Source organism: Mesorhizobium sp. WSM3224, from assembly GCF_000427725.1.
In the GTDB taxonomy this organism is placed as follows: Bacteria; Pseudomonadota; Alphaproteobacteria; order Rhizobiales; family Rhizobiaceae; genus Mesorhizobium.
On the sequence record NZ_ATYO01000009.1, the window covers coordinates 174,421 to 230,587 of the forward strand.

Sequence of the window (56,167 nt, forward strand, 5' to 3'; positions counted from 1 at the left end):
GGGCGGCGCCCAGCGCGCGCCGGAAACGGTCATCGCCTCGACCGGCGACCTCATCGCCAGGACGATGAAGGACTTTGCCGGCGCCAATACCGATTTCCGCGAGCAGCGCCGCGAGAAATACCTGGCGATGGGTCGCACCCTGTGACCCTTCGGGTCTGCGAGTCGTTCAATTGTGGCCGCAATGAGCAATTTCGCCACAAAAATGCCGCCGCATTCGGCTCAATGAAACTTTGCCGTCAGGGGTTGGGAAACTTGCCGCGATGGGTTCGCCAAGGCTTGCGGTAAGGAATTTTCAAGGTTAACGGGCTTACGGTCCGTCTGTGTTCAGCATGGCGGCCCGGCCGAAACGGAGCCGTTGGCCCGAGAGAAAAGACATAGCCGTCAAGATGTTTGCCAAGCTTGCCCGCACCGGAATCCTGATCGCCGCCATCGGCGTCGCCGGCTGCAATGATTCGTCGATGAAGGATTTCGCGCCGGAGGCCAACAAACCGTTGCCGGACAAGATCGTCGCCGATATGCGGGCCAAGAGCATGGTGCGCACCTCCTCGGTGATGGCGCGCATCTTCAAGGAAGAAGGCAAGCTGGAGATCTGGAAGGCCAAGACCAATGGCCGCTACGATCTCGTCGCCACCTACGACATCTGCAAATGGTCGGGAAAGCTCGGTCCCAAATACACCGAGGGCGACCGTCAGGCGCCGGAAGGCTTCTACACGGTCCGGCCGTCGCAGATGAACCCGCGATCGAATTACCATCTGTCCTTCAATATCGGCTTCCCCAACGCCTATGATCGCGCCAACGGCCGCACGGGCCAGAACCTGATGGTTCATGGCGCCTGCTCGTCGTCCGGCTGCTATTCGATGACCGATGCGCAGATCGAGCAGATCTATGCCTTCGGCCGCGATGCCTTCCAGGGCGGCCAGACCGAGTTCCAGATCCAGGCTTTTCCGTTCCGCATGACCGCCGCCAACATGGCGCGCTACCGCAACGACCCGAACTACGAGTTCTGGAAGATGCTGAAGGTCGGCTACGACAATTTCGAAATCACCAAGGTGCCGCCGAAGGTCGACGTCTGCGAGAAGCGCTACGTCTTCAATCAGGTCGCGCCCGAAGGCACGACCTTCGATCCGACCGGCCCCTGTCCGGCAATGACCCAGCCCGATTCGCTGAAGACGGCCTATGTCAATTACGAGAAGAGCTACGACGCGGCCTTCAATTCGGCCGTGAATTCGAGCACGCCGCCGCCGAAGCCGACCATTGCCGGCATCAAGGAAGCCAGCATCGTTTCCGACTGGTCCAAGCGTCGCGCCCGCGGCGAGCGCGTGCCGATCGACCCACCATCGCTGAATACCGACGGCTCGGTGACGGAAACGACCCGCATGGGCCGCATCGATTCGCCGACCGGCCGCAAGATGGCCGCGCTCGACGCGCAGAAGGAAGCCAAGCGCAAGGCCGAAGAGCAGCGCCTGGCGGCGATCGAAGCCGCCAAGGCCGCCAAGGAACAGGCAAAGGCACAGGCGCTGGCCGAGAAAGAAGCAGCCAAGCAGGCGGCGCAGCAGCCTGTCGTCACCGCGGGCGTCGAAGCCGCGCCCGCGCAGCCGGAGCAGGCCGCCGACGCCGACCAAGGCACCGTGTCGAAACTGAAGAAGAAGCTGCTCGGCATGTTTGGCGGCTGAGGCCCTGCAGCTTGGCAAGACAGGCCGCAATTTACGATCTCAAGGGGCTGAACTGCCCGCTGCCGGTGCTGAAGGCCCGCAAGCGCCTGGCGGCGATGCGGCCCGGCGGCAGACTGTGGCTCGAGACCACCGATCCGCTGGCGGTGATCGACATCCCGGCCTTCTGCGCCGATGCCGGCCACCAGCTGATCGAGACGGCGGCGGTCACAGGCGGCCACCGTTTCCTGGTCGAGCGCGGCAACGCGGCCTGAGTCTTCGGCTATAGCCCGGCAATCGCCAGCGGATTGGCTTCGAGCGCGGCGCGGTCCGGCGTGTCGATCGACGGCTTGTTGGTGAAGGCGGCGAACAGCCGCCGGATATAGTCGTCCGGCATGTCGAGCGTGATCAGCACCAGCCTGGTGCCGCGCTGGCCGTCGGGCCAGGACGGCAGTCTTGCCGGCGGGTGCAGGATCTTCTGCACGCCGTGGATGACCAGCGGCCGCGAGGGGTCCTCCATCAGCTCGATGACGCCCTTCATGCGCAGCAGTTTCTCGCCATGCGTCGAGCGCACAAGATCGAGGAACATCTCGATCGCCGAGAACGGCACCGGGCCGTCATGGACAAGCGAGTGCGAGCGCACGCGCGCGTCATGGCGATGCTCATGATCGTGGTGGTGGTCATGGCCGCCGTCATGGTGATGATGGTGATGATCCTGATCATGCGCCGCCTCTTCACCGAGCCAGCGCCGCACATCGGCGGACTTGGTCTGAGGATTGTAGAGGCCGCAATTGAACAGCGCCGCGGCGCCGGCCTCGTTGACGTCGAGCACGATGGCGCCCGGATTGATCTGCCTGAGCCTCGTCCGCAACGCCCCGACCTCGCCCGGGCCGGCAAGGTCGGTCTTGGTCAGTACGATGCGGTCGGCCACCGCCGCCTGCTTGACCGCCTCGACATGGGCGTCGAGCGTCGCCTCGCCGTTGACGGCGTCGACCAGCGTGATGACGCCGTCGAGCCGGAAGGCCTGCACCAGCGCCGGATGCGCCATGATCGACTGCAGCACCGGCGCCGGATCGGCCAGACCTGTCGTCTCGACGACGACACGGGCCAGTTTCGCGATACGGCCGGTCTGCAGCCGGTCGACGAGATCGGCCAGCGTATCGACCAGGTCGCCGCGCACCGTGCAGCAGAGGCAGCCGTCGGAAAGCTGGATGATGCCGTCAGAAGCCTGTTCGACCAGCAGATGGTCGATCGCCACCTCGCCGAACTCGTTGATGATCACCGCCGTGTCGGCAAGCCCTGGATCCTTGAGCAGCCGGTTGAGCAGCGTCGTCTTGCCGGCGCCGAGAAAGCCGGTGAGCACCGAAACGGGGATGGGAAAGCCGCTGGCCATGGCATTGCTCTTGATTGGGCATGATCTTTCCCGAAAACCGGTTCCCACTTTTCGGGATCATGCTTCCTAGTTCGCCGCCTTGACCGGCTGATCGCCCTGCGCTGCGGCGGCCGCAGTTCCAGTCGCCAGCGGCTCGGCGCCGTTCGGCACCGGCCTGTCGGGCCGCCAGCTCGGCAACGGCACATCGGCATAGTTCTGGTCGGTCTGGTCGACGAAAGCCTTGGGCGCCGGCCCGGTGGCGCCGCCCAGCCCGACGGCGATCAGCGTCGGATGGTCGAGTTTCACCTGGTAGGGCGATTTCGGTTTGTCCTTGGCGGCAACCTCGGGCGCTGCTTCCGATTGCTCATCCTTCGGCTTTTTCGCGCAGATCTCGTCATGCATGTCGTTGGGCGACAGCGTGTCGCCATAGGGCTTGAGCGCCGCCAGGGTGTTCGAGGTGGCTGCCGGCATATCAAAGCCCCGGTCGAGCAGCTTTGCCGCCGCTTCGGCGCGGCTGACCGCCGATTTCTCACCGAGCACCACGGCGACCAGCGTGCGGCCGTTGCGCGTCGCCGAGCCGATCATGTTGAAGCCCGACGAGCAGACGAAGCCGGTCTTCATGCCGTCGGCGCCGGGATAGCGGCCGATCAGGAGATTGTAGTTCGCGATCGCCTTCTTGCCGACGGCAAGGCCCTCGATCGAGAACCACGGCGAATATTGCGGAAAATCGGTGCGCAGAGCCGCCACCAGCACGGCGAGGTCGCGCGCGGTCGTGTATTGATCCGGCGAATAAAGCCCGTTCGGGTTGACGAAATGCGTGCCCGTCATGCCGAGCCGGGACGCCTCGGCGTTCATGCGGTCGGCGAATGCGGCTTGCGACCCGCCGATATTCTCGCCGATGGCCATCGCGATGTCGTTGGCCGATTTGACCAGCATCATCTTCAGCGCATTGTCGAGCCGCATCACCGAGCCGGGCTTGAAGCCCATCTTGCTCGGCGGCTCGCCGGCCGAATGTTTCGTTACCTTGATCGGCGAATCGAGCGCCACCTCGCCGGCTTGAATCGCCCGGAACGTCACATAGGCCGTCATCAGCTTGCTGAGCGAGGCCGGATACCAGCGCTTGAATGCGTCCTGATGCTCCAGCACATAGCCGCTCTTGAGGTCGAAAAGGACGACCGGGTTGGCTCGGGCCGCGCCCGCAAACACCGCAGGCGCCAGCGCGCCTGCCAGCAAAAGGTTGACGAAATGCCGCCGCATGATCAAATCCGAAATCGCCTCTTGCCGTAGTCGCCGCTGGCTCCGTAAGATTTCGTTACCCATCGCCAGCATAAATGCAGCCCGACCCTCGATCCCGGACCGCATTGTTGCCGTGCTATTTACCCTATGTGACGCCAAAATGGCAAAGTGCAAGACAATCACAATTGCTGAGCGGCTGTGAACCGACTGCCGCCAATCAACAAAGAGATGGACCGATCATGCCGATTCTGAACCGCGCCGCGGAAATGCAGGAAGAAGTTGCCGGCTGGCGACGACATCTCCACCAGACACCGGAGCTGAATTTCGACGTCCACCAGACTGCCGGCTTCGTCACCGAGAAGCTGAAGGCCTTTGGCTGCGACGAAGTGGTCACGGGGCTGGGCAAGACCGGCGTGGTCGGCATCATCCGCGGCCGCAAGGGCGATGGCGCCACCATCGGCCTGCGCGCCGACATGGACGCGCTGCCGATCGAGGAGATCACCGGCAAGCCATGGGCCTCGACCGTGCAGGGCAAGATGCATGCCTGCGGCCATGACGGCCATACCGCCATGCTGCTCGGCGCCGCCAAATATCTTGCCGAGACACGCAATTTCGCCGGCAACGTCGCCGTGATCTTCCAGCCGGCCGAGGAAGGCGGCGGCGGCGGCAACGAAATGGTCAAGGACGGTATGATGGAGCGCTTCGCCATCGAAAAAGTGTTCGGCATGCACAACATGCCGGGCCTGCCGGTCGGCCAGTTCGCCATCAAGCCCGGCCCGATCATGGCCGCGACCGCCGAATTCACCATCACCGTCAAGGGCCGCGGCGGCCATGCGGCGATGCCGCACGGCACGATCGACCCGATCGTCATTACCAGCCAGTTGGTCGGCGCGCTGCAGACCATCGCCTCGCGCAGCACCGATCCAGTCGAGGCCGTGGTGGTGTCGGTGACGAAGTTCCATGCCGGCGACGCCTATAACGTCATTCCCGAAAGCGCCGAGATCGCCGGCACCGTGCGCACCCTGAAGAAGGAAGTGGCCAAGAAATCCGAAGAGCGCATCCGCGCCATCTGTGCCGGCATAGCGACCGCCTTCGGCGCCACGATCGAGGTCGATTACGACGCCAACTACCCGGTCACCTTCAACCATGCCGAAGAAACCGTGTTTGCCGGCGATATCGCGGCCAACGTCGCCGGTGACAGCCACGTCCACCGCGCCATCCAGCCGGTGATGGGCGGCGAGGACTTCTCCTATATGCTGGAAGCCCGCCCCGGCGCCTTCATCTTCATCGGCAACGGCGACACCGCGGGCCTGCACCACCCGGCTTATGACTTCAACGACGAAGTCATCCCGCACGGCATGAGCTACTGGGTCAAGCTGGCGGAGACGGCGCTGGCCGCCTGAGCGGCGACACGCCCCGGAGCGGCGCGCCCGTTCGCCGCCGCCTTCTCGCCTCTTGGCGAACCGGCCCGAAGCGTTTATGTGTCGGGCCGCGTGGTCCCGTAGCTCAGTAGGATAGAGCGGCAGATTCCTAATCTGTAGGTCACAGGTTCGATTCCTGTCGGGATCACCAACGTTTCAATCGCTTGGCGAAATTATTTCCCTACTTTGGGAGATTATTTCGAAATTAGTACGGGAAATTTCGTAGACTTACGGATCCTGGACACACATGTTGCAAGAAGGAAGCGGCGCAAATCCGTTGCGAAGCGGAGGCTACGAACGGATATCGGTTTAGGCGGCGACGCCGCCTAGATAGGCACTGATGACCGCCTCGTTGCTCGCAAGCTCATTGCCCGGGCCCTCAAGAACGACACGCCCGGCCTTGAGCACGTAGCCGTAGTCGGCGAATTTCAAGGCGACCTTGCTGTTCTGCTCCACAAGCAGGATCGTCACGCCCTCGCGGTTGAGGCGCTGGACGATGTTCATGACTTCCTTGATCAATTGCGGCGCCAGCCCCATCGATGGCTCGTCGAGCAGCAGCACCTTGGGCGCTGCCATCAGGGCGCGTCCGATTGCAAGCATCTGCTGCTCTCCTCCCGAGAGGTTCCTGGCATCGCCATTCTGTCTGCGCGCCAGGATGGGGAAGAGCTCAAAAACGTGGTCCAGCCGCCGGCGCCGCTCGACGTCGTCGGCAAGCGTAAACGAACCGAGGTCAAGGTTCTCCTTGATCGTCATGTCGCCGAAAATACGCCTTCCCTCCGGGACGTGGACGAGCCCGCGATGCGGCAGGCGGTGGGCAGGGACCCTGGTTATGTCCTCGCCCAGGAAGCGGACATTTCCAGAGGATGCGGCAACAAGGCCGGACAGCGTGCGCAAGGTGGTGCTCTTGCCCGCACCGTTCGCGCCAAGCAGCGCGACGATCTGGCCGCGCTTAACCGAAAGGCTGACGCCATGCAGGGCTTCGATGCCGTCATAGCGCGCGACGATGCGGTTCGCGGAAAGAACGATTTCGGCGTCCATCATTCCTCCGTACCCAGATAGGCTTCGATGACCCTGGGGTCCGCCCGCACGATCTCCGGCGGTCCGTCGGCGATCTTCTGCCCATAGTCGAACACCACGATCTTCTCCGACACCTGCATCACCAGGCCCATGTCGTGCTCGATCAGCAGGACGGTGATACCGGTTTCGTCACGGATGCGGCGGATCAGGTGAACAAGGTCCAGCTTTTCGCGCTCGTTCAGCCCGGCGGCAGGCTCGTCCAGCAGGATGAGCTCGGGCGCCGACGCCAGGGCTCTTGCGAGTTCGAGCCGCCGTTGATCGCCATAGGAAAGGCCGCCGGCGCGGCGATGCGCATGCTGCTCGATGCCAACGAAATCGAGCCAGTGCATGCCGGCCGCGCGGATCGCCTCCTCCTCGCGCCGTTGTGCCGGCAAGTGCAGGATCGCCGACACTATGCCGTGGCGGCTGCGGCAATGCTGGCCGGACATGGCGTTTTCCAGAACGGTCATTTCCTTGAACAGCCTGATGTTCTGAAACGTGCGGGCGAGCCCGAGCGCGGTGATGCGATGCGGCGGCAAACCGGCAATTGGCCGGCCGCCGAGATGGATCGAGCCGCCCTTCGGCTTGTAGAATCCGGTCAGGCAGTTGAAGAGCGACGTCTTGCCGGCCCCGTTCGGCCCGATAAGGCTGTTGATGACGCCCTTCTCGACGGAGAACGAAATGTCGTGAAGGACCTTCAGTCCCCCAAAACTGAGGCGCAGATCGCGGACTTCCAGCAGCGCCATGGTCAAACTCGCTTGTCCGGCCAGAGCCCATTTGGCCTGAAGAGCATGATTGCCAGCAGCGCAACCGCGGTCACCAGTGGACGATAGGTGCCCGCCCCGCGCAGCACCTCCGGAAGCAGCGCAACCAGAATGGCGCCCAGGACGACGCCGGGAATGCGGCCCATGCCACCCAGGACGACACCGAGAAGGATGAGCAGCGATTGATTGAAGGTGAAACTCTCCGGCGAGATGGCCGTCATCTTGGCCGCGTAGAGGCAGCCGGCGACGGAAGCGATCACCGCCCCCATCATATAGGCCTGCAGCTTGGCCGTGACACGGTTGATGCCGATGCCCGCGGCGGCGTCCTCGTCATAACGAACATAGAACCAGGCTCGTCCCATTCGCGACCGCTCGATGCTCAGACAGACGAAGGCGGTCAGCAGCGCGAGCACCAGGAACGCATAGTAGAAATGCTGCACCTGCATCAGCTTGAAGCCGAAGATCTCCGGCCGCTCGATGCCGACGAGACCGCTGGCGCCACCGGTGATGTCGAGGTTGCGGGCGATGATGCGCACGATCTCGCCGAAGCCCAGCGTCACGATTGCCAGATAGTCGCTGCGCAGCCTTAGCGTCGGTGCACCGATGATGATGCCGGCCACGCAGGCCGTCGCCATGGCGACCGGGATGGTGAGCCAGAAATTGAAGCCGAATTCCGCGGTCAGGATACCTGACGTGTAGGCCCCTACCGCGAAAAAGGCAGCGTAACCGAGATCGAGCAGACCCGCATAACCGACGACGATGTTGAGGCCGAGGCATAGAACGATATAGAGCAGCGCCGTGGTCGCCACCTCCGTCACATAGGCGTTGGCGAATTGCGGCAACACCAGTGCACAGGCGAGTGCCGCCAACCCAGGCAGCACGACGGACCAGCGCATCAATTGCGGTTGCACGGCGGCCGGCATGGTTCTCACTTCGTCGATCATCACACCCGCTCCACCACCGAGCGACCAAGAAGGCCGGTCGGCTTGAACACAAGGAACAGGATCAAGGCCCCGAAGACGAAAACGTCACGCCACTCCGATCCGACGAAGGGCAAGGACGAGCCGAAAGCCTCGAGCAGGCCGAGCAGCAAGCCGCCAAGCATGGCGCCCGGCACGCTGCCGATCCCGCCGATGACCGCGGCGGTAAAGGCCTTCAGCCCCATGATGAAGCCCATGAAGAAATGGACACTGCCATAGTAGGCGCCGGCCATGACCCCGCCGCCGGCGGCAAGCGCGGAACCCATGAAGAAGGTCAATGCGATTACCCGGTCGACATCGATGCCCATCAGGCGGCTCGCCCCCATATCGATGGACACGGCGCGCATCGCCTTGCCATACATGGTGCGTGAGACAAAGGCCTGCATCCCGGCCATAAGAGCAATGGAGGCGGCCACCAGCACCATCTGCGTGTAGGTGATGTGAACGGTGGAAATGTCGACGCCGGCAAAACCGAGATCCGTGTTGAATGCGTAGTGCCGCCCGCCGGTCAGGGCGAGTGCCGTGCCGTTCAACACCATCGACGCACCGAGCGCTGTGATGAGGATGGATAGGCGCGGCGCATTGCGCATCGGCCGATAGACGAAGCGTTCGATGACAACGCCGAGCAAGCCAACGGCCAGCATCGACACCAGCAGTGCACAGACCACTCCCAGCCAGCCGTTGCCGACCCAGATGCCGACGAAGGAAAACACAATGAGACCGACGAAGGCGCCACTCATATAGATGTCGCCATGGGCGAAATTCAGGAGCTTGATGACGCCGAAGACCATGCTGTAGCCCAGCGCGATCAGGGCATAGAATGAGCCAACGATAAGACCGTTCACCAGTTGCTGAATAACCAGGTCGAGCGTCATTGATGCTCCAGGTGCAGAATTGAAAAAGACTTGCATGGGCGCGGCGTCAATGCGCGCCAGACAGCCGGCGGTGACGCCGAGGCCGCCATAAGGCCGGCCTTGGCGTCAATCTGATTCGCCTTTACTCGGCTGCCACCCACCTGCCGCCCTTGGCGACCACCGGGCGGAAGTTGGACGTCTGGAGCGTGTTCTTGTCGGTGAACTTGATTTCACCGGCCAGCCCCTTGAAGTCACTCGCCTTGAGTGCCTCGATTATCGCCTTTTGATTCGCCGACTTGGCCCGCGTGATCGCATCGACGATCAGGTCGCCTACATCATGAGAAAGAGCCGCATAGGCGCCCGCGTCGCGGCCATAGGTTTCCTTGTACTTGGCCTTGAAGTCGGCGGCGCCGGACAAGAGGTCGACGGTGGGCGGGGACAACAGGTACACGCCCTCACCGGCCGAGCCGGCGATTTCCAGATACTCCGGCGAATTGTTGCCATCGCCGAGCACGATGCCGCCCTGGAACCCGGCTTGCCGAAGCTGCTTGGTGAGCAGGGCGCCACCGGCATGGTAGGCGGTCCAGAAGACAGCGTCGGCGCCGCTTGATTTGATCTTGGTGACGACCGCCGAATAATCCTGCTCGCCGGCCGTGGTGGTCTCCTTGGCGGCAATTTCGCCGCCTGCGCTCTTGAAGGCTTCGGCGGTCAGCTTGGCTAGGTCGGACGAATAGGCATCGCCTTCGTCCACGACTGCGATCTTCTTGTAGCCGTTCTTCTTGAAGAGTTCGACGGCCGTTGTTGCCTGCATGTCGCCGGTCGAATTGGCGAGGAATGCATTGCCCTGATTGGCGGCGACCAGCTTGGTCGAGTTCGCTCCAATGATGACGAACGGAATGCCGGCGTCGCCATATATCTTCAATGTCGGCAGGACAGCGCCCGAACAGTAGCCGCCGACGATGGCGGTCACGCCTTCCGAGACAAGCTTGCTGCCTGCGGTCACCGCCTGCTGCGGATCGCAGGCGTCGTCGGCGGTAGTGGTGATGATCTTGTCGCCGTTGACGCCACCTTTGGCGTTGACGGCATCGATCGCCATCTTCACGGCGTTCTCCATATCCTGCCCTTCACTGGCCAGTTGGCCAGTCATCGGGGCCACAATGCCGATCTTGATGTCGGCAGCCGCGGCCATCGTGGTCATAGCCAGCCCGGCAAGGGCGGTGGCACAAGCTAGCCTCTTGGCAAGCCTCTTGAAGGAAACAACCATTATTATCTCCATTTCCCCTGTTGGCGCATCCAGGCGGCGTGCCCGAAATGCATTGTTTCGCCCCTCGGTTGGCTGCGGAGCGGTTATGTTGAGCAAGATCGCCAGCCGGCCACGCGATGTCACCGGCAAGGACTGACCCGGCAGATCAGTGACTGCCGCTGGAGGCCCGGGCATAGGCTCCCTGATAGCGGTTCTCCCGAATGCTGAGCATGATCGCGGCTTCGCGGGCTTCCTGCGCCCGGACAGCGGCCAGCAAAGCCGCGGCACCGTCGATTGGAAATGCCACGACGCCATCCTCGTCGCCCACGACGATGTCGCCCGGGCCAACGACCATGCCGCCTATGCAGACGGGAACATTGATGGCTCCCGGACCATCCTTGTAAGGTCCGAGATGGATGGCCGACCGTGCGAAGCATGGAAACGGACTACGGCCGATGGCACCGGCATCGCGGATGGCGCCGTCGATGACAATGCCTGCGGCGCCGCGCGACGCCGCGACACTTGTCATGATCTCGCCGATCAGCGCGCGCCCCTCATAGCCGCCGCCATCGACGACGACTACGTCTCCGGGCTGCAACAGATCGAGCGCCCGATGGATGAACTGGTTGTCGCCGGGGCGGGTCCTGACCGTCAGCGCCCTCCCGGCCATGACGCCGCTCGCCTGATGAAATGGCCGCAAGCCGACAGCTCCGGGGACACGAGCGAGATTGTCGCTGATGAGTGGCGTCGCAAGAGCGCGGAACGCCTCGATCAGTTCGCTTTCCTGTGGTCCATCCGCCATCGCCTGCACTCCTGCCGTCGGCATATCTCGTGAATATAGTATCCAATCACAATTAATTCGGTGGAGTCAACCGACCTTGCGGCCGTCGGCAGAAAAAAGGCAAAGCGGCTCTGCAATGGCGCACAGCCGGCCAAACATGGCCCCGTAGTTCCACCCATCCGGGCTTGCAATGGCGTCGAAGTTCAAGATAGATTGGATAACATATCCATAAATATCGTGATTGTGAAAAAGGAATTGACTGTGAAGCACGCAGGAAAAGTCGTGATCGTCACCGGGGCGGCACAAGGCCTGGGCCTTGCCTGCGCCGAGCGCTTTCATGCCGATGGCGCAAGGGTTGTGCTAGTCGACGTGCAGGCCGATCGCGGGCGCGAGCATGCCGAACGTCTTGGCGAGCGCGCCGTCTGGCTATCCGCCGACCTTTCCGAAATCAGCAGGGACATGGCCGACGGCATCATTGCCAAGGCCATGCATAGCTTCGGCGGTGTGGACGTCCTGATCAACAATGCCGGCATCATCCATCTGGACGATTTCGTCGATTTCCCCGAGGAGGCCTTCGATTTGGTTCAGCGCGTCAATCTCAAGGCGCCCTTCCTGCTCGGGCAGGCGGCGGCGCGAGCCATGATCGCGCAGGGACGCGGCGGCTCGATCATCAACATGTCGTCGATCAACGCCATTCTGGCCATTCCCAATTCCGTCGCCTATGCCGTGTCCAAGGGTGGCATCAAGCAATTGACCGCGGTGATGGCCGTCGGACTGATCCCGCACAACATCCGCGTCAACGCCATCGGCCCCGGCACCATCCTGACCGACATGGTCAAGAGCTCGGTCATGGCCAGCGAAGTGCAGCGCCAGACCATCCTGTCGCGCACCCCGAGCGGCCGCTGCGGCGAGCCTTCGGAGATCGCCAGCGTCGCATCCTTCCTGGCCAGCGACGACGCCTCCTACATTGTCGGCCAGACCATCTATCCGGATGGCGGCCGGCTGATCCTGAATTATACGGTGCCGGTGAAGGACTGACCGCCCATGGTTGTCGGTACGCCCCACATCAGCCTTGCAGGATCGAGCGCGCTGCTGCTCGATGGCGCGCAGGGGGCCTTCGATGATGCCACCCAGGAACTGGTCTGGGCAGTAGCGAACGCCGCGCTGACCCTCGAGGGGGTGCGCGAGGCTGTTCCCGGCATGAACAACTTGCTGGTGGTCTTTGATCCGCTCGCTACGGACGCCCACGGCGTCGGCGATCAGCTGATGTCGCTCTGGACCTGCACCGATGCCCATGCGGTTGCAGGCACGCATCATACCATTCCCCTCAGCTACGGCGGCGCGCGCGGCGAAGATCTCGCCGGCTGGGCCGCGCATTGCGGCCTGTCTGTCGACGAGACCGTCAGGCGCCACGCGGCGACCACCTACTCCGTTGCCGCCATCGGCGCCATGCCGGGTTTTCCCTATCTGTCCGGTCTCGACCCGCGGCTTGCCTGGGCAAGGCGCAGCACGCCTCGCCTCAAAGTCGCTGAGGGCGCCGTCATCATTGGCGGCGCGCAGGCGGGTATCATGCCGATGACAGCACCATCCGGATGGCACATCATCGGCCATACCGACGTGAAGCTCTTCAGGGCCGAAGCGGAATTGCCCGTGCTCCTCAGGCCCGGAGACAAGATTCGCTTCGAAATCGCAGGGATCGAGGCATGATCGAGATCCTCACCACCGGCCTGCCGAACACGGTCCAGGACCTCGGCCGGCCCGGTCATCTGGCGCTGGGGGTGAGCCATGGCGGCGCCATGGACAGGCAAGCACTGGCGATCGCCAATCTCATGCTGGGCAATGATCCCTCGGCCGCCGGGATCGAGGTCGCGCTTCATCCGTTCCGGCTGCGCGCGCATATCGACACCGCCGTCGCCGTCACCGGTGCGGATTGCGCCGTCAGCGTCGGCGACCGGCCCTGCCCGCCCTGGTGGGCCATGACGATCCGCGCCGGCAAGGCCCTTGTCCTCGAGGCGCCGCGAGTCGGTGCGCGTTCCTACATCGCCTTTGCCGGCGGGCTCGATCTGCCGCCCGTCATGGGGTCGCGCGCGACGGACGTGAAAGGCAGTTTCGGCGGGCTCGCCGGACGCGGCCTGTCCCGCGGCGACCAGCTTGCGCTCAACCCTGCGCAATGCCGCCTTCCCGCGGGCGGCTTTGGCGCAGCGCTGAAGGAGCGGCGCGGCGCCGCGGGCGGCTTTGCCTCGGCAATCGAATTGCGGGTTCTGCCCGCTGCCGAGTTCGACGCCTTCACGCCGGAGGCCCAGGCAGCCTTCACCGGCAGCGAATGGAGCATCACCAACGACGCCAACCGAATGGGATATCGCCTTGCCGGAGAGACGCTTTCGCTCCTCTCACCGCTCGAATTGCTGTCCCACGGCATCGTGCCGGGAACTGTCCAGGTGCCGCCATCCGGTCAGCCGATCATCCAGCTTGCCGATGCCAACACGTGCGGCGGCTATCCGAAGATCGCCACGGTGATCGAAGCCGACCTGTGGCGGCTGGCGCAGGCGCCAGTCGGTGCGCGGTTGCGATTCGTGCCGGTCTCGATTGAAGTGTCGACGGAGGCGCTTCGCGCGAACCGGCGGTGGCATGACGAATTCGTTGCCGCGCGCAATCTGGTGGCGGCAAGGTCCCGGCCGAATTGATGGAGAAACCCGCACCGATTGGCCCGAGATCCGATGGTGATAACAAGGAACGGCACGACATCGGCACCCGCATCAAGATACCAGCGAGCAGGACAGGTCCATGGAAATCCGCCCTTTCACGATCCGGATCGACCAGGCTGAAATCGACGAATTGAAGAAGCGTCTTTCGACCTGGCGAGCGCCGGACCAATTGCAGGCGATAGGCTGGGCGCAGGGAACGGAATACGAAGAACTGCGGCGGCTTGTGCAGTACTGGGGCACCGGCTTCGACTGGCGCAAGCAGGAAGCCGCCTGGAACCTCCATCCGCACTACCAGACGGATATCGGCGGCCAAACCATCCATTTCATCCATGCGCGCGCCGCTGTTGCGACCGGCAGAACGGTCATACTCACCCATGGCTGGCCGGGCAGCGTCTTCGAATTTCATGAGCTGATCCCGTTTCTGACCGACCCGCTTTCGCATGGCGGAAGACAGGAGGACGCCTTCAATGTCGTGGTCCCGTCGATTCCCGGCTATGGCTTTTCAAGCCGGCCGACCAGGCCTGGTCTCAACCTGTTCACCGTTGCCGAGATTTGGGCCGAGTTGATGAACCGTCTCGGCTACGAGCGTTATCTCGCCCAGGGAGGGGATCTGGGCGCCAGCGTGTCGACCTGCCTGGCACACGCGCATCCCGACAGTCTCGCCGGCGTGCATCTCAATTTCATTCCCGGCTCATTCTCACCACCTCACGATGCAAGCCCAGACGGTGACTTGACGTCGGAAGAACGCGCCTTCCTGGAACGGAAAGCCGGTTGGGCGGATCTTCATGGCGCCTATGCCCACATCCAGGCGACGCGCCCGCAAACGCTTGCCTACGGGCTGACGGATTCGCCGGTCGGACTGGCGGCATGGATGGCCGAAAAGTTCCGCGACTGGAGCGATTGCGATGGCGATCTGGGCAACGCCGCTTTTTCGCATGACGACATGCTCGCTGACATCTCGCTTTACTGGTTCACCCGGACCGTCGCTTCGTCGATGCGGCTCTATTGGGAAACGCGCGCCCGCCCGCTTGCATTTGCGCCCGGCACGGCGATCCACGTCCCGCTTGCGGTGGCTTTGTTTCCCAAGGAGCTGCCGATGCCGCCAAGAAGCTGGGTCGAACGAGTCTTCAAGGACATCCGCCGGTGGACAGCGATGCCGCGCGGTGGTCATTTCGCAGCCCTTGAGCAGCCCGCTTTGCTTGCACAGGATCTAAGGGCCTTTGCCGGCGGTCTGGATTTTTGAAGGCACCTGCGTTTGCGCGCAGCCAAACCCGAAGGCAGAAATGACCAACACCGCGATCACCGTCGATGCCCTGCATGAGCGTGTCGATGCAATTTTCCGCAAGGCGGGACTGAACCCCATCCAGGCCGGCGCCATCACCCGGGTCATCGTCGCGGCGGAACGCGATGCCTGCAAGTCGCATGGTGTCTACCGCATCGAAGGCGCCCTGCGAACGATCAAGGCCGGAAAAGTGGAGCCGAACGCGCTGCCCGAATTGTTGCCGCAAGACGCGCCCGCCATCGTCAAAGTGGATGCGAAGCATGGCTTCGCCAACCCGGCCTTCGAATTGGGCCTGCCCGTTCTGGTCGAGCGGGCACGCTCGTGCGGCATTGCCGCGCTCGCGATCAACGATGCCGTGCATTTTTCCGCCCTTTGGGTGGAGGTCGAAGCCTTGACGCAGGCGGGCCTTGCCGGCCTGGCCATGTGCCCGAGCTATGCCACGGTCGCTCCGACCGGTGGCAACAGACCATTGCTTGGCACCAATCCTTTTGCCTTTGGCTGGCCGCGCGAAGAGCAGCCGCCTTATGTTTTCGACTTCGCGACGTCGGTTGCCGCGCGCGGCGAGATCGAGCTCCATCGCCGGGCCGGCAAGAAGCTGCCCGAAGGCTGGGCGATCGATATAGATGGCAGGCCGACGACAGATCCGGAAGCTGCCTTGGCGGGCGCCATGCTTTCGTTCGGCGGGCACAAGGGGTCTGCCATCGGGACGATGATCGAGCTGCTCGCCGGCATCATGATCGGCGACCTGACCAGCCCCGAGGCGCTTGATCTGCTCGGCACCACGACGCTTTATCCATCGCATGGAGAGCTGGTCATCGCCTTTTCGCCGCAAGCCTTTTCCGCCGGACGTCCCGGCAATCCGCTGGGTCGTGCCGAAGCCCTGTTCGAGGCGATCGTCGGCCAGAGTGCACGCCTGCCCTCGCAGCGACGGTTCCTCGCTCGTGCGACTTCGCAGAGAGACGGCATCAGCCTCTCCGCCCAGGAAATCGAACAGCTCGACCGTTTTCTCGAACGAGGACTCGGCGGCGTGTGACGTGAAGCTCGGATCATCAGGAGAATGGAGAAAAATGCGCTGGACATCGCCTCAGCGACGTCTGGTTCTGAAACGGTTGCGGCCGTGTTCAGGCCGTTGCCGCGAATGCCCGGACGCTGACGCCGTTCGCTTCCAGCCGTCTCCTGACATGCGCGGCGATGGCGACGGCCGCCGGCGTGTCGCTGTGGACGCAGATGGAATCGATCGGCGTCCGCAGCATCTGCCCGGAAAGCGTCTCGATGCCGCCTTGCTCGACCATCCGCACGACCCGTTCTGCGGCCTTTTCGGCGTCATGGATGACCGCGCCTGCCAGCTTGCGCGAGACAAGAAAGCCTTCCTCGGTATAGGCACGATCGGCGAAGATTTCGGACCTGACCGTCAGGCCAGCGTCGCGCGCGATCCTGTCCTGGAAGCCGAGCGCAATAACCAGGCATATCAGGCCGGGATCGACGGCCTTGACTGCGCGGGTCACGGCTTCGGCGACGCCACGGTCTGTCTGGGTAAGGTTGCCCAGCGCGCCATGCGCCTTCACATACCGGATCGGGTGGCCGGCATAAGCGGAAAGCGCTTGCGCCGCGCCGACCTGGTAGGCGACCAGCCGTTCGATCTCATCCATGGAATGCGGGATGTTGCGGCGTCCGAACCCCCACAAATCGGCGAAGCTAGGATGCGCGCCAACGGCGACGCCCTTGTCGCGCGCCATCGAGAACGTAGCGGCCATGATCTCGGGGTCCCCGGCATGAAAGCCGCAGGCCACGTTGGCGGAACTGACGATATCGAGGATCGCCGCGTCGTCGCCGAGCCTGTAGGCTCCAAAACCCTCGCCCATGTCGGAATTGATATCGACCTGCAATCCCGTGGCCGTCATGGCGCTTTCCTCGGTGGTTCGAACCATCGCCTTTGCCTTCACGCCAGTTCGTAGAGCGGAGTGCCGTAGCCGACGACCGCTCCGTCCTTGATCAGCGCCGCGCCCAGCACGCCGTCTGCCGGCGCGAGCACCGCTTTCAGGCACGGGCCGACCTGCAGGACGCCGACCGTCTCGCCCTTGCGGACCGTCTGGCCAGGTTCGGCAACCGGGTGGCCGGTGGTCGGGTGATCGAGGCGGAACACGCCAACGCCAGGCGCACGCACGCCCTTGAAGACCGTTTCGGCCTTCGGCGCTTCGGCCGCGGCCACGGGTGTCGGGGCAACAACGGCCTGTACAAGCAGGCGCAGCGAAAAGCCGGTCTCCGCCAGCTCGATCTCGCCTATGCCGGCGCTTGCGCACCAGGCAGCCAGCCTTTCGATCTCCTCAAGCGTCATCGCCGCCTCGTCGCTCAAGCAGACCGCCTTCGATGAGGTGTTCGAGATGATGAATATCGAAGCCTCCGGCAGCGAAGCCGGGATCCTCCATCAGGATGCCGTGCAGCGGCGCGTTGGTGGCGATGCCGACTGCCTCCATCTCGCCCAGCGCCCCGCGCATGCGCCGGATCGCCTCTGCCCGCGTCGCGCCATGTGCCAGCAGCTTGGCCACCAGCGAATCGTAGTGCGGCGGCACGGCGTAGCCGGAGTAGAGATGCGATTCGACGCGGATACCGGGACCACCGGGCGGCGTCCAGCGCTCGACCCGGCCCGGATGCGGCCGAAAGCTGTACGGATCTTCAGCGTTGATGCGGCATTCGACGGCGTGGCCTTGAATGCGGATGTCTTCCTGGCTGAACGACAGCGGTTCGCCGCGAGCGATGCGGATCTGCTCTCGCACGATATCGATGCCGGTGACGAGTTCGGTGACCGGATGCTCCACCTGCACGCGGGTGTTCATCTCGATGAAAGAGAAGCGCCCGTCCTCGTAGAGGAACTCGAACGTACCGGCACCGGTATAGCCGATGGTCAGGCATGCGCGGGCACACAGATCGCCGATCTCGGCGATCGCCTCGCGGGCGATGCCAGGCGCCGGCGCCTCCTCGATGATCTTCTGGTGACGACGTTGCATGGAGCAATCCCGCTCGCCGAGCCAGACCGCCCTACCGTGCTTGTCCGCCAGGATCTGGATCTCGATATGGCGCGGCTGCTCGAGGAATTTTTCCAGATAGACTTGCGGGTTGCCGAAGGCCCGGTCCGCCTCTTTCACCGCCATGGAAACGGCTTCCATCAGGGCCTGCTCATCGCGCACGATGCGCATGCCGCGCCCGCCCCCGCCACCCGCTGCCTTGACGATGACCGGATAGCCGATGGCCTCGGCAATGGCGCGCACCTCTTGCTCATCCTGCGGCAGCGCGCCCTTCGAGCCCGCAACGCAGGGAACGCCGGCAGCGATCATCGTGCGCTTGGCGGAGACCTTGTCGCCCATGGTGCGGATCGCCGTCGCGGACGGCCCGACGAGAATGAGGCCTGCGTTTTCGACGGCCTCGGCGAAGGCGGCGTTCTCCGAAAGGAAACCATAGCCCGGATGGATCGCGCCCGCGCCGGCGAGTTGCGCGGCCGCGATGATCTCGGCGATGTTGAGATAGCTCTCTGTCGCGGCAGCCGGTCCAATGCAGATCGCCTTGTCCGCCAGCGCGACATGGCGAAGGCTCGCATCGGCCTCCGAGTGCGCCGCCACCGTTTTCAATCCGAGATCGCGGCAGGCGCGCAGGATGCGCAGCGCGATTTCACCGCGGTTGGCGATAAGGACGGTATCGAACATCGCCCTCAGCCCTCATCTTCCAACACGAACAGCACGTCGCCGGACTGCACCGCTGCATGGTCGTCGAACGCGATCTGGACGATCCGCCCAGCGCGATTGGATTCCACGACATTGAGCGTCTTCATGGCTTCGAGGACACCGATTTTCTGCCCCTCCGCGACCACATCGCCAATGGCAACCAGCGGCGGTTCGCCTTCGGTGCCAGAGCGGTAGAACACCCCCGTCAGCGGCGCGCGGATCGAATGGCGTGCGATGGGCGGAGATGTCGACGTCTGATCTGGGGAACGGGCGGTTACATCGGGCCCCGGCTGCACCTGCGACGCGGATTGCGCCGACGCCGTATGCCTGGACATGCGGACGCGAACGCCGTCGCGCTCGATCTCCAGTTCGGCAATGGGCGAACGCGAGACAAATTCGATCAGCTTAAGGACGAAGTCGAGATCCATCGCCGGCCCTACCGCAGCGCTTCGACGGCCTCGGCGATGCGCCTGATCGCCTTTTCGATCAGGTCCATCGACGTGGCTATGGAAATGCGGAAATGCGGCGACAGGCCGTAGGCCGAGCCCTGCACCACTGCTACCCGCGCCTGATCGAGCAGGTAAAGCGAGAAATCGTCGTCGCCGCCGATAGGCGTGCCGTCCGGGCGGCGACAGCCGATCAGGGCCGAGCAATTGGGATAGAGATAGAAGGCGCCCTCGGGCGTCTGACAGGTGAGGCCGGGAATGACGCGCAGCAGCTCCAGGGCGCGGTCGCGCCGGGTCTGGAATTCGAGAGCGCGCGGACGAAGAAAGTCCTGAGGGCCTTCAAGCGCTGCTATAGTCGCGGCCTGCGAGATGGATGACGGGTTCGACGTGCTTTGGCTCTGCACGGTGGCCATGGCGCGGATCAGCGATTCCGGCCCGCCGGCATAGCCGATCCGCCAGCCGGTCATGGCGTAGGCCTTCGACACGCCGTTTACCGTCAGCGTGCGGTCCTTCAGCCGTGGCTCGACGCCGGCGATGGTATGGAAGACGCGCCCATCGAACAGGATATGCTCGTAGATGTCATCGGTCAGCACATGAACATGCGGGTGGTCGAGCAACACCGCGGCCAGGCCGGCAAGTTCGTCACGGCTGTAGACGGCGCCTGTCGGATTGGAGGGCGTGTTGATCAGCAGCCATTTGGTACGCCCGGTGATCGCGGCTCGCAGGGCTTGCGGCGTCAGTTTGAAGCCTTGCGCCTCGGTGCATGGTACGACAACCGGCCTGCCTTCGCCGAGCAGGACGATGTCGATGTAGGAAACCCAATAGGGCGCGGGGACGACCACCTCATCACCGGGGGCCAGCGTTGCCAGCAGGGCGTTGTAGATGATCTGCTTTGCGCCACCCGCGACACTGATTTGCGAAGGCTTGTAGTCGAGGCCGTTCTCGCGCCTGAATTTTCCGGCCACCGCCTTCTTCAGCGCGGCGGTGCCGTCGACCGCCGTATAGCGCGTCTCACCCCTGCGCATCGCCTCGTAGGCTGCCTCGACGATGTGCGGAGGCGTCGGAAAATCCGGCTCGCCGGCGCTCAGGCTGATGACGTCGATGCCGGCCGAGCGCATTTCGATTGCCCGCGCAGTGACCGCCATGCTGGGGCTTGGCTTGATGACGTCGAGACGGGGAGCGATGAGGCCCACGGGACGATCCTCGGCATGTCTGATATCTGGTGCAAATTGGATAATGTATTCTGATTTTCGCGTCAAACCCCTTTTTCTGCGCCGAAGGCCGGGTTATGTCTCATTTCTGAGGTGGACCGATAGAGGAAAGTATCCAATTCTCGTCACCACGCATGACATTAGAGATAGGGAACACGATTGGAATGGGCACAAACTATGATGTGGTGATCGTCGGCGGAGGCGTTGTCGGCAGCTCGATCGCCTACTTCCTGTCAGCCAATCCGGACTTCGATGGCAGGATCGCGGTGATCGAGCGGGACCCCTACTACACGGCCTCCTCGTCTTCCTTGTCGACCAGCGCCATACGCCAGCAGTTCGGCACCGCGCCGAACATCGCCATGTCGAAGTTCAGCATCGATTTCCTGCGCCAGGTAAAGACGAGGCTTGCCATCGGTGATGAGCTTGCGGATATCGGGCTGCATGAGCCTGGATATCTCGTGCTGGCAACGCCCGAGCGGGCCGACGCGCAGCGTGCCAAGAACCGCGTTCAGCGCGGCATGGGCGTCGATGCCGAACTGATCGAGCAAGCCGATCTGGCGCGACGCTTCCCATGGCTCAACACGGACGATCTCGCCCTTGGCTCGCTCGGCCTCGGCAGCGAAGGCTGGTTCGACGGCCCCGGCCTGATGCAGGCATTCCGCCGCAAGGCACGCACTCAGGGCGTGGACTATCTTGCCGCGACCGTGACCGGACTGACCATGGCGTCTTCCCAAAAGGTCGGCGAAGTGGTGCTGGACAATGGCGAACGGCTTGCCGCCGGCACGGTGATCAACGCGGCCGGACCATGGAGCGCAAGCATTGCCAGGATGGCCGGCGCCGAGCTGCCGGTTGTGCCGAGCAAGCGCTGCGTCTTCGTCTTCGAAACGCCGGCAAGGATCGAAAACTGCCCCTTCGTCTTCGATACGAGCGGCGTCTGGCTGCGGCCGGAAGGTCAGCTCTTCCTGTGCGGTATTCCGCCGGTGCGCGAGAACGACCCAGACGATTTTGGCCTGGATGTAGACTACGACCTGTTCGACGAGTTGATCTGGCCGGCGCTGGCCCATCGTGTGCCCGGGTTCGAGCAATTGCGCATGCTGCGCGCCTGGGCGGGTCTCTACGAGTACAACACCTTCGACCACAGCGGCATCATCGGCCGGCTTCCCGAGGTCTCGAACTTTGTCCTGGCCACCGGCTTCAGCGGCCACGGCATGATGCATGCGGCGGCGACCGGGTCGGGTGTCAGTGACCTCATTGCCTATGGCGAGTACCGCTCTGTCGACCTCTCGGCCTTTCGCTACGAGCGGATCGCCAGCAATCAGCCCATCGAGGAACATGTCTACTGAAGCGAAACGGGCGACATGGCATCGCAGTGACAACGGTGCTATGCGTCCACTTCTTCAATCAAAACGGCGCCGGTCGACAAACACGGCGGCCGCCCCAGGCTGATTCATGCTCGTACAGAAGAAAACCATCTCGACCCAGGTCGCCGATGCCATCAGGCAGAAGATCCTGATCGGCGAATACGAGGCCAACTTCCAGCTACGGCAGGAGCATCTGGCCACCGAGTTCGGCGTCAGCCGAATTCCGGTGCGAGAGGCGCTGCATCAGCTTCATTCGGAAGGCTTCGTCACGCTGGTTTCCCACAAGGGCGCCGTCGTCACCTCGATTTCCCTGGACGAGATCCTCGAGCTCTACGAATTGCGGGCCCGGATCGAAACATGGCTACTGGCCCTAGCCATTCCAAGGATGACGGAGGCCGACCTCGCTCTGGCCCGGGAACGTGCAAAGCAGCACCAGGAGCAGGGCAAGACAGGCGAGTATTCGAACCAGCTCAACTGGAACTTCCACGCCGCGCTCTACGCGCCGTCCGGCCGCAAGGCGACGATCGAACTGGTCGGGCGTATCTACCAGCAACTGGAACGCTACACGCGCATGATGGTGACGCTCACCGAGATACAGGCACAGTCCGACCGCGACCACTGGCAGCTCATTGACCTGTGCGAAGCCAAGGATACGCTGCGCGCCGTCGGCCTTTTGGAAATGCATATCATCACCAGCGGCAAGTTCCTGGTCGACCGGCTTCAGGAATTGCGGGGCAGCTGACGGACCGGTCATTCCGGGCATGGTCCGCACCGGCTTTCCTTTCTCGCGGTTGGATCATTTGCCGGGCAGATTGGTCGCCCTTGTCAGCAGGATCACGCCCGCCTTGTCGGCCGTGTCGTAATAGGTGAAGCCGGTGCGGTTTTCCCGGCGCCCGCGCATCAGCACGGCAAGTCCGTCGGTTTTCGCCTTGGTTTCGGCTGCGTCCGCATCACGAACCTCAAAGCCGATATGGAAGACGCCTTCGCCCTTGGTATCGAGATGAATCCGCTGTGGTGAAGGATCGTGGTTTGGCTGGCACAGTTGCAGCTGAGTGTTCGGCAGGTTGCAAATCCGGTATTGCATCGCCTTGAACCCATCGGGGCTTGGGACTTGGAGTTCTTCGTATTCGGCCAGCGGCGGATAGGCTTCCCACGGTCCTATGCCGATTGAATCGTAATAAGCCTGCGCCTTGTCGATATCATGCACGACGATGCAGATGTGATGCAGCTTGTCGAAATTGCCCATATTCTCACTTCCCATTCTTCTCATCCTTGATCGGAACCGTATAGTTCAGCACGCGCCGGCCCCCATCGGGATAGATCGTCTCGCCGGTGATGTAGGACGCATCGTCGCTGGCCAGGAACGCCACGACGGAAGCGATCTCGGCGGCCGTGCCGAGACGCCCGAGCGGTGTGCGCGATAGGATCGCGCGGCGCATTTCCTCGGAGTCGATGAAGGTCCCATCCATCACCATCTCCGTCGCGATGGTGCCCGGGCCGACGCCGACCACACGGATGCCATGGGGAGCGAAGGCGACGGCCGCGGTGCTGGTGACCTGGTTCATGCCGCCCTTGGAGATCGCGTAGGTGGCGACGCGCGGGTTGGCGAGGCCCGAATTGATCGACGACATGTTGATGATGACGCCGCCTCCACCCTGCGCGATCATCTGGCGGGCGGCAGCCTGGGTGCCCATGAACGCACCTTTCAGATTGACTGCGAGGACCCTGTCGTAATCCGCCTCGCTGATATCGAGAAAGTCCTGGACCGGAGCGATGCCGGCATTGTTGACCATGATGTCGATACGGCCGAACTTCGCCACCGCCGCCGCAACCAGCGCATCGACCTGATCCTTCTTGCTGACATCCGTGACGACCGCCAGAACGCTGTCGGTCGTGCCTATTTCAGCGGCACATTTCTTCAGCTCGGCGACATCGATATCGCCGAGCACGAGCTTCGCGCCTTCGGCCAGAAAACGCTCCGCGCAAGCGCGCCCGATGCCGCGTGCCGCCCCGGTGATCACCGCCACCTTGCCCGCCTGTCTCATGTCCAGTTCCTTCGTCATTGTGAGCAGACCACCGTTCCGGGGAGCGGTGCGCCGGGCTCGGCCACGGATAAGGATGATTCCCTCACCGAGGCTAGCCTAGCGGATCACGAAGGGATTGGCGGTCTTGCCGGCCGTGTCTATCCACACCGTCTTGGTCTGCAGATAGGAATTGATCGCCTCCTGTCCGCTCTCGCGGCCGATGCCGCTCCTCTTGTAGCCGCCGAAGGGCGCCATATAGGAGACGGCGCGGTATGAATTGATCCAGACCATCCCCGCTTCCATCGCTGCCGCGCCGCGCAGCGCCCGGCCCATGTCGCTGGTCCATATCCCTGCCGCCAGCCCAAAGGGGCTGTCATTGGCGATGGCAAAAGCCTCCTCCTCGTCGTCGAATGGAATGACGGACAGGATCGGCCCGAACACCTCTTCACGCGCGATCCGCATGGTGTTGTCCACGCCGGTGAAAATGGTCGGCTCGACGAACCAGCCATCGGCCAATTCGCTAGATGCCGGCTTGCCGCCACCCAGCACGCATAGCGCGCCCTCGCGGCGTGCTATGCCGAGGTAGGACAGCACCTTCTCGCGCTGGGCTTGCGTGGTGATCGGCCCCACCTGCGTCTCTTGCAGCGCCGGATTGCCCAATCGGGCGCTAGCCGCCAGCGTTATGACGCCTTCCACGAACCGGTCGTGGATTTTGCGATGCACCAGCAGGCGCGAACCCGCGATGCAGGTCTGGCCGCTGGCCGCGAAGATGCCTGAGATCGCGCCGTTGACCGCGCTCTCGATATCGGCGTCGTCGAAGACGATGTTGGCCGATTTGCCGCCGAGCTCCAGCGTGACGACTTTAAGCTGTTCGGCAGCGGCTCGATAGACGGCGATCCCACCTGGCTCACCACCGGTGAAGGCGATCTTGGCGACGTCGGGATGGGAAACAAGCGGCACGCCGACATCGAGCGGCATGCCGGTAACGGTGTTGACCACGCCGGGCGGGAAGCCCGCCTGCGCAAACAGTTTCACGAACTCCAGCGTCGAGGCCGAGGCGTGTTCCGATGGCTTGATGACGACGGTGTTGCCGGCCGCCAGCAGCGGCGCGAGCTTCCATGTCAGAAGCAAAAGCGGCGAATTCCAGGGCACGATGGCTGCAATGACACCCAGCGGCTCGTGGCGGGTGAAGGCGAACATGCCAGCCTTGTCGATCGGCAGCACCGACCCTTCGATCTTGTCGGCAAGACCGCCGAAATAGCGGAACCATTCCGGGATGTAGCGCAGCTGTGCCGTCATTTCGGTGAGCAGCTTGCCATTGTCGCGCGTCTCGATGGCGGCAATGCGCTCCGCGTTCTTCGCGATCAGGTCGGCCATTCGCACGAGCAGCTTGCCGCGCGCGGTCGGCGTAATGCCAGCCCATTCCTTCGACCGGAAAGCCGCCTTGGCGGACGCCACGGCGGCATCCACCTCAGCCTCTCCACCGCGCGGGATCAGCGCCCAGGGCCTGCCAGTGAAAGGATCGTGGCTCTCGAATGTATCGGCGGTCGACTGGGGCCGACCGCCGACCGTGTTCTGGAAACTGACCAGCGCCATGTCGACCTCAACAGCTGGCAAAGCCCAGATGGGCGCGAAAGCGGTTCTTGATCTCAACCGCGTCGCGAGGCGGCAGCGAGCGCGGCAGGTTCTCGGCGGTGATTTTCAGCACGAAAAGACGCGGGCCGTCGGCCGGGCGACGCAGCTTTTCACAGAGCGTGTCGACCTCCTCCAGCGAACGCAATTCGGCGGTTTCCGAGAAACCGCAAGCGGCAGCGACCTTGTCGAAACCAATGCCTCGACCGGTATGGCTCGACTGCATGCCCGTCTCGCCGAAATGCTGGTTGTCGAGGACGATCAGGTCGAGATTCCTCGGCCGCGCCACCGAGATCGTCGCCAACGAACCGAACGCCATCAGCTGTTCACCATCCCCAGTGACCACCATGACCCGCTTCTGCGGCTGGGCCTGGGCTAGCCCGAGGCCGATTAGCGCCGCGCCACCCATCGCGCCCCAGAGATAGTAGTTGTCGTTGCGGTCACCGGCCGCATGCACGTCGTAGCTCGGCGAGCCGAGACCGGTCACGACCAATGCGCCGTCGCGGGCGGCAAGGAGCTTCTTCACCGCAACTCTGCGGTCCATTGTCGGTAACGTCATGTCGTTCACCACTTCTTCTTGCCGAGCAGCCGTTGCCCGATCAGCACTGCGACCTGCTGGTCGGCGTCGAAAGCCATAGCGGCCGCTTGCGCAACCGTTTCCACCAGGTCGTCACCAGTCTCGGCGCGCTGCACTCTGAGCCCGATTGCCTTCAGCGAGGCCTCCGTCGCCTGCCCCATCGGCACCTGCCACGGGTTGAACTCTGCCCACTCGCCTCGCATCGTCACCAGAACGAGCAAGGGAAAGCGCGCATGCACGGGAAGCGAGAGCATGTTGATGCAGTTGCCAACGCCGGAAGATTGCATGAGCACGACGCTCCGCTTGCCTCCGAGCCAGGCGCCTGCAGCAATGGCGATGCCCTCCTCTTCGGTCGTCAAGACATTCGTGACGACCTCAGGATCCGCACCAAAGAGGCGGATCAATGTGGTATGGCCAGCATCCGGCACATAGGACATATGGCTGATGCCGGCAGCCTTGAGCACATCATAGACCTGGTCTGGCCACTGCTTTTCAGATGCAGCCGGGGCAGATGCAACCGCAGTTGTTTCCGGCTGTTTCGCTTGTACGCTCGCCGTCACCTTGGATCTCCGAGAATTGAGTTGGCATTAGATTACCTCAGCCCTCAGATCTAATCTTCGTCCCTTTCTTGTGATCAGATATAATGATATTCGATAGCTCATGGAACTATCGCAGCTACGGACCCTGATCCACGTCGCCGAACTCGGCAGCCTCAGCAAGGCTGCCGACCGGCTGCGCATCGCGCAACCGGCGCTCAGCCGGCAGGTGCGCATGCTGGAGGAGGAGTTGGGCTTCGCCCTGTTCCTGCGCCACGGCCGCGGCATGGTGCTGTCCGAGCAGGGCAAGGAGGTGCTGACACACGCCATGCGCGTGATGGCCGAGATCGACGAAATCCGCGCCACGGCCACGCCCGCCGACGCGCCGCTGACCGGCGAAGTCGCCATAGGACTGCCACCCACTGTCGCGGACATTATTTCGCTGCCGCTGGCCGCCGCCTTCGGCAAGGCTCACCCCAAGGCGAAACTCAGACTTGTCAGCGCCTACACCGGCTATTTGCTGGACTGGATGCACCGCGGCGAGGTGGACGTCGCGGTGCTCTACGACCCGCGCATGGCGCGTTCGTTGCGTTCGCGCCCGTTGCTCCTGGAAAATCTCTTCCTGATCGGACCGCCAGACTCGGGGTTTTCAACCGTGCGCGCCGTATCGTTCGCCTCGCTCGCCGCCAAACGCCTGCTGCTGCCCAGCATCAAGCATGGGCTGCGCATCATTGTCGAACGCTGCGCTGCGGAAATCGGCATCACGCTCGATGTCGGCATCGAAGCGGATTCGTATGCCGCGCTGAAGGACCTGGTGCGCAACGGCCACGGCTGGACGATACTGCCGCTCGCTCCTATCCATGCCGACGTGACTGCGGGGCTGCTCACCGCTGCGCCGCTGATCGATCCCGTGCCCGTGCGCCGCCTCATCCTTGCCTACCCGGCAGACCGGCCTGCCTCGCGGCTGGCGCAGTTTGCCGGACAAGCGATAGAAGACATCGCCAAGGACCTTGTCGGGCGAGCCGTCTGGGTTGGCCAGCTTCTTGGCCCTTCATCCTAAGCATTTGAATTTCGTTATATCTGGTCACGCCAGCCTTGCATTGCTGATAGGACGAAGAAACGTGATAGTGAGACCCGCAGCAAGACGAAGGCCGGGCAAATCTCATGGAACAGTATCAGGACATTCGGGATGCCGTGGCCAAGCTGTGCGCCCACTTCCCCGGAGAGTACTGGCGCGCCCTCGACAGGGACATGACCTACCCGGGTGAATTCGTCGAAGCGTTGACGGAGGCCGGTTGGCTCTCGATCCTGATCCCGGAGGCGTATGGCGGCTCGGGCCTGCCGCTTTCGGCCGCCGCCGCCGTGCTGGAGGAAATCCAGCGCGCCGGCTGCAACGGCGGCGCCTGCCACGCACAGATGTACACGATGGGTACGCTTCTTCGCCATGGCTCGGAAGCGCAGAAACTGCGATACCTGCCGAAGATCGCCGCGGGAGAATTGCGCCTGCAGGCCTTCGGTGTCACGGAGCCGACCAGTGGTACAGATACTGGCGCGCTCAAGACCACGGCTCGCCTCGACGGCAATCATTTCGTGGTCAAGGGCCAGAAGATTTGGACCAGCCGGGCCGAACATTCGGATCTAATGCTGCTTCTGGCGCGCACCACGCCGCTCAAGGATGGCATGAAGAAGACCGACGGCCTGTCCGTCCTCATTGTCGACATGCGCGAGGCAGTTGGCAAAGGCCTCACCATCCGGCCGATCCGCACCATGATGAACCACGCCACCACCGAGGTCTTCTTCGACGACCTGCGCGTGCCGGCCGAAAACCTGGTTGGCGAAGAGGGCAAGGGCTTCCGCTACATCCTCTCCGGCATGAACGCCGAGCGCATCCTGATCGCCGCCGAATGCGTTGGCGACGCCAAGTGGTTCATCGAAAAGGCAAGCGCCTACGCCAGGGAACGCCATGTTTTCGGCCGGGCGATCGGCCAGAACCAGGGCATCCAGTTCCCGATCGCCAGGGCCTACGCCAACATGCGGGCAGCCGAATTGATGGTTCGCGAGGCGCTGAATCTCTACGAGGCCGGCAAGAACCCAGGCGCCGAGGCGAACATGGCCAAGATGCTGGCGGCCGACGCTTCGAACGAGGCCGCCAATGTCTGCATCCAGACGCATGGCGGGTTCGGTTTCGCGGAAGAGTACGACGTCGAGCGCAAGTTCCGCGAGACGCGTCTCTATCAGGTCGCTCCGATCTCGACCAACCTCATCCTGTCTTTCCTGTCCGAGCACGTGCTCGGGCTGCCGCGTTCCTACTAGGAGTAGCCGCCATGAACGTCCTCATCGTCTACGCCCATCCGGAACCCAAATCCTTCAACGGCGCCATGAAGGATCTCGCTGTAGACACCTTGACCCGCGCAGGCCACGACGTGGCCGTCAGCGACCTCTATGCGATGGGCTTCAATCCTGTCGCCGGGCCGGACGACATAACCGGCGAGCGCAACGATCCGGACTTTTTCAGCCTGCCGCGCGAGCAGACTGCCGCTTACGATGCCGGCGTGCTCTCCGCCGACATCAGCGTCGAGATCGAAAAGCTGAAGCGGGCGGACTTCGTGCTGTTCCAGTTCCCGGTTTGGTGGTTCGGAATGCCCGCAATGCTCAAGGGCTGGGCCGACCGTGTGTTCGCGCGTGGTTTTGCCTATCTGCCAGGGCGCAAATACGACACCGGCATGTTCAAGGGAAAGCTCGCCATGGTGTCCGCCACCACGGGCACATCGGCCGACACCTATGCGCCCGACGGCATTGATGGCGACATCCTCACGTTGCTGTGGCCGATCCACAATGGCCTGCTTCGCTACTCAGGCTTCGACGTGTTGCCGCCCTTCGTCGCCCATATGCCAGGCCGCGTCGGCGACGATGGTCGCAAGTCCTATCTGGAAACCTACCGCAAACGGCTCGAAGACATCGACGGCACGCCGCGCCTGTTCTTTCATCCAGGCGAGGACTACGGCAAGAACGAGCGACTGAAGCCTGGTGTGCTTGCCCGCTCTGGGGTGCAGCGCAATGTCTGATGCCACCCGCCCTCTGGAGGGTCTGTTCGTCGTTTCGATCGAGCAGGCGGTCGCCGCTCCGCTCTGCACGGTCCGCCTCGCCGATGCCGGGGCGCGCGTCGTGAAGATCGAGCGCCCGGAAGGCGAAACCGCGCGTCATTACGATTCCGCCGTGGAAGGCATGTCGGCCTACTTCGTCTGGCTCAACCGCGGCAAGGAAAGCGCGATGCTCGACCTGAAGGCCGAGCACGACCTGGCTTTGCTGCATCGTATGGTGGCGCGCGCGGATGTTCTCGTGCAAAACCTCGCTCCAGGCGCGATCGACCGCCTCGGCCTCTCGGCGGATACCATCGCGGAAAAACTTCCCCGACTGATCGTCGTCAACATCGTCGGCTACGGGCAAGACACGCCTTACGCAGCGATGCGCGCCTACGACATGCTGGTGCAGGCGGAAAGCGGCATCTGCGCCGTCACCGGCACAGCCGACACGCCGTGCAAGATCGGGGTTTCCGCTGCAGACATCGCCACCGGCATGAATGCCCATGCGGCGATCCTCGAAGCATTGTTGGCGCGCGAGAGGACCGGGCGAGGTCGCATTGTTGAGATCGCCATGTTCGACGCCATGGCCGACTGGATGACGGTGCCGCTGCTGCACTACGAACATGCGGGTCGCGACACCCAAAGACATGGCCTGGCGCACGCTTCAATCTATCCTTATCGGCCTTATGCCTGCAGGGATGGCGCCGTGGTCGTGTCCATTCAGCAGAACAGTGAATGGAAGCGCTTCTGCACCGCGGTCTTGCAGAGACAGGATCTGTTCGCCGACGAACGCTTCGCCACCAATGCCTGGCGGGTGGCTAATCGCACGGCACTCGATGCCGAAATCGAACCGATCTTCGCGGCAATCGACTGCGACGAGGCCATCGACCGTCTCAATGGTGCGCAGATCGCCTGGGGCCGCATGAGCGAGATGCGCGACCTGCCGCTACACAAGGCACTGCGCCGGACAGAGGTGGCGCTACCGGGCGGCAAGCGCATAGCAGTGCCGGTGCCGGCAGGGCGGCCGGAGGGTTTCGCAGCAGCACCCAACGTTCCCGCGCTCGGCGCAGACACGCATCGAATCCGGTCCGAATTCGCGGTCTGAGGGGAAGGCGATGAGCCCGGACACCGCATTGCAGAATTGGGTTGGGCGTAGCCGCGAAGTCGAGGACATCGTGACGCCGCGTCTGCTGGCCGGTTTTAGCGCCACGCTTGGGGAGTACGCCGCGCAAACTGCCGAGGGCACGGCCCTGCCCGGACTTCATTGGTGCCTGGCGCCCGACGTTGCCGATATGCGCGACCTCGGACCTGACGGGCACCCGGCCAAAGGCGTCTACCTGCCGCCGGTTCCGCTTCCACGCCGCATGTGGGCTGCCAGCGACGTGCGTTTTATGGCACCGATCCGCAGCGGCGACACCATCCGCCGCCGCTCGACGTTGAGCGCTATCGAGGAAAAGCAGGGCCGCACCGGGCCGCTCATCTTAGTCATGATCCGGCACGACATCGCCAGCGACGCCGGTCCGGTGATCGAGGAGGACCAGACCATTGTCTATCGCGCCGCCGACGCTGCCGCGGCGACCCCTGCCCCGCCGGCAAGTCCGCCCCTGGCCGCGTCGCACGAGCGCAGGGTTGACGTGGATCCGGTGTTGCTCTTTCGCTATTCCGCGCTGACCTTCAATGGACATCGCATCCACTACGACACGCCTTACGCCAAGACGGTCGAGCACTATCCCGGGCTCGTCATCCATGGCCCGCTCCAGGCGACGCTGCTCATGAACTTCGCCACCGCCATCGTCGGCCGGTCGCCGCGCCGCTTCTCATTCCGGGGCGTGCATCCGGCGACCAGCCCACAGCGCTTGCTTCTGAGCGCAACGTCCCCGGGCAAGGACGGCATGGCTCTCGAGGCACGGTCTGCGGACGGCCATGTGACCGTGAAGGCCACGGCGCAATGGTGAGCTTCGTCACGCCTGTCGTGCCGCTTTTCGTACCCGGCTCGCGGCCGGAGCGGTTTGCCAAGGCCGACAGCAGCGGCGCGGACGCAGTCATTCTCGATCTCGAGGATGCCGTCGCGCCCGGCGACAAGGACCGCGCCCGGGAAGCGATTGTCGCATATGCAGCCACGCTGAAATCCGCGGTCGTGGTCCGCATCAACGCCGCGGGCACACCCTGGCATGAAGCGGACATCGACGCCGTGCGGCGCCTCGATGGCGTCTCCGTCATGCTGCCCAAGGCCGAACGTCCGGAAGACATTGCTGATATGACCAGGCACATGGCGCGCAGCGTTTCCGTCATAGCGCTGGTCGAGAGCGCCCTTGGCCTCGCCAACCTGCCGGACATACTGGCCACGTCCGGCGTCGTTGCCGCCGCCTTCGGCTCGGTCGACTTCTCGCTCGATCTCGGTTGCGCGCATGATCGGCTGACCCTGCTTGCGGTTCGCAACGAACTCGTCTGGCGTTCACGCGCGGCTGGCCGTGCCGCACCGATCGATGGCGTAACGACGGACCTGAGCAGTCCTGAAATCACCGAAGATGACGCGCGCCACGCAATGAAGATGGGCTTTGGCGGCAAGATGGCGATTCACCCTAGGCAGATCGAGCCGACCCGCAATGCCTTTTGCCCGAGTGAAAGCCAAATCACCTGGGCATGGGACATCGTCGGCGCAGCTTCGTCCGGCGAAGCTGTCCAGGTGAACGGCGAAATGGTGGACCGGCCAGTCATCGAGCGAGCAAGGCGGATCCTACGCCGGGCCGCCTTGGTCTAGAGGGCGCAAAGGAGGAGCAATGAGCCTTGACACCGCCGATTGGCCGACAGCCAGGCTTTGCGCCTTCATCGCCGAACTCGACTTCGAGCAAATTCCGCCGCGCGTCGTTCATTTCGCGAAAGGACTGATGATCGACTGGCTCGGCTCAACCCTCGCCGGCAAGGGCGCGCGCCAGGTCGAGATCATCGACGGCTTTGCTCGCGCAATGGGGCCGGCGGACGGCCCAAGCATCGTCATCCCGACGAGACGACGCACGAGCCCCTACTTCGCGGCAATGGTCAATGCCGCGGCCTCCCATGTGGTGGAACAGGACGACGTTCACAACGGCTCGGTCTTTCACCCAGCTGCGGTGATCTTTCCAGCCGTTTTGGCGGTTGCGGAGGCAGAGGAGAAGACCGGGCGTGAAATCCTGACTGCTTGCATCGCCGGCTACGAGGTTGGCATCCGGGTCGGAGAGTTCCTGGGCCGGTCACATTACCAGATCTTCCACACAACGGGCACGGCCGGCACTGTCGCCGCGGCCGCCGCTGTCGGGAAGTTGATCGGGCTGGACGCAGCCGGCATCAACCATGCACTCGGCTCCGCCGGTACCCAGGCAGCGGGGCTCTGGGAATTCCTGCGCGACGCCGCCGATTCCAAGCAGCTTCATACCGCGCGGGCGACCGCCAACGGCCTGTGTGCTGCCTTCTTGGCCCGCGATGGCTTCAAGGGGGCCGCGCAGATCCTTGAAGGGAAAAAGGGTATGGCGGCCGGCATGTCCAGCGATGCCGATCCGGCCCGCCTGACGGATGGCCTCGGCAGCCGTTGGGCAACCGAGGAGACGTCCTTCAAATGGCATGCCTCCTGCCGGCACACCCATCCGGCCGCTGACGCGCTGCAGTCTCTCATGCGCCGCGAAGGGCTGGGGCAGGACGACATCGCGGACGTCGTGGCCCATGTCCACCAGGGAGCCATAGATGTGCTAGGTGCCGTGGACATTCCGCAAACCGTCCACCAGGCGAAGTTCTCCATGGGCACGGTCTTGGGGCTCATCGCCGTCCACGGCGTTGCCGATCTCGACGCGTTCGAACGCCACGCACTTGCCGATGACCGAGTCGCGCGCTTCCACTCGAAGGTGCATATGGAAATCGACGCCGAGGTCGATAGCCTCTATCCGAAGCAATGGGTCGGCAAGGTAAGCGTCACGACCATTGGCGGCCGCAAACTCAATGCCCGCGTCGACGAACCCAAGGGCGACCCCGGCAACACGCTTGCGAAACAAGAATTGGAAGCCAAGGCTATACGCCTTGCCGAATTTCGAGGCGGGGCCACCGCTGATGAGATGCGCCGCTGCATAGCCCGTGTCTGGAAGCTCGATCAGCCCGGAAGCACATCGGACATCGTGAAATTCTAGTCTCGAATTGACATCAACCGAGGCCGAACGCCTTGGATCTGCTAAGGAAGAAATGAAATGAGGATCCTTGTGCTGCCGGAGGTACCGAGCAGCACGGCGAGATCGGGATGCAGTGCGCCATTGGAACTTCCCGGCCTCCGCGCGCGAGCACCAGCGGGACGGCGCCAAAGTTCCTCTCGACGCTTTACCACGAAGCGCTGGAGATCAACGGCCATATCCCGAACTTTGCCTCCATGCTGCGCACTACATGCGCGCTCTACCTGCGCGACAGGCGGCCAAGCGACGGCGAAGCCGCGGAATTGAAGAGCAAGGTAGCCTGATCCGCGGCCATTGCTCAAACGCGCCCGGTACTGGAAAATCCAGTGTAGCAGCCGCCTGCTACCAGCGACCCGAATTTTAGCGCTATGTGATATCAATGGCGAACTTTGCCGAGGCGGTGTAGGGTTCACTTCAAGAGAAGGACAAGCCGTGTACTAACGGCTACGCTGGGCGAATCTGGGAGGATTCATGGTCGAGATCATCTCCAAGCGGGAGGGCCCGCGGCGTGAGGATGCACAGGTCAAGAGACTGATCGAGCAAAACCGCTCAACCATCGTTCGCCTTGCCGACCAGATCAGCGGTGGCGGTTATTCGGCTTCCAGGAAGCCGCGCCAACAACCGAAGGCAGAAGGCCTGATCATCCATGTTGGCGGCGGCCCGGCGCCTGTGTCGGAAGCCACACCGTGCATCCAAGTGACCATCAACGGCCGCGTGATTTCGAAGGATCAGAACACAGGTCGCCAACTTCATCACATCGGCGACATCCGCAACCGGGGCGGGGAACAGATCTTTGTGCTGGCCACGAAGCAGAATGGCTTCTTCTCCCCGGTCGAGGAAAGCGTCGCCGAAGCGCTTGCAGAGTTGGACGGATCCCGCCTCGCCACCACCTACACCGAAGAACAGCTTGCCGCCGACATCGGCGCGAAACTCGGCATCGACTGACGTGCAGACGCCTGGGCGTGCTTCCGCACGTCCGTCCGCGGCTGCATACGACGCGACTGCAAACAGGAATGGCATGCCTAAAAAGGTCTGTGATGACTGAATGAAACGCGAGTTAGGCCCCAATCGGACGAAGATCGATACCCTACCGGCGAATGCGTCGCTGGCCGCTGGGCAAATGGTTCTGGGCAACATCGACTATGACGAGCGTGCCACCATGCGCGCCTGGGAAAGTTTTCTGGCCGACGACCCCAAATGTGCGCGCGATCCAGTCCACCCGAGCCACGTCCGCTCCCTCATCCACGATTCCTGGTATCGCAGCGCCACCGGCGGCATCAACGCGCAAGGGATTGAAGCGCCGCTGAGCAGTGATCGCGACGAGATCGAATATCTGACACGGGCCAATGCAGAACTGCTTTCGGCGGCGCGGCGATCGTTCGCCTCCCTTGGCCAGTTGCTGGATGGGACAGGCGCGATGCTGGTTCTGGCCGACAGCGACGGCGTGCTGATCGACGCCATCGGCGACAAGAAGACCCTGCACGACGGCATGGACATTCACCTCGCCATTGGCGGCAAATGGAACGAGGATGCCGTCGGAACCAACGGCATCGGAACGGCGCTATGGACGGGTGAGCCCACTTTCGTCCATGCGGCCGAGCATTTCTGCGCCGGCATCAAATCCTGGACCTGCGCCGGCGCACCGATCCGCGATCCGCTGGACGGCAAGGTCATCGGCGTCGTCGACCTGTCGGGCTATTCACCGATCTTCCGGCCGCACAACACCGCGCTCGTCGCCGCCACGGCCCGGCAGATCGAAAAGGCCTTGGCCGAACAACAGCAGGAACAACGCACGCGCCTGCTGGAAGCCTTCATTTCCTCGGCTCCCAGCTACCGCCGAAAGGACGGGCTGGTGATCGTCGACCACCGCGGCCGCGCGATCTTCTGCAATAACGTGCCCGATGGCGAGACCACCGAGATGATGGACGGCCCGATGGAACCTGGACGCGGCCGTTGGCTGATGAACCTTCCGTCATCAGGCAACGAAGCCGACCTCGCCAGGGCGCTACCGGCCCATCTGCGATCCTGCCATATCACGCCGCTCAAGCTCGACGGCGACCTCCGTGGCGCCGCCCTGGTGTTCCCACCCGTGCCGGCCGTTTCCAGCGTGACGGTGGTCCAGCGGGAGGTGAGCAAGCATCTTCACGATGCTGTTGCCATGATCGTCGGCGAAAGCGAGACACTGCGGGCCGCCATCGACGTCGCATGCCGCGTCGCCCGGTCGAGCAGCGCTACATCGCTGTTGGTCGAAGGGGAGACAGGCGTCGGCAAAGAGCTGTTTGCGCGGCTCGTGCATGCCGGCAGCAGGCGCACGGCGAACGATCCGTTCATCGCGATGAATTGCGGGGCGATCACCAGGGACCTGTTCGGCAGCGAACTGTTCGGCCATGTCGCCGGCGCCTTTACCGGCGCCTCGCGTGAGGGCAAGCCCGGCGTCTTCGAGCTTGCCAACGGAGGCGTGCTCAGTCTCGACGAGATCGGCGAGTTGCCTCTTGAGATCCAGCCATTTCTGTTGCGTGTCCTGGAAGAGCGCGTGGTCCACCGCATTGGCGACAGCAGGGGTCGCCCGGTGGATGTGCGGCTGATCGCCTCGACCAATCGCGATCTCAAGCAGGAAATCGCCGCCGGCCGCTTCCGCCGCGATCTCTACTATCGAATTGGCGCGATCTCGATCACTGTCCCACCGCTGCGCGAGCGCGGCGAGGATGTGGTGCTTCTGGTCGAGCATTTTAACCGGCAGGCCGCTGCCGCAGCAGGCGAGGATCCGCTGGAATTCTCGAACGACGCGCTCGATGCGCTGCTCGCCTACCATTGGCCGGGCAATGTGCGCGAACTGAAGAACCTCGTCGCGCGGTTGCACATCCTGGCGCGCGGCGGCACTGTCGAGCTCCAGGATCTTCCTGGGGAAATCAGTGCGGGCAGTCGCAGCAATATGACCATGCACAGCGATCATCCCGCCGCCATGCTCGAAGCCCCGGTGTTCACTTTCGAGGATGCGGAATGCCAGGCGATCAAGAACGCGCTTGCCGCAGAGGGCGGCAATCTCAGCAAGGTCGCGCTGAGGCTCGGTATTTCGCGGCCGACGCTCTATCGCAAGCTCGGACAATACGGCATCCGGCGCGGTTTCATTTAGACCCAAGGTCCGCTCATCGGCACAACAAAAACCCGCGGCATTCGCGCCGCGAGGCTGGGGAAAGTTCGTCGGCCTAAATTGCCTTCGGGCAGTGGTCAAATGTATGTCGCCCAGAAGTGTGCAGCGGTTCTGGGACCACGACATGCATCAAAACAAAGACTTAAAAGCGCGTCGCCTGAATCCGTTTCAGCGCGACGCGCTTTTAGAGACGATCAGGTCTTTACGACAGCACCTGTCACTTTTTCTGAGATATAGCCGAGGACGTTGCCGATGATCAGCGAGATCACCACAGCGGCCGCGACCTTGGTGATGCCGCCGGCGCCTTCTCCATAGGCGGCGGCACCAAGCAGAAAAAGCGCGGCAGTCGTTGCATAGCCATAGACCGCTGACGGAATGGCGCTGAGCAATGGCAGCTTGGCGGCAAGAATCAGGACGATGATTGAAATGCCGACGCAAATGCCGGCCATGATCGCCGTGACGCCAATGGATGTCAGGGCTATCAATGCGCCGGCAGCGCAGATCGCTCCCCAGAGGTTCGCGACCGCCGAGTTCTTGAACCCGGCTTCCTTGCCGCCACAGTGGTAGAAACTCCCCCAGCCTACAAACACTGCCCAGATCAGCAGATAAGGGTTACCGATCGTGATCGCTGCCCACGTTGCAATGCCACCCATAAGGCCGATGACGACGGCCAACCCTGTGATGAGATCCATATTGTCCTCCCGTTTTCCAAAGCTCGAAGCAAAGAAGTCGTTTCAGGATCGCGCTTCGCTGACGTCCCGATACGGAGCCGCTGTGGGCATCAGGCTGGCTGCGCCGCTCCTTCGGCCAGACCGATCACACCAGCACGCAACGCAAGCCCCGCAGCGGTGGCGCCGAGACATGGAGCAACGATGTAGAGCCAAAGTTGCGACAAGGCTGTACCGCCAGCGAACAGTGCCGGGCCGAGTGAGCGGGCCGGATTGACCGACGATCCGGACACGGCAATGCCAGCAAGGTGGATCATGACCAGCGTCAGCCCGATCGCCAAGCCGGCCAGAGGACCGGCTCCGCCTTGGTCGGTGGCGCGAAGGATCACGAGCAGAAACAGGAAGGTTGCAACGGCCTCGAACAGGAATGCTGAGGCCGCTGAATAGGCCGACCAGCCGTTTTGGGCAAAGCCATTCGCCGCGACGTCGTAGCCGCCACCCTTGCCTTGCACGATCACGTAGAGCACCGCCGATGCAACGATCGCGCCCACGCATTGCGCGACCACATAGCCGACGAAGTCATTGGATTTCATCCGGCCTGAGACGAAGAAGCCGAGGCTCACCGCCGGATTGAGATGCGCGCCTGAAATCGGTCCGATCGAATAGGCCATCGCCACTGCCGCCAGACCGAAGGCCAAGGCGACGCCGAGCAGGCCGACTTCGGAGCGCATGAACAGAACAGTCGCGCAGCCGAAGAAAACCAGCGCGAAGGTTCCGATGAATTCACAGACGTATTTGTTCATTTCTTCCTCTCCATGCAGATGATGACGGGACCGAAACGTTGCGCCCGTTCCGCACAAGTCCGGTCCGGAATTTTCAGGGAACGATGACGCCGCGACCGGTGAATCGCCGGTTCTTGAAATCGTCGAGTGCGGTGTTGATGCTGGCGAGGTTGTATTCGGTGTAGTGCATCTTCACCTTGCCGTCGGCGTTGAGCTCCATCAGTTCGACAAGCTCGGTGAAATTGCCAACCAGGCTGCCGCCGATGTTGATCTCCTCGATGACGAGATGCGCGGTCGGCACATTGACGGCGCCGCCATAGCCGACGACGAACAATTGCCCGCCCTTGCGCACCATCTTCCAGCAGATGTTCTCGACGCCGAGCTCGCCGACGAAATCGATGACCACGTGGGCGCCGCCGCCGGTGATCTGGCTGACCTCCTCGATGACGTTGGGTCCGCCATCGAGGACGAAGTCGGCGCCCAGATCCTTGGCCAGCACACGCGCGGCCGGCTCGCGATCGACGGCAATAATACGGCAGCCCGAGATCGCGTGCAGCGATTGCAGCGCGATATGGCCGAGCCCTCCGATGCCGAGCAGCACACAGTAACTCCCAGGCCTTAGCAGCTTGGCCGCCCGCTTGGCGGCGCGGTAGGCGGTGATGCCGGCGTCAGCCAACGGCGCCACTTCGACCGGCGTCACGTTGGCGTTGAGCTTGATCAGCGAGCGTTCGCTGGTGATGAAATATTCGGCGAAGCCGCCATTCATGCCAAGGCCGGGGAACTGGCCGTTGTCGCAGTACATGTCCTCACCGTGCCGGCAGTTGAGGCAGATGCCGCAAGAGCGGAACGGGTGACAGATTACGGCGTCGCCGCGCTTGACCGACCTGACGCCGCTGCCGACCTCCTCGACCCAGCCGGCATTTTCATGGCCCATGATGTAAGGCAACAGCGTGCCTTCGGGGTCCATCGTCGGCTTCCACACGCCTTCGATGATGTGCAGGTCGGTGCGGCAGAGACCGGCGGCACCAACCCGCACGATCACCTCGTCGGGCGCGGTGATCGTCGGTGCCTTGACCTCCTCGATCCTAAGCTGGACGTTCATCTTCGGATCGTATTCGTAGAGTCTGGCAGCTTTCATCGTCGTATCCTTTCAATGTCGAGATTGTTCGGATTGCTCAGGCGCGGCCGAGCTTTTCAGAGCCGCCGCCGCGAGCCGGTCCAGCCGTCGGGTCCTCATCCTCGGCGAGATGGCCAATCAACGTTTCGGTGGTCAGGATCAGCGTCGCCACCGAAGCTGCGTTGGCGAGCGCTGTGTAGGTGACGCGGACCGGATCGATGATCCCTGCCTCGAACATGTTCTGGTAGCTGCCGGCAGACGCGTTGTAGCCGTAGCCGCCGTTGATGCGCGTGACTTCCGCCACGACCGCTTCTGGATCGGCGCCGGCGTTGGCGGCTATGCGCCAGAGCGGCCGCGACAGCACCGACCGCACCAAGCGTACACCCTCGGCGACATCGCCATTGACCCCGGCCGCCACCTTGTCGAGCAGCGGCGCGATCTGGGCAAGCGCAGAGCCGCCGCCGGCGACCACGCCCTCTTCGCATGCGGCGCGTACCGCATTGAGCGAGTCCTCGATCAGTTGAATGGTCCGCTTCTGCTCGACCGGCGTGACACCGCCGGCATAAAGGATCGCGGTGCCGCCAGAGAGCTTGGCCAGGCGCTCGCGCAGCTTGTCCTGGTCGATGTTCGGCGGCGAGGCCTCATACTGCCGCTGAACCTGGGCGCGGCGCGATGCGATTGCCGCATGGTCGCCGCCGCCGCGGATGATCGAGGTGTAGGACGAACTGGTCTTCACCCGATCAGCCGTTCCGAGGTCGTCGGCGGTGATGTCCTCCAGCCGGCCGCCGAGGTCACGCGCGATCACCTTGCCGCCGGTGATGATCGCCAGATCCTCCATCATCGCCTTGCGCCAATGGCCATATTCCGGCGGATGGACGACGAGGTATTTTCCAGGTCCCTGCTTGCCGAGCAGCGTCACCACGACTTCCGGCGACATTTCCTCAGACACAATCAGCAACGGCCGACCATCCTCGTCGGCAATGCGGCGAGCCGCATCCAGCGCCTCGGGCTCCTTGATCTTGAGGTCGGTCATCAGGACATAGGGCCGTTCGAGAACCGCCTCCATCTTCTCCTGATCGGTCACCATGTGGTGCGAGAGATAGCCGCGTTCGAAGGACATGCCCTCGACCACATCGAGCGTGGTCTCGGTGGTGACGCTGAAGTCCGTGGTGATGACACCTTCGGCTCCCACGCGCTGATGGGCTTCCGCCACCAGCGCGCCGAGCTTGGTGTCAGTCGCGGCGATGTTGGCGACCGAAGCCAGGATGCCGTTGCCCTTGGCCGGCTTGGCTGAAGCCTTGAGCGCGGCCACCACTGCCGCCACGGCAAGGTCGATGCCCTTGCACAGATCGACGGATTTCGCGCCGCGTTCATTCGCCTCCACACCGCCCTGGATGAGAGCGTTGGCGAGCACGATGGCAGTCGTGGTGCCGTCGCCGGCGACCTCGTTGGTCTGCATCGAGACCTCGCGGACCACCTGCGCGCCCATGTTTTCGAACCGGTCGTGCAACTCGATCTCGGAGGCGATGCTGACGCCGTCGCGGGTTACCATCGGCGTGCCGATCGGCCGGTCGATCATGGCGTTCATGCCTTTGGGGCCGAGCGTCGGCTCGACGGCAGCGGCCAGGCGAAAGACGCCGCGGGCCAGAGCACGGCGGGCCTCGGAATTGTGAAGCATTATTTTGGGCATGACTCCTCCTTCCGCCTTACGGGCGGGTTGTTGGTTAGGGGCCTCGTGCGAGGGAGGCCGTTGCTTTCAGATCTGCTTCAGGCAGCCGGCGCGGCTCGAGCCGGCACGCGGTCCAGGATGAAGTCGACCAGCGTCGGTTCGCCCTCGACCACCTCAAGTTCCTTGTACCTGGTCTGCTTGAGTCCCCGGCACAGCGCGCCGTTGAACTCCATATTGACGCGCACAGCGCGCAATTCGGCGAGATGGGCACCGAGCCCGCCAGACGGTATGGGCTGCCCTTCCCAGGTCACGAAGACAGGATCGTCCGCCCGGCGGTCGGGGAAGCGTCCAAGTAGAGCGGCCCGGTATCTCGGCTTCTGTTTGGTCGCTTCGCCCGGCTCCAACCGCGCGACGTCGTATGCCGGCAGGTCCATGCCGACGATTTCGCGATCGGTCAGGCCGTATGCCTTGAGGCCGCGCAAAACCGCTTCCTGGCGCCGCTTGAAGGCCTTCATCGCGAAGGCTTCGCGCAAGCCGCCGAGATCCTGATCCTCGGCTAGCACGGCGAAGATGTCGCCGAAGCTCTTGCCGGCCTCCATGCCGCGATTGACCTCTTCCGCGAACATGTGGTCGCGCAGCTTGATGCGATAGGCAGGCGCCCAGGAGAGTTGGTCGAGCGCCTTGCGGACGCCGTCCAGCATCAGGAACGCGAAGTTGGGCGAGCACCAGTAGGTCGGCAGGCGGAAGTCTAACTCCACGCTGCCATCGCTCGTCATCGCGGCTCGCTCGACGAAGCCCATCTCGGTAATCGGTTCGTCGAGCTCCGGGTCGTTGACCTCGCCAAGGCGCCGCCAGAGTTCGTTCTCGCGGTTGCCGGAAACGCTGGCGGTTGCCATGGCCCCTACTCCGCCGCGATGCTGAAGGGCGAGCCGGCGAGCGCCTTCTTCTTGGCTTCGATGTCGATGTTGTAGAGGCGCGCGGCATTGAGGCCTAGGATCTTCTCCTTGATCTCGTCGGTCAGTTGAACACCACGTTCCGCGGCGATGTCCTCGGGGATCTGGTAGGCCCAGAATTTCTCGACAAGCCAGCGCGGCGTCCAGATCGCGTAGTCGGAACCAAACAGGATTTTCTCCGGCCCGATCCAGAACAGCAGCTCGGCGATGACCTCGCCGAAATAGCGCGGGCGGGAGTGGATGAAGGGCAGCGCCACGGCCAGCCCGCCATAGACGTTGGTTTCCTGCGTCGCGATCCAGCAGAAATCGTCGAGACGCGGCAGGCCGCAATGCTCGATGATCCAGTTGAGGCCCTGGAAATCCGTCGCCGCGTAGTCGACGTCATGCACGTCGAAGGCGTCCTTGCTAAGCGGGATGATCGTCGGACCCTTATGGACGTGGATGTTCCTGATGCCGAGCTTGTCGCAAAGTTCGAAGCACTTGTAGGCATCGGGATCGGTGAGCTTCCAGCCTTTGGAGGCGCCGTTCCATTCGGCCGTGTACATCTTCACGCCCTTGACGTCATAGGTCTCCTTGAGGAAGTGGATGTACTCGAGCGCCTTCTCACCGTCGCGCGGGTCAAAGGCGCCGTTGACGATAAAGCGCTCCGGATAACGCTTGGCCACTTCGGCATTGCGCTCAATCGTGTTGAAGCCGTTCTTGTAGAAGTCCTTGAGATAGGTCGACTGGACGATCGCCACATCATCGGGACCGTCGATGAACAGGTCGCGATAGAGGTCGTCGGCACTATATTTCTCGAACTTGCTCTTCTCCCACAGCTGGTCCTTGGGACTCAGCCCCGTATGATAGGCATAGAAGCACTCGATGAACTGCTTTCCGTGGATATTTTTCTGATTTTCGGGGCTGCCGTCCCAGAAATGAGTGTGGCCGTCGACCACAAAGATATCCTTGCCTTCCGGTGTCCTAAACATTCTTTCCTCCGCAAGATGCGTGTTGATCGGATCGGCGCGCCGCAACCAGGCAGCGCGCCCGATTTTTTTGGCGGCTATTCGATGTATTCGAACATCTCGTCCATGTTGCCGAACAGGATCACGGTGTTGTCGTCGACGCGAACCATGCGGCCGTAGTGAGTGGAGGTGTTGACCTCGAAGGTCTCGGCGGAAATCTCTCGGCCGAGATATTCACCGATCGCGTCCATCTTGAAGATCAGCTTGCCATCGCCGTCGATACGGATCAGCGCAGGCTGGTAGGTGATGGTCACCCCCGGCTTCTGGCCCATGAATTCGGCGATGGCCCTGGCCTCGACTGAGTCGTTCATGGTGACGCCGCACTGATGCGAGATCGTCTGTTCGAAGGTGATGTCCTTCATCTCCTTGAAGATATTGGAATGCGTTGCGTCGCGTGCTGCTAGTGACATGACATTTCTCCCTGTGTCAGCGCTTGAGGCCGAGTTCGCCGAGGATCTGGCCAATCCGTTCCTCGGATTTGGTGCGGACATCGGCGAACGCGACTGGCTTGGAATGCGGCATCGACCAGATCGGCTGCAGGCCGACGGCTGCCTTGTCGGCGAGCGCGCCGTGTTTCTTGACCCAACCCTGGAAGAGCTTCTTGTTCGCCGCGCCGTGCTTCTCGTCATTGGCGAGCAGGTGCATGAGGTCGATCGTGTTGGCGAGGTTGCGCTCGTAGTCGGCCTCTGCTGCCGAGATCACCGCAGGCGTGATGAAGTCATGGTTGGCGGCAGCGATCTGCATCAGGAAGCCGGAGCGGAATGCCTCCCCGACCAGCGGCTCGAAGACGATGTTGATGGCGAAATACTGTTCGAGATAGTCGGTCGCGCCCATGATGGTCTCGACCGCCTCCCGCGTCCCCTGCCAGTTCGCGTCCTCGAGCCAGGTCTTCTTGCCGAGTTCGTCGTCCCAGCCGGGAAGGTCCATGCCGATCTCGGCAAGGTAGAGCGTGATGTCCTGCGCAAGCCGCAGCTTGTAGGAGGAGTTGGTCAGCGTCGCGTTGTTGATCATCTGGGTGTAGCCGTAGCGCTGCGCCTGCATCAGCGAGGTGCCGAGCCCGAATTCGGCATGTTTCCAGGCGCCGAGCTGCGCCTGCAGGATCTTGACCCAAGCCTTGTCGAAGGTCTTCGGTGCACCGGACTTGCGGGCATTGTTGATGACGCTCTGCACCATCGTCTCGATCTTCGACTGGCGCTGGTAGTGGGTGCGCTCCCATTCCTGATCGGGGGCGCGGAAGGCATGCCAGTTGGAACTCTGTGCGGCGGTGTTCTGCTTGACATAGGCGCCCTTGCCGTCGGCGAAGGAGATGATCCAGTCCTGGATCAGGTAGCGCTCGGGATCGGGCTGGACGTCCACCGTCATGTCTTCGTAGTGGGTGGCACGTTGGCCCTTCGGGTCGAAATACCGGTACTTCCGGCTGTCGGAGTCGGCAAAGATCGCCGCGCCGGCGGCTCCGGATCCGACTGAACTCGAGGTAGCTGGCATAGTCTTCACTCCCTTGTTGCAGTTGTGGTTACAGTTGCGTGGCCGCCTCTCAATGGGCCGGCGCTGCACCTGCCGATGTGGTGAACTTGTCGAAGAAGATCCGCTCCGTCTCGAACCCGTTCATGAACAGAACCGGCTGAAGCGCATCGATCATCGGCGGCGGGCCACAGGCATGGACGTCGCCCTGCCCGTCGACCGCCAGTTGCTTGAGCTTGGCGTCGACACTCTGGTGTACGAAGCCGCGCTCGCCTTGCCATTCGGCATCATCAGTCGCGTGCGACAGCACGGGAATGAAGGTGACGTCGGGATGGTTGCCGACCAACTCGGCGATCCTGTCGAGGTAGAACAGGTCGTTGCGGGTGCGGGCACCGTAGAAGAAATAGACCGGACGTTTCTCGCCGCTCTTGAGATGGTCGTTGAGGATCGACCAGATCGGTGACATGCCCGATCCGGCCCCGACCAGGATCAGGGGTCCTTGCCGTTCGTCCCGGCGGAAACAGGTTCCGTAGGGTCCGACAACGGTGACCTCTGCCCCGACCCTGATTCCTCCGGAATCGAGCTCTCCGGAGAACTTTCCCTCAGGGTACTTTTTGATGATGAAGGAGAGTTTTTGGGTTTCGTCCGGCGTATTTGCCATGGAGAACGAGCGCGTAATCGTCTCCCCTTTTTGCGTGGTAACCGTGATGTCGACATATTGCCCCGCCCAGAACTTTATCGGCGAGCCGAGTTCGATCTCGATGCCGCGAATGTCGTGGGTCAGGTGCTCGATCCGAGCAATCCGGCCCTTGAACGTCTTCACGGCGATCGCTTTCGCCAAAATCTCCTCGTCGTAGTTGAGAAGCTCGACTTCCAGATCGGAGTAGGCGATGCAGCGGCACAAGAGGACGTGGCCGCTCTCCTTCTCCATGTCGTTCAGTGCGAAGGTCGAGTATTTGAGCATGTCGACTTCGCCTTCGAGCAACACGCTTTTGCAGGCGGAGCATTGCCCTTCCTTGCAACCGTGCGGCAGCGCGATACCCTGGCGGAACGCGGCGTTGAGCACCGTTTCGCCATTTTGGACATCGAATTCGACGCCGACCGGGCTGAGCCTGACCGTGTGGGTTTCCGACATACGGACCTCCCGTGAAAGGAAGGGGCGGGACGAACCCGCCCCCCCTTTGGCCTGATCAGTTGCAGGGATTGATGGTGAAGCCGGCCCGGTATTCAGCCAGGTGCTTCTCACGGTCCGCGGGCGACATGGCCCGCAGCGCGTTGAGCGGCGATCCGAGCTTGTTGCCGCGCACGTCGTCCAGCGTCCACATCTCCTTGTCGTCGAAGCGCATATGCGGCTGCGGGACGAGCGTCTTGCCGTCGGAGCGGACGAAGTTCAGGTCCTTGATCGCATCGGCCAGATCCCAGCCGTCATAGAGCGTCTCCCACTCGCGCTTGCCGCTGAAGCGGCCCATCGCGGGCGTCGGGCGGCCCTCATACTCGTCGGCGAACGCCACGGTAGCAGTCCACTTGTCGAGTTCGTGGGCGAAGGTGTGCAGCTGGCCGTCGATCTCGCCGACAACCATGTCCTCGCGGATCAGGCAGGGAACGAGGCAGGACCAGCAGCGGTGCGGATAGACGTAACCGACGTCGCTGTTGAACAGGAGCACCTTCTCGCCCTTGTGGCTGAGCTTGGCGTACCACTTCCAGAAGTCGCCGAATTCGGCGTACCAGCCCGGATACTTGTGCTCGAACCACTCGAAGTCCTTATCGGTCTGGGCTTCGATCCGCCAGAAGTTGACCGGCCAGCCGACCGCGAAGAACTGGCCGACCTTATGGACATAGTTCTTCTTGGTGATGCGTTCCCAGGCCGCCTGGACGTCGTCGTGATGGACCTTGATGCCGTATTTCTCGAGCGGCAGCATGTAGGTGCGGTAGTAGTCCTCATATATCCAGCGGTGCCACATTTCCGCGTAGGACTCCTTGTTCTTGTCGCGGTTGGTGGTGCCGTATTCGATGAAGGTTCCGATGGCCGCATCGACGATCGCGTGGTTCTGCCAGAAGGCGTAACGCAGGTCGCGCTCGAGCAAGAGATGGTTCTCCGGCTCCTTGAGCGCCGCCATCAGCAGCGAATGGCCGTTGCCGATGTGCCGGCTTTCATCGGACTGCACCGACAGGAAGACGGTTGGCAGCGCATAGTCGCCATTCCGGGCGGCCTCCGAAGGCATGGCGACGAACAGCGTGTTGGTGAAGGCGGTCTCGGCCACCACGGTCAGGTACATGCAGGCGGCGGTCATCGTGTCGCCGGTGATGAAGCCTTCCGCGAACTGCCGGCCGATGGTCGTGGCGTAGCATTTTCCGAAGGCTTCCTCGGTGATGTCGAAGCCCGCCGGATCGATGTAGTTCTCCATGTACCATTTCTTCAGATTCATCTGGATCGTCGAGTGACGGAACTCATCGATCATCTGCATGGTGAAGCCGGTTCTGAGTTCCTCGCCGGGTGCGATGCGAGCGACCATCGCCATCGAGCGGGCAGCGGAGATTTCCGGGAAGGGAATGATGGCCAGGAAGAGCTTCATCCACTCGACCCAGCGCGGCTCGACGTTACGGAACATGTCGCCGCGCAATGCCGCATCGAGCGCGCCATAGACGCGGTTGTCCTTCTCTTCCTGCATCGGAAAGTACGACCGCAAAACCTGCTTCATCGGGTCGCGCGGCGTCTTGTTGATCTTGTAGTCGGTCGGAAACGTCATCGCTTCCTGGACGTAGGAAGGATTCCAGCCGAGATCGGCGATCTTCTTGGTCGCCTCGCCGACGGAGATTCCGCGTTGCGAGGTAATCTTGTTGAGCGTCAGAGACGTCATGGTCATAAGCCTCCACCAGGTTTGAGCCGCAGGTCCCTTGACCCCGGCATGAAGCGGCGCACGGCGCCGCAAATGAGAGTGCGAACGGCACGACAAAGGGTTGCGCGTTCAGGCGCGACTCATGGTCCGGCCATTCAAGTGGATCGCGGCAAAGGTTTTGGAGGCGTCTGGCAGGGATTCTCGGCGCCCAACCGCATTTGCGATGGGCGTATCGAAGCGGACCTGACCTGCTTCCTCCGTTCCTTCGTTCTTTTGGCACCGCGTCGAAGCGCGATGGGCTTCTTATGGCAATGTACAAAGCAAGCGCCGTGCCAATTCCGGAATGACCTCTATGGCAGGCGCTAAAGACAAATCGCCGCTCTTTCGGCAGATGGAACGGCGACCAACTGTAACGTTATTTTACAATTGTAAAATCATCATGTAATATTTAGCGTACATTCGCAACTGCAGTATATTTAGTTAGCATCTGCAGCAAAGTGAAAAATTGCGTGTCGTCTATTCAATTCCTCTCTATTATATACTATTTGACGGCGACGGCTCCGCAGAAGGGCCTCGCACTGGAGAAAGACCGTGGCGAACGACAAAGACAGCCGGGGGCGGCCCGAGCCGATGTCCAGCCAGGTCGACGGCGTCACCGGCGATCTTGTCAGGCTGATGCCTCGCGACCTGGTCTTTGTCATGCGCTTCATGGGCGAGAGCCAACATCGCCTGCAGAGCCATTTCCAGGACTTCATCCGGACCGAACTAGCCGCCGGAGGCGTCACAACGGAAACCCATCCGATGATCCATCTGTTCATCGAGAGCCATGCGATCCTGTTGCGCGACTTCGTGTTTTCCGGCGTTTCGCTATCGCGCCAGTTTCGCGTCGACGAGATCGAGCGCCTCACCGGCGATACGACATCGATGATCCGCGTCGACATCTGGGATCAGCTTAAGAGCCACATCGAAACGGCCGAAAAACAGTTCCATTCGCAGGCCGGCACATTGCCCAAACTGCTGTCTGCTTTCGAGAAACCGCTCGGGCCTTTGGGGACCGAAAAATGACCCAAGGATCCAAAGCGGCCCGGCGTGAGGTGCTGCTTGCTCGCCGGCTCGAACTTGTCGCCAACGTCTCGGCGCTCATCGCGAAAGCTTTGCGGCTCAATCAAAAACGCGCTGGTATCGAGATGGAGATGCTGCGCCTGGAGTTGGAGATCGGCAGAAGCGGCGCCAGCGAGCAACTGGTGCGGGACTTGCATGAGGCCGAAGAGAGCGACGCGGCAATCATGCAGGCATGCGCGGCTTGCGAGGAGCGCATCGTCGCGGCGGAAGGCGATGTCGATGAGGTTGATCGCCGGCTTGCCGCAACGGCGAACGAGGACTGACGGGAGAGACAGGATGAACCAGCCGACGATGCAGAGCCTGACCTTGTTCGATCTTCTCGCCCGCAGCTGGCAGCGGCCGTCGGCGATCGCCGATCTGCGCTTCAGTGGGGACGGTTCGACGGTCGCTTTCAGCTCGGTGGACGGAACCGTCGCCATCGCCACGGTCGCGGACCACGAGCCGCCGGAGTCGCGAATCAGGGTGAGCAACGATCTCGGCCAGGCGGCGATCCGGCCCAGGGAGAAACCACCAGTGCCGTTGATCGCCACGACAGCATTTGGAGATGGTGACGTGCCGATCGCCGCCTATGCGCATGCCGGCTTTCTGGTCGGCGCGACCGGCGGCGAAGTACTGCATCTGACCGCCGACGGTGAAGTCGCTGCATCCCCGGTCAGGATCGACGGACCGATCGTAGCCCTCGACCACAGCGCCAGATCGAACGCGACAGCCGTCAGCAATGGACATGATGTCTTCCTCGCACGCGCACTGGGCGATGCCATGGAACTGGGACGCCGCGCCTCAACAGACGCGCTTGCCTTCTCGCCAGGTGGGCGGCGCCTCGCCTGCGGCCTTGGTCAAGGACTGGCGATCTGGGTGGTCGAAGGTGAGCCTGCCTTGATCCGCGAAATCTCTTTTCCAGCGCGACCGCTGTCGATCCATTGGAGTAGCGACGGCACCTGGTTGACCTGTGGGCTCGAAACGGGCGGTTTTGCCCTGGTCAGCCTGGCCGATGGCCGCACTGACATCATCGCCGGATTTCCTTCACCGGTCCGCACGGTGTGCTGGAGCCAGCCGGCGAATGCATTGTTCGCCTCGGGCGCCTTCCGGATCGCCGGCTGGTCGATGGCCGCCCCACCTGTTGGCGGCGAAGCCTCGGGCGCGCTGGAGACAGGCCGTGCCGGGCTGGTCCTGGTCGAGGCGGTGGCGCCGCACCCGGAGAAGAAGCTCATCGCGGCCGGCTACGCCAACGGCCGCGTCACCATCGCCCAGATCGGCGCGAGAGACGAGCTCCTCGTCAGGCCCCTGGGCAGCGCGGTCACCGCGCTCGCCTGGTCCGGCGATGGGCGGCATCTGGCGGTAGGCGCCGTCGACGGCACCGCCGCTATCGTCACGTTTCCATCGCAGATGTTCAAATAACAACAAAGGCAGACCGCAAGCGACAGGATGACAAGATGCAAACCGAACCCACCCCCGAGGACAAGAGCAAGGATGAATTTTTCGAACGGCTCGCCAAACTGTCGGAAGAAATGGTGACCAAGCATGGCAAGGATTTCAGCATGGGCGCACTGGTGCTTGCCGCCCGCTGGATCGCCGAAAACCGCGGCGGCCGGTTGAAGATGAATTAGATTGACGAGACTGTCCCGTTCCTCGGGCGGGTAAATCCGAAGACCGGGGCGTCAGCGTCCACCCACACGCAGCGCGTGATGGGTGCGACAGGCGGCGGGCACCGCCATTTCTTGACGATATCATTGGCCTGATTTTGACACTCCTTTGGTCAATCTCGATAGGGCGCGGCGCGCGAAACGCCCAGCAAAGCGCTTGCCTATTTGGTATGCTGGTATAATGTGTACCTGACATAGCGTCATCGTCAGCAGATACGCTGTGCTGAGGGCTATCAAAGCCGATCGTTCGTTGGGAGGAAGATAACCATGAGAGTTTCAATCGTTGCGGCGCTCGCCGGCGCCGCACTGACGGGTGTCGCTGCGTTGCCGGCGATGGCGTCACCAGACGCGCCGGTCATCGCGCTGGCCAATGCCTATTACGGCAACACCTGGCGGCATCAGATGGTCGAGGCTTTCGAGGCCTCGGCCAAGGAAGCGAAGGCCGCCGGGCAGATCGCCGACTATATCGTGATGAACGGCGACGGCTCGGTCGCACAGCAGAACAGCCAGATCGCCGAGCTGATCCTGAAGAAGGTCGACGTGCTCGCAGTCGACGCCGCCTCGGAGACCGCGGTCAACGGCGTCATCGAGAAGGCTTGCAAAGCCGGCATCATCGTCATCTCCTTCGATTCTGTCGCATCGGCACCTTGCAACTATCAGCTCAATTTCGACTTCAAGGGTTACAAGGCCGCCCAGGCGGAAGCCGTCTTCAAGATGCTCGGCGGCAAGGGCAACGTCATCCAGGTGCGCGGGGTGAAGGGCTCGGCACCCGACAACGACATGTTCAACGCTCAGCAGTCGGTGCTGGCGAAATATCCCGACATCAAGGTGGTCGCGACCGTCTACGGCCAGGCGACGGCATCAGTGGCGCAGTCGGCGATCGCCAACGTGCTCCCCTCGCTGCCGCGTGTCGACGCCGTGCTCGGCCAGGGCGGCAGCGACGATGTCGGCATCGCGCAGGCCTTCGTCCAGTATGGCGGCGAGTACAAGGACAAGATGCCGATCATCGAAGGCGGCGGCGGCACCGACTTCGTCAAATGGTGGGCCGAGGAGAACGCCAAGAACGGCTACCAGACCGTGTCGATGAACACCACGCCCGGTATCGGCGGCGCCGCCTTCTGGCTCGGCCTGTCGCTGCTCAAGGGCGCCAAGGCGCCCAAACTGATGATCATGCCGGTGGCGACCGTCGATGCCGGCAATCTGAAGGACTATGCGAAGCTGCCGGGCGGCCAGATCATCAGCCCGAGCTATTCGCTGGACTGGGTCAAGCAGAACCTGCTCAGCAAGTAACGCGACCCGCCACGGATCGGGCGTCGCCTGTGGCCGCGCCCGATCTTCGCCTGCGAAGAACCGGAGGACGAATGTCCCATATCGCCGTTGTCGCACAGGACATCGCCACAGCCGCGGCGCCATCTTCTGCCGCTAGGCCCAGCGTCGTCTCGCTCAGCGGGATCACCAAGAGTTTCGGGCCGACGCTCGCCAATGCCGGGATCGATCTTTCCGTCGGCGCGGGCGACGTGATCGGGCTGGTCGGCGGCAACGGCGCCGGAAAATCGACGCTGATGCGCATCCTGTGCGGCTCGATGTGGCCGACGCTCGGCTCGATTTCCTTTGCCGGCGAAGACGTGGCCTTCTCCGGCTACGACACCGGCGAAGCGCAGCGACGCGGCATCCGCATGGTGCACCAGGAGCTGTCGCTCTGCGCGAACCTGTCCGTCGCTGAGAACTTTTTCCTGGAAACCCCGAGCGATTCCGCAAGTCGGCCGGGCTGGCGCGCGCTCTACAGCACCCGCGCCCGCGCGGCGCTGGACGCCGTCTTTCCTGGTAACGGCATCGACACCGACGCCGAGGTCGGACACCTCACGATCGCCGAGCGGCAGATGGTGGAGATCGCGCGCGCCGCGGCGACGCCCGGCGTCAAGCTCATCGTGCTCGACGAGCCGACATCCTCGCTCGACCTCGACCGCTCGAAACAGCTCAGAGCTTTCATTCGCGAGCGGGCGAAAGCCGGGCTCGCCTTCATCTTCATCAGTCACAAGCTGCAGGAAATCATCGACATCGCAACCGAGGTCGTGGTGCTGCGCAATGGCCGCACGGCCTGGCAGGGCCGTGCCGCTGAGGCTTCGATCGGCAAGCTTGTGCAGCTGATGGGCGGCGATGCCAATCCGGTCCACCAGCACGCCGTAGCGGCCGCATCCTCCGAGGACGTGCTGGTGCGGCTGTCCGGACCGCTGACGGCCGAGCTTGGCCGCGACATCGACATCATGCGCGGCGAGATCGTCGGGCTGGCGGGTCTCGAAGGCAGCGGGCAGAAGGAATTGCTGCACGCGATCTTCATCCCCGGCCGAAAGCAGCACGGTGCAGTCACCAGGCATGCGGACGCAGGCTTCATCTCCGGCGACCGGCAGAAGGAAGGCGTGTTCCCGCTGTGGAGCGTGCTTTCCAACATCAGCATCGGCGCGCTTGCCCGCCGCCCGGCGCTGGGCGTCGTTTCCGACCGCGACACCGCTTCGCGTGCCGCCAGCCGCCTGCGGCTGGACGACAGGCGCTTCCAGTCCAACATCACCGAGCTCAGCGGCGGCAACCAGCAGAAGGCGCTTGTGGCGCGGGCGCTGGTCGCCGACACGCCGGTCATCCTGCTCGACGACCCGACGCGCGGCGTCGACATCGCTACCAAGCAGGATTTCTACCGGCTCTGCAACGAGGTCGCGCGCGGCGGCCGGGCATTGGTCTGGCACACGACCGAGGATGCGGAGCTGCTCGCCTGCGACCGCGTGCTGGTCTTTTCCGGCGGCCGGATCGTCAAGGAGCTGGCAGGCGAGGCGATCACCGAGCAGGCGATCGTCGGCGCCTCTTTCGCGCAATCGACGGACAGGCAAGCGAGCACGACCCGAAACCGGACCGCCGCGGCGCGACTCGGCCGCCGGCTGGTGAATGCGGCGCCGTTCATCGGGCTTGCCGCCGTGCTTGCCATCATGATCGCGATCAACCCCGCGGTCGCCTCGACTTTCGGTCTCGACCTGCTGCTGATGCCGGCGCTGTCGCTGGTGCTGGTGACGGCGGCGCAGATGTTCATCGTCGGCGGCAGCGAGATCGATCTCGGCGTCGGCGCCTTCGCAGGCCTGGTCAGCGTGCTCAGCGCCACGCTGCTCTACGACCAGCCTTGGCTCGGCGCATTGGCCCTGGCGGCAGCGGTCGCCGCCTATGCCGGTCTCGGTGGCGTGATCCAGGCGCGCAAGATCCCGGCAATCGTCGTCACGCTCGGCGCATCCTTCATCTGGATGGGCATAGGCTATGCGCTGCAGCCGACGCCGGGCGGCGCCAGTCCGGACTGGCTGTCGGCGCCTTTCAACTGGTCGCTTGGCTTCGTGCCGACTTCGATCGTTCTGATCGCCGCCGTGGCACTGATCGTGCTCGTCATCGACCGGCTGCCGCTCGGCGTGGTGCTGCGCGGCTTCGGCAACAACCCGGCGGCGATGATCCGCTCGGGATGGTCGCCGCCGCGCTACGCGCTGGTGCGCTATCTCATCGCCGGATTGTTCGCCGCTGCCGCCGGCTTGTCGCTGACGGCCATCAACACGGCGAGCGACATCAATTCCGGCAATTCCTATACCTTGCTCAGCGTTGCCGCCGTGGTGATGGGCGGTTGCTCGCTGCTCGGCGGCATCATCTCGCCGGTGGGCGCCGTCGCCGGCGCGGTGACACTGTCGCTGATCGGCGCGCTGCTTGGCACGCTCAGTGTCAGCAGCGACTACAACGCCGCCACGCAAGGGTTGATCCTGATCGCGCTGCTCACTCTGCGCAGCCTGACCGCCGACCGCAGGAGCGAGCCATGAACGCGCTCGCCGGCTTCGGCATCTGGGCGCAGCGCAACCGTTGGATCTGGTCGGCGATCGGCGTGCTGGTCTTGTGGCTGGTGCTCTCCGTCGTCACCAGCCGCTTCAGCCTGTCCAGCCTGTCCGGCGTCATTCTGTCGGCCTCCTTCCTGACGGTCGTCGGCATCGGCCAGATGTTCGTGGTGACGACCGGGCGCGGCAACATCGACCTGTCGGTCGCCTCGGTGATCACGCTCAGCGCCTTCGTCGCTCTGCTCACCGTCAAGGGCCAGGATGCGAACCTCGCCATCGGCGTGCTCGCCGCCATCCTGCTCGGCCTTGCCGTCGGGGCGCTCAATTCGCTGCTCGTCGTCGGCCTCGGCATTCCCGCGATCATCGCGACATTGGCGACCGGCTATGTGCTGGCGACGGCAACGCTTCTGTCGAACAGGGCGATACCGGGCTTCGCCGTCAGCCCGGCGCTGAAGGACCTGGCGACGGGGCGCATTTCCGGCGTGCCGATCATGGCCATCATCGCCATCATCGGCGTGGCGGCGACTGCCTTCGTGCTGCGCTACACCGTGTTCGGGCAATTGCTTTCGGCGGTCGGCCAAAACCGCGCCGCGGCACGGCTCGCCGGCATCCGCAATGGCCCGATCATTGCATCGGCCTTCGTCATCTCCTCGGTGCTGGCATCGCTCGACGGGCTGTTGCTCGGCGCTTATATCGGCGGCGCTTTCCTCGAAATGGGCCAGCCCTATCTCTTGCAGTCGATCGCCGCCGTGGTGCTTGGCGGAACGCTGATCTTCGGCGGCTCGGCGACGGCTCTGGGAACGCTCTTCGCCAGCATCCTGCTCATCCTCATAGTCACCACCATGCAGATCATCGGCCTGCCTCCCGGTGCCCAGGACATCGTGCAGGGCATCGTCGTCATCTTCGTGCTGGCATTGGCCGGACGCCAGGCATTGGCGCGGCGTGCGTCCGTCGAGCTCGCGGACGGCGACAAGGACCCGATGGCGAATACGGAAGCGCACGCGGCGGCGGCTCGGCCGGAATGACGGACAAAAACAGACGATTCCTCTTGCCAAATCCTGGTAGAGTGATCATACCAGTATATAACATGACGATTGGCGTGGGCCGTCGTCTGAACGTCAGGAGCAGGGTTAGATGACAACGATTGCGCTGTTCGGTGCCGGCGGCAAAATGGGCTACCGCCTGTCGACCAACTTTCGCGGGTCGCCCTACACGATACATCATGTCGAGATCAGCGAAGCGGGCAAGGAGCGGCTGAAGACCGGGCTCGGCATCGACACACTTGGCGTCGACGAGGCGCTCGCGGGCGCCGACGTGGTGATCCTGGCGGTTCCCGACACGCATATCGGCAAGGTCGCGGCCGGCATCGAGAGCAAGCTGGCGCCGGGGACGATGGTGATCGTGCTCGACGCCGCGGCGCCCTTTGCCGGCCATCTGCCCAAGCGCCCCGACCTCACCTACTTCGTCACCCATCCCTGCCATCCGCCGATCTTCAACGACGAAACCGACATGGCGGCCAAGAAGGACTTCTTCGGCGGCGTCAAGGCCAAGCAGCATTTCGTCAGCGCCCTGATGCAGGGCCCGGAGGAGGACTACGCCAAGGGTGAGGAGATCGCCCGCATCATCTGGGCACCGGTGATGCGCTCGCATCGGGTGACCGTCGAGCAGATGGCGCTGCTCGAGCCCGGGCTCTCGGAGACGGTCTGCGCTTCGCTGCTTGTCGTCATGAAGGAGGCCGTCGACGAGGTCGTGGCGCGAGGCGTCGACCGCCAGACGGCGCTCGACTTCCT

Annotated in this window: 56 protein-coding genes, 1 tRNA gene and 1 pseudogene (2 of these 58 running past the window's edge); 30 read left to right on the forward strand and 28 right to left on the reverse strand. The window is 63.2% G+C overall.

Features of this window, described 5'->3' with window-relative positions; genetic code table 11:
- The 3 genes from YU3_RS0117795 to YU3_RS0117805 form a co-directional block, all read left to right on the forward strand.
- Positions 1-145 carry the 3' portion of an acetyl-CoA carboxylase carboxyltransferase subunit alpha gene (locus tag YU3_RS0117795; protein WP_027167525.1) on the forward strand. It extends 806 nt beyond the left edge of the window, so only the last 145 of its 951 coding nucleotides appear in the window; its start codon lies off the left edge, out of view; it ends in the stop codon at positions 143-145.
- A 241-nt stretch (positions 146-386) separates the two neighbouring features.
- A complete protein-coding gene (locus tag YU3_RS0117800) occupies positions 387-1,673 on the forward strand; it encodes a murein L,D-transpeptidase family protein (RefSeq protein ID WP_027167526.1) in 1,287 nt (428 codons plus the stop codon).
- Between the two features lie 11 nt (positions 1,674-1,684).
- Positions 1,685-1,924, forward strand: coding sequence for a sulfurtransferase TusA family protein (locus tag YU3_RS0117805; protein WP_027167527.1), 240 nt, complete (start codon positions 1,685-1,687; stop codon positions 1,922-1,924).
- A gap of 8 nt (positions 1,925-1,932) precedes the next feature.
- Here YU3_RS0117805 and YU3_RS0117810 read toward each other — a convergent pair whose 3' ends face one another.
- Both YU3_RS0117810 and YU3_RS0117815 read right to left on the reverse strand, forming a co-directional pair.
- Entirely contained in the window at positions 1,933-3,042 is a 1,110-nt protein-coding gene (locus YU3_RS0117810) for a GTP-binding protein (RefSeq protein WP_027167528.1), read from the reverse strand.
- Positions 3,043-3,108: 66 nt separating this feature from the next.
- Positions 3,109-4,278 carry a D-alanyl-D-alanine carboxypeptidase family protein gene (locus YU3_RS0117815; RefSeq protein ID WP_027167529.1) on the reverse strand — a complete coding sequence of 390 codons (1,170 nt, stop codon included), beginning with the start codon at positions 4,276-4,278 and terminating at the stop codon, positions 3,109-3,111.
- A gap of 218 nt (positions 4,279-4,496) precedes the next feature.
- On the opposite strand from YU3_RS0117815, the gene YU3_RS0117820 reads away from it, so the two are divergent.
- Positions 4,497-5,660 (forward strand): M20 aminoacylase family protein, encoded by a 1,164-nt coding sequence (locus tag YU3_RS0117820; protein WP_027167530.1) that lies wholly within the window; start codon positions 4,497-4,499, stop codon positions 5,658-5,660.
- Positions 5,661-5,752: 92 nt separating this feature from the next.
- Positions 5,753-5,829: transfer RNA gene (locus tag YU3_RS0117825), tRNA-Arg, on the forward strand.
- A 158-nt stretch (positions 5,830-5,987) separates the two neighbouring features.
- Here YU3_RS0117825 and YU3_RS0117830 read toward each other — a convergent pair.
- From YU3_RS0117830 to YU3_RS0117860, 6 genes are all read right to left on the reverse strand, one after another.
- Complete coding sequence (locus YU3_RS0117830; RefSeq protein ID WP_027167531.1) at positions 5,988-6,716, reverse strand: ABC transporter ATP-binding protein; 729 nt, start codon at positions 6,714-6,716, stop codon at positions 5,988-5,990.
- Positions 6,716-7,480 (reverse strand): ABC transporter ATP-binding protein, encoded by a 765-nt coding sequence (locus YU3_RS0117835; RefSeq protein ID WP_027167532.1) that lies wholly within the window; start codon positions 7,478-7,480, stop codon positions 6,716-6,718. The genes YU3_RS0117830 and YU3_RS0117835 overlap by 1 nt, the downstream gene beginning before the upstream one ends.
- Before the next feature lie 2 nt (positions 7,481-7,482).
- Positions 7,483-8,442 (reverse strand): branched-chain amino acid ABC transporter permease, encoded by a 960-nt coding sequence (locus tag YU3_RS0117840; RefSeq protein WP_245273533.1) that lies wholly within the window; start codon positions 8,440-8,442, stop codon positions 7,483-7,485.
- Positions 8,442-9,353 (reverse strand): branched-chain amino acid ABC transporter permease, encoded by a 912-nt coding sequence (locus tag YU3_RS0117845; protein WP_027167534.1) that lies wholly within the window; start codon positions 9,351-9,353, stop codon positions 8,442-8,444. The genes YU3_RS0117840 and YU3_RS0117845 overlap by 1 nt, the downstream gene beginning before the upstream one ends.
- A 121-nt stretch (positions 9,354-9,474) precedes the next feature.
- On the reverse strand, positions 9,475-10,596 hold the full coding sequence (locus YU3_RS0117855) for a branched-chain amino acid ABC transporter substrate-binding protein (protein WP_036258779.1): 1,122 nt from the start codon (positions 10,594-10,596) through the stop codon (positions 9,475-9,477).
- Between the two features lie 145 nt (positions 10,597-10,741).
- Positions 10,742-11,377 carry an RraA family protein gene (locus YU3_RS0117860; protein WP_027167536.1) on the reverse strand — a complete coding sequence of 212 codons (636 nt, stop codon included), beginning with the start codon at positions 11,375-11,377 and terminating at the stop codon, positions 10,742-10,744.
- Between the two features lie 240 nt (positions 11,378-11,617).
- Here YU3_RS0117860 and YU3_RS0117865 point away from each other — a divergent pair, with 240 nt between their 5' ends.
- The 5 genes from YU3_RS0117865 (at position 11,618) to YU3_RS0117885 (ending at position 16,376) form a co-directional block, all read left to right on the forward strand.
- Positions 11,618-12,394 (forward strand): SDR family oxidoreductase, encoded by a 777-nt coding sequence (locus YU3_RS0117865; protein ID WP_027167537.1) that lies wholly within the window; start codon positions 11,618-11,620, stop codon positions 12,392-12,394.
- Between the two features lie 6 nt (positions 12,395-12,400).
- Positions 12,401-13,063, forward strand: coding sequence for a 5-oxoprolinase subunit PxpB (pxpB, locus tag YU3_RS0117870; RefSeq protein ID WP_027167538.1), 663 nt, complete (start codon positions 12,401-12,403; stop codon positions 13,061-13,063).
- Positions 13,060-14,040 (forward strand): biotin-dependent carboxyltransferase family protein, encoded by a 981-nt coding sequence (locus YU3_RS0117875; protein WP_027167539.1) that lies wholly within the window; start codon positions 13,060-13,062, stop codon positions 14,038-14,040. Before pxpB ends, YU3_RS0117875 begins: the two co-directional genes overlap by 4 nt.
- Before the next feature lie 100 nt (positions 14,041-14,140).
- Complete coding sequence (locus YU3_RS0117880; RefSeq protein ID WP_027167540.1) at positions 14,141-15,304, forward strand: epoxide hydrolase family protein; 1,164 nt, start codon at positions 14,141-14,143, stop codon at positions 15,302-15,304.
- Between the two features lie 40 nt (positions 15,305-15,344).
- Positions 15,345-16,376: an Ldh family oxidoreductase gene (locus tag YU3_RS0117885; RefSeq protein ID WP_027167541.1), complete on the forward strand. Its 1,032-nt coding sequence runs from the start codon at positions 15,345-15,347 to the stop codon at positions 16,374-16,376.
- Between the two features lie 88 nt (positions 16,377-16,464).
- On the opposite strand, the gene YU3_RS0117890 is transcribed toward YU3_RS0117885, so the two are convergent.
- From YU3_RS0117890 to YU3_RS0117910, 5 genes are read right to left on the reverse strand one after another with little or no spacing between them, the layout of a single operon-like run.
- Positions 16,465-17,244 carry a 5-oxoprolinase subunit PxpA gene (locus tag YU3_RS0117890; protein ID WP_027167542.1) on the reverse strand — a complete coding sequence of 260 codons (780 nt, stop codon included), beginning with the start codon at positions 17,242-17,244 and terminating at the stop codon, positions 16,465-16,467.
- Between the two features lie 38 nt (positions 17,245-17,282).
- Positions 17,283-17,696, reverse strand: a complete 414-nt coding sequence (locus YU3_RS0117895) for a biotin/lipoyl-containing protein (RefSeq protein ID WP_245273534.1) — start codon at positions 17,694-17,696, stop codon at positions 17,283-17,285.
- Positions 17,668-19,041: an acetyl-CoA carboxylase biotin carboxylase subunit gene (gene accC / locus YU3_RS0117900; RefSeq protein ID WP_027167544.1), complete on the reverse strand. Its 1,374-nt coding sequence runs from the start codon at positions 19,039-19,041 to the stop codon at positions 17,668-17,670. The genes YU3_RS0117895 and accC overlap by 29 nt, the downstream gene beginning before the upstream one ends.
- Positions 19,042-19,046: 5 nt before the next feature.
- Complete coding sequence (locus YU3_RS0117905) at positions 19,047-19,487, reverse strand: acetyl-CoA carboxylase biotin carboxyl carrier protein subunit (protein ID WP_027167545.1); 441 nt, start codon at positions 19,485-19,487, stop codon at positions 19,047-19,049.
- Between the two features lie 8 nt (positions 19,488-19,495).
- On the reverse strand, positions 19,496-20,698 hold the full coding sequence (locus tag YU3_RS0117910) for a pyridoxal phosphate-dependent aminotransferase (protein WP_027167546.1): 1,203 nt from the start codon (positions 20,696-20,698) through the stop codon (positions 19,496-19,498).
- Positions 20,699-20,880: 182 nt separating this feature from the next.
- Here YU3_RS0117910 and YU3_RS0117915 point away from each other — a divergent pair, with 182 nt between their 5' ends.
- Both YU3_RS0117915 and YU3_RS0117920 read left to right on the forward strand, forming a co-directional pair.
- Positions 20,881-22,059, forward strand: coding sequence for an FAD-binding oxidoreductase (locus YU3_RS0117915; RefSeq protein WP_027167547.1), 1,179 nt, complete (start codon positions 20,881-20,883; stop codon positions 22,057-22,059).
- Between the two features lie 106 nt (positions 22,060-22,165).
- Positions 22,166-22,819, forward strand: coding sequence for a GntR family transcriptional regulator (locus tag YU3_RS0117920; protein WP_027167548.1), 654 nt, complete (start codon positions 22,166-22,168; stop codon positions 22,817-22,819).
- A 54-nt stretch (positions 22,820-22,873) separates the two neighbouring features.
- Here the strand turns inward: YU3_RS0117920 and YU3_RS0117925 are convergent, their stop codons facing one another.
- The 5 genes from YU3_RS0117925 to YU3_RS0117945 form a co-directional block, all read right to left on the reverse strand.
- The gene (locus YU3_RS0117925; protein ID WP_027167549.1) at positions 22,874-23,323 is read right to left on the reverse strand and encodes a VOC family protein; all 450 of its coding nucleotides are present in this window, start codon (positions 23,321-23,323) and stop codon (positions 22,874-22,876) included.
- 4 nt (positions 23,324-23,327) lie between these two features.
- Positions 23,328-24,122, reverse strand: a complete 795-nt coding sequence (locus tag YU3_RS0117930; protein WP_027167550.1) for an SDR family oxidoreductase — start codon at positions 24,120-24,122, stop codon at positions 23,328-23,330.
- A 96-nt stretch (positions 24,123-24,218) separates the two neighbouring features.
- Positions 24,219-25,697 carry an aldehyde dehydrogenase gene (locus YU3_RS0117935; protein ID WP_027167551.1) on the reverse strand — a complete coding sequence of 493 codons (1,479 nt, stop codon included), beginning with the start codon at positions 25,695-25,697 and terminating at the stop codon, positions 24,219-24,221.
- Positions 25,698-25,704: 7 nt separating this feature from the next.
- Entirely contained in the window at positions 25,705-26,292 is a 588-nt protein-coding gene (locus YU3_RS0117940) for a thiamine pyrophosphate-dependent enzyme (protein ID WP_027167552.1), read from the reverse strand.
- Positions 26,293-26,297: 5 nt separating this feature from the next.
- A complete protein-coding gene (locus YU3_RS0117945; RefSeq protein WP_027167553.1) occupies positions 26,298-26,870 on the reverse strand; it encodes a thiamine pyrophosphate-binding protein in 573 nt (190 codons plus the stop codon).
- Positions 26,871-26,970: 100 nt separating this feature from the next.
- Here YU3_RS0117945 and YU3_RS0117950 point away from each other — a divergent pair, with 100 nt between their 5' ends.
- The 10 genes and pseudogenes from YU3_RS0117950 to YU3_RS0117995 all read left to right on the forward strand — a co-directional run bounded on the left by YU3_RS0117950 (position 26,971) and on the right by YU3_RS0117995 (position 37,252).
- Positions 26,971-27,906, forward strand: coding sequence for a LysR substrate-binding domain-containing protein (locus tag YU3_RS0117950; RefSeq protein WP_027167554.1), 936 nt, complete (start codon positions 26,971-26,973; stop codon positions 27,904-27,906).
- 104 nt (positions 27,907-28,010) lie between these two features.
- The gene (locus tag YU3_RS0117955; RefSeq protein WP_027167555.1) at positions 28,011-29,159 is read left to right on the forward strand and encodes an acyl-CoA dehydrogenase family protein; all 1,149 of its coding nucleotides are present in this window, start codon (positions 28,011-28,013) and stop codon (positions 29,157-29,159) included.
- A gap of 11 nt (positions 29,160-29,170) precedes the next feature.
- The gene (locus tag YU3_RS0117960) at positions 29,171-29,911 is read left to right on the forward strand and encodes an NAD(P)H-dependent oxidoreductase (protein WP_027167556.1); all 741 of its coding nucleotides are present in this window, start codon (positions 29,171-29,173) and stop codon (positions 29,909-29,911) included.
- Positions 29,904-31,034, forward strand: a complete 1,131-nt coding sequence (locus YU3_RS0117965; RefSeq protein ID WP_027167557.1) for a CaiB/BaiF CoA-transferase family protein — start codon at positions 29,904-29,906, stop codon at positions 31,032-31,034. Before YU3_RS0117960 ends, YU3_RS0117965 begins: the two co-directional genes overlap by 8 nt.
- Positions 31,035-31,044: 10 nt before the next feature.
- Complete coding sequence (locus YU3_RS0117970) at positions 31,045-31,884, forward strand: MaoC family dehydratase N-terminal domain-containing protein (protein ID WP_027167558.1); 840 nt, start codon at positions 31,045-31,047, stop codon at positions 31,882-31,884.
- Positions 31,878-32,690, forward strand: coding sequence for a CoA ester lyase (locus YU3_RS0117975; RefSeq protein WP_027167559.1), 813 nt, complete (start codon positions 31,878-31,880; stop codon positions 32,688-32,690). The genes YU3_RS0117970 and YU3_RS0117975 overlap by 7 nt, the downstream gene beginning before the upstream one ends.
- 19 nt (positions 32,691-32,709) lie before the next feature.
- The gene (locus YU3_RS0117980) at positions 32,710-34,083 is read left to right on the forward strand and encodes an MmgE/PrpD family protein (RefSeq protein ID WP_027167560.1); all 1,374 of its coding nucleotides are present in this window, start codon (positions 32,710-32,712) and stop codon (positions 34,081-34,083) included.
- Between the two features lie 143 nt (positions 34,084-34,226).
- Positions 34,227-34,403: pseudogene (locus YU3_RS36730) on the forward strand (DNA-binding protein); the annotation flags it as partial.
- 187 nt (positions 34,404-34,590) lie between these two features.
- Positions 34,591-35,064, forward strand: coding sequence for a hypothetical protein (locus tag YU3_RS0117990; RefSeq protein ID WP_027167561.1), 474 nt, complete (start codon positions 34,591-34,593; stop codon positions 35,062-35,064).
- Positions 35,065-35,164: 100 nt separating this feature from the next.
- Positions 35,165-37,252, forward strand: a complete 2,088-nt coding sequence (locus tag YU3_RS0117995; RefSeq protein ID WP_084508118.1) for a sigma-54-dependent Fis family transcriptional regulator — start codon at positions 35,165-35,167, stop codon at positions 37,250-37,252.
- A 212-nt stretch (positions 37,253-37,464) separates the two neighbouring features.
- On the opposite strand, the gene YU3_RS0118000 is transcribed toward YU3_RS0117995, so the two are convergent.
- The 10 genes from YU3_RS0118000 to YU3_RS0118045 all read right to left on the reverse strand — a co-directional run bounded on the left by YU3_RS0118000 (position 37,465) and on the right by YU3_RS0118045 (position 47,785).
- Complete coding sequence (locus YU3_RS0118000) at positions 37,465-37,944, reverse strand: DUF1097 domain-containing protein (RefSeq protein ID WP_198021675.1); 480 nt, start codon at positions 37,942-37,944, stop codon at positions 37,465-37,467.
- Positions 37,945-38,051: 107 nt separating this feature from the next.
- Positions 38,052-38,741 (reverse strand): MIP family channel protein, encoded by a 690-nt coding sequence (locus tag YU3_RS0118005; RefSeq protein ID WP_027167564.1) that lies wholly within the window; start codon positions 38,739-38,741, stop codon positions 38,052-38,054.
- Positions 38,742-38,814: 73 nt separating this feature from the next.
- On the reverse strand, positions 38,815-39,858 hold the full coding sequence (locus YU3_RS0118010) for an NAD(P)-dependent alcohol dehydrogenase (RefSeq protein ID WP_027167565.1): 1,044 nt from the start codon (positions 39,856-39,858) through the stop codon (positions 38,815-38,817).
- Between the two features lie 37 nt (positions 39,859-39,895).
- A complete protein-coding gene (locus tag YU3_RS0118015) occupies positions 39,896-41,527 on the reverse strand; it encodes a molecular chaperone GroEL (protein ID WP_027167566.1) in 1,632 nt (543 codons plus the stop codon).
- Positions 41,528-41,604: 77 nt separating this feature from the next.
- Positions 41,605-42,402, reverse strand: a complete 798-nt coding sequence (locus YU3_RS36735) for an iron-sulfur cluster assembly protein (protein WP_036258790.1) — start codon at positions 42,400-42,402, stop codon at positions 41,605-41,607.
- A gap of 5 nt (positions 42,403-42,407) precedes the next feature.
- Positions 42,408-43,430 (reverse strand): amidohydrolase family protein, encoded by a 1,023-nt coding sequence (locus YU3_RS0118025; protein ID WP_027167567.1) that lies wholly within the window; start codon positions 43,428-43,430, stop codon positions 42,408-42,410.
- 74 nt (positions 43,431-43,504) lie between these two features.
- A complete protein-coding gene (locus YU3_RS0118030; RefSeq protein ID WP_006206781.1) occupies positions 43,505-43,876 on the reverse strand; it encodes an MmoB/DmpM family protein in 372 nt (123 codons plus the stop codon).
- Between the two features lie 16 nt (positions 43,877-43,892).
- Positions 43,893-44,951, reverse strand: a complete 1,059-nt coding sequence (locus YU3_RS0118035) for an aromatic/alkene monooxygenase hydroxylase subunit beta (protein WP_027167568.1) — start codon at positions 44,949-44,951, stop codon at positions 43,893-43,895.
- Between the two features lie 49 nt (positions 44,952-45,000).
- Positions 45,001-46,062, reverse strand: coding sequence for a 2Fe-2S iron-sulfur cluster binding domain-containing protein (locus YU3_RS0118040; RefSeq protein ID WP_027167569.1), 1,062 nt, complete (start codon positions 46,060-46,062; stop codon positions 45,001-45,003).
- 55 nt (positions 46,063-46,117) lie between these two features.
- Positions 46,118-47,785 carry an aromatic/alkene/methane monooxygenase hydroxylase/oxygenase subunit alpha gene (locus YU3_RS0118045; protein WP_027167570.1) on the reverse strand — a complete coding sequence of 556 codons (1,668 nt, stop codon included), beginning with the start codon at positions 47,783-47,785 and terminating at the stop codon, positions 46,118-46,120.
- Between the two features lie 570 nt (positions 47,786-48,355).
- Here YU3_RS0118045 and YU3_RS0118050 point away from each other — a divergent pair.
- From YU3_RS0118050 to YU3_RS0118085, 8 genes are all read left to right on the forward strand, one after another.
- Positions 48,356-48,829 carry a hypothetical protein gene (locus tag YU3_RS0118050; RefSeq protein WP_027167571.1) on the forward strand — a complete coding sequence of 158 codons (474 nt, stop codon included), beginning with the start codon at positions 48,356-48,358 and terminating at the stop codon, positions 48,827-48,829.
- Positions 48,826-49,149: a hypothetical protein gene (locus tag YU3_RS41285; protein WP_027167572.1), complete on the forward strand. Its 324-nt coding sequence runs from the start codon at positions 48,826-48,828 to the stop codon at positions 49,147-49,149. The genes YU3_RS0118050 and YU3_RS41285 overlap by 4 nt, the downstream gene beginning before the upstream one ends.
- A 13-nt stretch (positions 49,150-49,162) precedes the next feature.
- A complete protein-coding gene (locus tag YU3_RS0118060; protein ID WP_027167573.1) occupies positions 49,163-50,284 on the forward strand; it encodes a WD40 repeat domain-containing protein in 1,122 nt (373 codons plus the stop codon).
- 35 nt (positions 50,285-50,319) lie between these two features.
- A complete protein-coding gene (locus YU3_RS41290) occupies positions 50,320-50,493 on the forward strand; it encodes a hypothetical protein (RefSeq protein ID WP_198021677.1) in 174 nt (57 codons plus the stop codon).
- Positions 50,494-50,796: 303 nt separating this feature from the next.
- Positions 50,797-51,819 (forward strand): ABC transporter substrate-binding protein, encoded by a 1,023-nt coding sequence (locus YU3_RS0118070; protein WP_027167574.1) that lies wholly within the window; start codon positions 50,797-50,799, stop codon positions 51,817-51,819.
- Positions 51,820-51,890: 71 nt separating this feature from the next.
- Positions 51,891-54,365, forward strand: a complete 2,475-nt coding sequence (locus YU3_RS0118075) for an ATP-binding cassette domain-containing protein (protein ID WP_027167575.1) — start codon at positions 51,891-51,893, stop codon at positions 54,363-54,365.
- On the forward strand, positions 54,362-55,402 hold the full coding sequence (locus YU3_RS0118080; RefSeq protein WP_027167576.1) for an ABC transporter permease: 1,041 nt from the start codon (positions 54,362-54,364) through the stop codon (positions 55,400-55,402). The genes YU3_RS0118075 and YU3_RS0118080 overlap by 4 nt, the downstream gene beginning before the upstream one ends.
- Positions 55,403-55,511: 109 nt before the next feature.
- Positions 55,512-56,167, forward strand: the 5' portion of a protein-coding gene (locus tag YU3_RS0118085; protein WP_027167577.1) for a phosphogluconate dehydrogenase C-terminal domain-containing protein. The gene runs 172 nt beyond the window's last position; only the first 656 of its 828 coding nucleotides appear in the window; the start codon lies at positions 55,512-55,514; its stop codon lies off the right edge, out of view.

Excerpts from the sequence above, each read along its gene's own strand:
- YU3_RS0117880 (WP_027167540.1), top strand. The coding sequence starts at position 14,141 with ATGGAAATCCGCCCTTTCACGATCCGGATCGACCAGGCTGAAATCGAC.
- YU3_RS36735 (WP_036258790.1), bottom strand. The coding sequence starts at position 42,402 with ATGGCAACCGCCAGCGTTTCCGGCAACCGCGAGAACGAACTCTGGCGG.
- YU3_RS0117835 (WP_027167532.1), bottom strand. The coding sequence starts at position 7,480 with ATGGCGCTGCTGGAAGTCCGCGATCTGCGCCTCAGTTTTGGGGGACTG.
- accC (WP_027167544.1), bottom strand. The coding sequence starts at position 19,041 with ATGTTCGATACCGTCCTTATCGCCAACCGCGGTGAAATCGCGCTGCGC.
- YU3_RS0117935 (WP_027167551.1), bottom strand. The coding sequence starts at position 25,697 with ATGGCGCTGGTCAGTTTCCAGAACACGGTCGGCGGTCGGCCCCAGTCG.
- YU3_RS0117800 (WP_027167526.1), top strand. The coding sequence starts at position 387 with ATGTTTGCCAAGCTTGCCCGCACCGGAATCCTGATCGCCGCCATCGGC.
- YU3_RS0117965 (WP_027167557.1), top strand. The coding sequence starts at position 29,904 with ATGTCTGATGCCACCCGCCCTCTGGAGGGTCTGTTCGTCGTTTCGATC.
- YU3_RS0118035 (WP_027167568.1), bottom strand. The coding sequence starts at position 44,951 with ATGCCAGCTACCTCGAGTTCAGTCGGATCCGGAGCCGCCGGCGCGGCG.
- pxpB (WP_027167538.1), top strand. The coding sequence starts at position 12,401 with ATGGTTGTCGGTACGCCCCACATCAGCCTTGCAGGATCGAGCGCGCTG.
- YU3_RS0117810 (WP_027167528.1), bottom strand. The coding sequence starts at position 3,042 with ATGGCCAGCGGCTTTCCCATCCCCGTTTCGGTGCTCACCGGCTTTCTC.
- YU3_RS0117960 (WP_027167556.1), top strand. The coding sequence starts at position 29,171 with ATGAACGTCCTCATCGTCTACGCCCATCCGGAACCCAAATCCTTCAAC.
- YU3_RS0117860 (WP_027167536.1), bottom strand. The coding sequence starts at position 11,377 with ATGGCGGATGGACCACAGGAAAGCGAACTGATCGAGGCGTTCCGCGCT.
- YU3_RS0118070 (WP_027167574.1), top strand. The coding sequence starts at position 50,797 with ATGAGAGTTTCAATCGTTGCGGCGCTCGCCGGCGCCGCACTGACGGGT.
- YU3_RS0117820 (WP_027167530.1), top strand. The coding sequence starts at position 4,497 with ATGCCGATTCTGAACCGCGCCGCGGAAATGCAGGAAGAAGTTGCCGGC.
- YU3_RS41285 (WP_027167572.1), top strand. The coding sequence starts at position 48,826 with ATGACCCAAGGATCCAAAGCGGCCCGGCGTGAGGTGCTGCTTGCTCGC.
- YU3_RS0118075 (WP_027167575.1), top strand. The coding sequence starts at position 51,891 with ATGTCCCATATCGCCGTTGTCGCACAGGACATCGCCACAGCCGCGGCG.
- YU3_RS0118040 (WP_027167569.1), bottom strand. The coding sequence starts at position 46,062 with ATGTCGGAAACCCACACGGTCAGGCTCAGCCCGGTCGGCGTCGAATTC.
- YU3_RS0118025 (WP_027167567.1), bottom strand. The coding sequence starts at position 43,430 with ATGTTTAGGACACCGGAAGGCAAGGATATCTTTGTGGTCGACGGCCAC.
- YU3_RS0117990 (WP_027167561.1), top strand. The coding sequence starts at position 34,591 with ATGGTCGAGATCATCTCCAAGCGGGAGGGCCCGCGGCGTGAGGATGCA.
- YU3_RS0117925 (WP_027167549.1), bottom strand. The coding sequence starts at position 23,323 with ATGGGCAATTTCGACAAGCTGCATCACATCTGCATCGTCGTGCATGAT.
- YU3_RS0117905 (WP_027167545.1), bottom strand. The coding sequence starts at position 19,487 with ATGGATCTCGACTTCGTCCTTAAGCTGATCGAATTTGTCTCGCGTTCG.
- YU3_RS0118010 (WP_027167565.1), bottom strand. The coding sequence starts at position 39,858 with ATGAAAGCTGCCAGACTCTACGAATACGATCCGAAGATGAACGTCCAG.
- YU3_RS0118045 (WP_027167570.1), bottom strand. The coding sequence starts at position 47,785 with ATGACGTCTCTGACGCTCAACAAGATTACCTCGCAACGCGGAATCTCC.
- YU3_RS0117995 (WP_084508118.1), top strand. The coding sequence starts at position 35,165 with ATGAAACGCGAGTTAGGCCCCAATCGGACGAAGATCGATACCCTACCG.
- YU3_RS0117845 (WP_027167534.1), bottom strand. The coding sequence starts at position 9,353 with ATGACGCTCGACCTGGTTATTCAGCAACTGGTGAACGGTCTTATCGTT.
- YU3_RS0117950 (WP_027167554.1), top strand. The coding sequence starts at position 26,971 with ATGGAACTATCGCAGCTACGGACCCTGATCCACGTCGCCGAACTCGGC.
- YU3_RS0117890 (WP_027167542.1), bottom strand. The coding sequence starts at position 17,244 with ATGACGGCCACGGGATTGCAGGTCGATATCAATTCCGACATGGGCGAG.
- YU3_RS0117885 (WP_027167541.1), top strand. The coding sequence starts at position 15,345 with ATGACCAACACCGCGATCACCGTCGATGCCCTGCATGAGCGTGTCGAT.
- YU3_RS0117975 (WP_027167559.1), top strand. The coding sequence starts at position 31,878 with ATGGTGAGCTTCGTCACGCCTGTCGTGCCGCTTTTCGTACCCGGCTCG.
- YU3_RS41290 (WP_198021677.1), top strand. The coding sequence starts at position 50,320 with ATGCAAACCGAACCCACCCCCGAGGACAAGAGCAAGGATGAATTTTTC.
- YU3_RS0118080 (WP_027167576.1), top strand. The coding sequence starts at position 54,362 with ATGAACGCGCTCGCCGGCTTCGGCATCTGGGCGCAGCGCAACCGTTGG.
- YU3_RS0118005 (WP_027167564.1), bottom strand. The coding sequence starts at position 38,741 with ATGAACAAATACGTCTGTGAATTCATCGGAACCTTCGCGCTGGTTTTC.
- YU3_RS0117955 (WP_027167555.1), top strand. The coding sequence starts at position 28,011 with ATGGAACAGTATCAGGACATTCGGGATGCCGTGGCCAAGCTGTGCGCC.
- YU3_RS0117840 (WP_245273533.1), bottom strand. The coding sequence starts at position 8,442 with ATGATCGACGAAGTGAGAACCATGCCGGCCGCCGTGCAACCGCAATTG.
- YU3_RS0117915 (WP_027167547.1), top strand. The coding sequence starts at position 20,881 with ATGGGCACAAACTATGATGTGGTGATCGTCGGCGGAGGCGTTGTCGGC.
- YU3_RS0117920 (WP_027167548.1), top strand. The coding sequence starts at position 22,166 with ATGCTCGTACAGAAGAAAACCATCTCGACCCAGGTCGCCGATGCCATC.
- YU3_RS0118060 (WP_027167573.1), top strand. The coding sequence starts at position 49,163 with ATGAACCAGCCGACGATGCAGAGCCTGACCTTGTTCGATCTTCTCGCC.
- YU3_RS0117980 (WP_027167560.1), top strand. The coding sequence starts at position 32,710 with ATGAGCCTTGACACCGCCGATTGGCCGACAGCCAGGCTTTGCGCCTTC.
- YU3_RS0118030 (WP_006206781.1), bottom strand. The coding sequence starts at position 43,876 with ATGTCACTAGCAGCACGCGACGCAACGCATTCCAATATCTTCAAGGAG.
- YU3_RS0117940 (WP_027167552.1), bottom strand. The coding sequence starts at position 26,292 with ATGACGTTACCGACAATGGACCGCAGAGTTGCGGTGAAGAAGCTCCTT.
- YU3_RS0117930 (WP_027167550.1), bottom strand. The coding sequence starts at position 24,122 with ATGAGACAGGCGGGCAAGGTGGCGGTGATCACCGGGGCGGCACGCGGC.
- YU3_RS0118015 (WP_027167566.1), bottom strand. The coding sequence starts at position 41,527 with ATGCCCAAAATAATGCTTCACAATTCCGAGGCCCGCCGTGCTCTGGCC.
- YU3_RS0117875 (WP_027167539.1), top strand. The coding sequence starts at position 13,060 with ATGATCGAGATCCTCACCACCGGCCTGCCGAACACGGTCCAGGACCTC.
- YU3_RS0117830 (WP_027167531.1), bottom strand. The coding sequence starts at position 6,716 with ATGGACGCCGAAATCGTTCTTTCCGCGAACCGCATCGTCGCGCGCTAT.
- YU3_RS0117855 (WP_036258779.1), bottom strand. The coding sequence starts at position 10,596 with ATGGTTGTTTCCTTCAAGAGGCTTGCCAAGAGGCTAGCTTGTGCCACC.
- YU3_RS0117970 (WP_027167558.1), top strand. The coding sequence starts at position 31,045 with ATGAGCCCGGACACCGCATTGCAGAATTGGGTTGGGCGTAGCCGCGAA.
- YU3_RS0117815 (WP_027167529.1), bottom strand. The coding sequence starts at position 4,278 with ATGCGGCGGCATTTCGTCAACCTTTTGCTGGCAGGCGCGCTGGCGCCT.